48 protein-coding genes and 2 pseudogenes (2 of these 50 cut by a window edge) are annotated in these 57671 nt (G+C 37.0%); 26 read left to right on the top strand and 24 right to left on the bottom strand.

What is annotated here, in order from left to right; translation table 11 throughout:
• Together ABN212_RS08915 and ABN212_RS08910 are read left to right on the top strand one after the other, a co-directional pair.
• On the top strand, nt 1-904 hold the 3' portion of the coding sequence (locus tag ABN212_RS08915) for an alpha/beta hydrolase family protein (RefSeq protein WP_102086719.1). It extends 185 nt beyond the left edge of the window; the window shows 904 of its 1089 coding nt (coding positions 186-1089); its start codon lies beyond the left edge, outside the window; the stop codon is at nt 902-904.
• A 211-nt stretch (nt 905-1115) separates the two neighbouring features.
• A pseudogene (locus ABN212_RS08910) lies at nt 1116-1361 on the top strand (EamA family transporter); the annotation flags it as partial.
• Between the two features lie 56 nt (nt 1362-1417).
• Here ABN212_RS08910 and ABN212_RS08905 read toward each other — a convergent pair.
• Both ABN212_RS08905 and ddlA read right to left on the bottom strand, forming a co-directional pair.
• On the bottom strand, nt 1418-1804 hold the full coding sequence (locus ABN212_RS08905; protein ID WP_102086718.1) for a VOC family protein: 387 nt from the start codon (nt 1802-1804) through the stop codon (nt 1418-1420).
• 25 nt (nt 1805-1829) lie between these two features.
• Complete coding sequence (ddlA, locus tag ABN212_RS08900) at nt 1830-2930, bottom strand: D-alanine--D-alanine ligase (protein WP_198619508.1); 1101 nt, start codon at nt 2928-2930, stop codon at nt 1830-1832.
• Between the two features lie 201 nt (nt 2931-3131).
• On the opposite strand from ddlA, the gene ABN212_RS08895 reads away from it, so the two are divergent.
• The 3 genes from ABN212_RS08895 (at nt 3132) to ABN212_RS08885 (ending at nt 7010) form a co-directional block, all read left to right on the top strand.
• The gene (locus tag ABN212_RS08895; protein WP_180949070.1) at nt 3132-3563 is read left to right on the top strand and encodes a helix-turn-helix domain-containing protein; all 432 of its coding nucleotides are present in this window, start codon (nt 3132-3134) and stop codon (nt 3561-3563) included.
• A gap of 139 nt (nt 3564-3702) precedes the next feature.
• A complete protein-coding gene (locus ABN212_RS08890) occupies nt 3703-4878 on the top strand; it encodes an MFS transporter (protein ID WP_349443129.1) in 1176 nt (391 codons plus the stop codon).
• Between the two features lie 380 nt (nt 4879-5258).
• Nucleotides 5259-7010, top strand: coding sequence for an ABC-F family ATP-binding cassette domain-containing protein (locus ABN212_RS08885; protein ID WP_349443128.1), 1752 nt, complete (start codon nt 5259-5261; stop codon nt 7008-7010).
• Nucleotides 7011-7069: 59 nt separating this feature from the next.
• Here ABN212_RS08885 and yqfB read toward each other — a convergent pair whose 3' ends face one another.
• From yqfB to ABN212_RS08870, 3 genes are all read right to left on the bottom strand, one after another.
• The gene (gene yqfB / locus ABN212_RS08880; RefSeq protein WP_102086714.1) at nt 7070-7390 is read right to left on the bottom strand and encodes a N(4)-acetylcytidine aminohydrolase; all 321 of its coding nucleotides are present in this window, start codon (nt 7388-7390) and stop codon (nt 7070-7072) included.
• Between the two features lie 61 nt (nt 7391-7451).
• A complete protein-coding gene (ada, locus tag ABN212_RS08875) occupies nt 7452-8300 on the bottom strand; it encodes a bifunctional DNA-binding transcriptional regulator/O6-methylguanine-DNA methyltransferase Ada (protein WP_349443127.1) in 849 nt (282 codons plus the stop codon).
• A 77-nt stretch (nt 8301-8377) separates the two neighbouring features.
• Nucleotides 8378-8986, bottom strand: coding sequence for a DNA-3-methyladenine glycosylase family protein (locus ABN212_RS08870; protein ID WP_349443126.1), 609 nt, complete (start codon nt 8984-8986; stop codon nt 8378-8380).
• 319 nt (nt 8987-9305) lie between these two features.
• Between ABN212_RS08870 and ABN212_RS08865 the strand changes: the two genes are divergently transcribed.
• Nucleotides 9306-10328: a methyltransferase gene (locus ABN212_RS08865; protein WP_232797449.1), complete on the top strand. Its 1023-nt coding sequence runs from the start codon at nt 9306-9308 to the stop codon at nt 10326-10328.
• 73 nt (nt 10329-10401) lie between these two features.
• On the opposite strand, the gene leuE is transcribed toward ABN212_RS08865, so the two are convergent.
• Nucleotides 10402-11049 carry a leucine efflux protein LeuE gene (gene leuE / locus ABN212_RS08860; RefSeq protein WP_102086710.1) on the bottom strand — a complete coding sequence of 216 codons (648 nt, stop codon included), beginning with the start codon at nt 11047-11049 and terminating at the stop codon, nt 10402-10404.
• A 533-nt stretch (nt 11050-11582) separates the two neighbouring features.
• On the opposite strand from leuE, the gene ABN212_RS08855 reads away from it, so the two are divergent.
• Both ABN212_RS08855 and ABN212_RS08850 read left to right on the top strand, forming a co-directional pair.
• Nucleotides 11583-11936 (top strand): FAD-binding oxidoreductase, encoded by a 354-nt coding sequence (locus tag ABN212_RS08855; protein WP_102086709.1) that lies wholly within the window; start codon nt 11583-11585, stop codon nt 11934-11936.
• 9 nt (nt 11937-11945) lie between these two features.
• On the top strand, nt 11946-12713 hold the full coding sequence (locus ABN212_RS08850) for a GNAT family N-acetyltransferase (protein ID WP_349443125.1): 768 nt from the start codon (nt 11946-11948) through the stop codon (nt 12711-12713).
• A gap of 53 nt (nt 12714-12766) precedes the next feature.
• Here the strand turns inward: ABN212_RS08850 and ABN212_RS08845 are convergent, their stop codons facing one another.
• Nucleotides 12767-13366, bottom strand: a complete 600-nt coding sequence (locus tag ABN212_RS08845; RefSeq protein WP_102086707.1) for a sugar O-acetyltransferase — start codon at nt 13364-13366, stop codon at nt 12767-12769.
• Between the two features lie 124 nt (nt 13367-13490).
• Nucleotides 13491-14216, bottom strand: a complete 726-nt coding sequence (locus ABN212_RS08840; protein WP_232806242.1) for a sulfite exporter TauE/SafE family protein — start codon at nt 14214-14216, stop codon at nt 13491-13493.
• A 143-nt stretch (nt 14217-14359) separates the two neighbouring features.
• Between ABN212_RS08840 and ABN212_RS08835 the strand changes: the two genes are divergently transcribed.
• From ABN212_RS08835 to ABN212_RS08795, 9 genes and pseudogenes are all read left to right on the top strand, one after another.
• Nucleotides 14360-15241, top strand: a complete 882-nt coding sequence (locus ABN212_RS08835; protein ID WP_102086704.1) for a LysR substrate-binding domain-containing protein — start codon at nt 14360-14362, stop codon at nt 15239-15241.
• Between the two features lie 364 nt (nt 15242-15605).
• Nucleotides 15606-17789, top strand: a pseudogene (glgB, locus tag ABN212_RS08830) (1,4-alpha-glucan branching protein GlgB).
• 1 nt (nt 17790) lies between these two features.
• Nucleotides 17791-19860: a glycogen debranching protein GlgX gene (glgX, locus tag ABN212_RS08825; protein WP_349443124.1), complete on the top strand. Its 2070-nt coding sequence runs from the start codon at nt 17791-17793 to the stop codon at nt 19858-19860.
• Nucleotides 19861-19881: 21 nt separating this feature from the next.
• Nucleotides 19882-21231, top strand: a complete 1350-nt coding sequence (glgC, locus tag ABN212_RS08820) for a glucose-1-phosphate adenylyltransferase (protein WP_198625637.1) — start codon at nt 19882-19884, stop codon at nt 21229-21231.
• Nucleotides 21228-22661: a glycogen synthase GlgA gene (gene glgA / locus ABN212_RS08815; protein ID WP_349443123.1), complete on the top strand. Its 1434-nt coding sequence runs from the start codon at nt 21228-21230 to the stop codon at nt 22659-22661. Before glgC ends, glgA begins: the two co-directional genes overlap by 4 nt.
• A gap of 45 nt (nt 22662-22706) precedes the next feature.
• Nucleotides 22707-25157 (top strand): glycogen/starch/alpha-glucan family phosphorylase, encoded by a 2451-nt coding sequence (gene glgP, locus ABN212_RS08810; protein ID WP_198619500.1) that lies wholly within the window; start codon nt 22707-22709, stop codon nt 25155-25157.
• Between the two features lie 286 nt (nt 25158-25443).
• A complete protein-coding gene (locus ABN212_RS08805) occupies nt 25444-26190 on the top strand; it encodes a hypothetical protein (RefSeq protein ID WP_198619499.1) in 747 nt (248 codons plus the stop codon).
• A gap of 84 nt (nt 26191-26274) precedes the next feature.
• Nucleotides 26275-26664, top strand: coding sequence for a RidA family protein (locus tag ABN212_RS08800; protein ID WP_349443122.1), 390 nt, complete (start codon nt 26275-26277; stop codon nt 26662-26664).
• A gap of 4 nt (nt 26665-26668) precedes the next feature.
• Nucleotides 26669-27637, top strand: a complete 969-nt coding sequence (locus ABN212_RS08795) for a threo-3-hydroxy-L-aspartate ammonia-lyase (protein WP_349443121.1) — start codon at nt 26669-26671, stop codon at nt 27635-27637.
• Nucleotides 27638-27747: 110 nt separating this feature from the next.
• Here the strand turns inward: ABN212_RS08795 and ABN212_RS08790 are convergent, their stop codons facing one another.
• The 12 genes from ABN212_RS08790 to ABN212_RS08735 all read right to left on the bottom strand — a co-directional run bounded on the left by ABN212_RS08790 (nt 27748) and on the right by ABN212_RS08735 (nt 39860).
• Nucleotides 27748-28659 (bottom strand): dihydrodipicolinate synthase family protein, encoded by a 912-nt coding sequence (locus ABN212_RS08790; protein ID WP_198619496.1) that lies wholly within the window; start codon nt 28657-28659, stop codon nt 27748-27750.
• A 19-nt stretch (nt 28660-28678) separates the two neighbouring features.
• The gene (locus ABN212_RS08785; RefSeq protein ID WP_232797450.1) at nt 28679-29284 is read right to left on the bottom strand and encodes a dihydroxyacetone kinase subunit L; all 606 of its coding nucleotides are present in this window, start codon (nt 29282-29284) and stop codon (nt 28679-28681) included.
• Between the two features lie 2 nt (nt 29285-29286).
• The gene (locus ABN212_RS08780; RefSeq protein WP_349443120.1) at nt 29287-30282 is read right to left on the bottom strand and encodes a dihydroxyacetone kinase subunit DhaK; all 996 of its coding nucleotides are present in this window, start codon (nt 30280-30282) and stop codon (nt 29287-29289) included.
• A gap of 135 nt (nt 30283-30417) precedes the next feature.
• Nucleotides 30418-31908, bottom strand: a complete 1491-nt coding sequence (locus ABN212_RS08775) for a tripartite tricarboxylate transporter permease (protein WP_198632734.1) — start codon at nt 31906-31908, stop codon at nt 30418-30420.
• A 15-nt stretch (nt 31909-31923) separates the two neighbouring features.
• Nucleotides 31924-32361, bottom strand: a complete 438-nt coding sequence (locus ABN212_RS08770) for a tripartite tricarboxylate transporter TctB family protein (RefSeq protein WP_102086692.1) — start codon at nt 32359-32361, stop codon at nt 31924-31926.
• A 31-nt stretch (nt 32362-32392) separates the two neighbouring features.
• Complete coding sequence (locus ABN212_RS08765) at nt 32393-33337, bottom strand: tripartite tricarboxylate transporter substrate binding protein (protein ID WP_102086691.1); 945 nt, start codon at nt 33335-33337, stop codon at nt 32393-32395.
• The gene (locus ABN212_RS08760; protein ID WP_102086690.1) at nt 33337-34581 is read right to left on the bottom strand and encodes a PfkB family carbohydrate kinase; all 1245 of its coding nucleotides are present in this window, start codon (nt 34579-34581) and stop codon (nt 33337-33339) included. The genes ABN212_RS08765 and ABN212_RS08760 overlap by 1 nt, the downstream gene beginning before the upstream one ends.
• Before the next feature lie 313 nt (nt 34582-34894).
• Nucleotides 34895-35209: an AzlD domain-containing protein gene (locus ABN212_RS08755; protein ID WP_075673103.1), complete on the bottom strand. Its 315-nt coding sequence runs from the start codon at nt 35207-35209 to the stop codon at nt 34895-34897.
• On the bottom strand, nt 35206-35919 hold the full coding sequence (locus ABN212_RS08750; protein WP_226892290.1) for an AzlC family ABC transporter permease: 714 nt from the start codon (nt 35917-35919) through the stop codon (nt 35206-35208). Before ABN212_RS08750 ends, ABN212_RS08755 begins: the two co-directional genes overlap by 4 nt.
• Before the next feature lie 89 nt (nt 35920-36008).
• A complete protein-coding gene (locus ABN212_RS08745) occupies nt 36009-37019 on the bottom strand; it encodes a LacI family DNA-binding transcriptional regulator (protein ID WP_349443119.1) in 1011 nt (336 codons plus the stop codon).
• A 63-nt stretch (nt 37020-37082) separates the two neighbouring features.
• The gene (locus tag ABN212_RS08740) at nt 37083-38489 is read right to left on the bottom strand and encodes a sucrose-6-phosphate hydrolase (RefSeq protein WP_102086688.1); all 1407 of its coding nucleotides are present in this window, start codon (nt 38487-38489) and stop codon (nt 37083-37085) included.
• Nucleotides 38490-39860: a sucrose-specific PTS transporter subunit IIBC gene (locus tag ABN212_RS08735; protein ID WP_349443118.1), complete on the bottom strand. Its 1371-nt coding sequence runs from the start codon at nt 39858-39860 to the stop codon at nt 38490-38492.
• Nucleotides 39861-40537: 677 nt separating this feature from the next.
• On the opposite strand from ABN212_RS08735, the gene dmsA reads away from it, so the two are divergent.
• The 4 genes from dmsA to dmsD all read left to right on the top strand — a co-directional run bounded on the left by dmsA (nt 40538) and on the right by dmsD (nt 45251).
• Nucleotides 40538-42976, top strand: a complete 2439-nt coding sequence (gene dmsA / locus ABN212_RS08730) for a dimethylsulfoxide reductase subunit A (protein ID WP_102086686.1) — start codon at nt 40538-40540, stop codon at nt 42974-42976.
• An 11-nt stretch (nt 42977-42987) separates the two neighbouring features.
• On the top strand, nt 42988-43605 hold the full coding sequence (locus tag ABN212_RS08725; protein ID WP_023582154.1) for a DMSO/selenate family reductase complex B subunit: 618 nt from the start codon (nt 42988-42990) through the stop codon (nt 43603-43605).
• A gap of 1 nt (nt 43606) precedes the next feature.
• Nucleotides 43607-44464 carry a DmsC/YnfH family molybdoenzyme membrane anchor subunit gene (locus ABN212_RS08720; RefSeq protein WP_198625646.1) on the top strand — a complete coding sequence of 286 codons (858 nt, stop codon included), beginning with the start codon at nt 43607-43609 and terminating at the stop codon, nt 44462-44464.
• A gap of 175 nt (nt 44465-44639) precedes the next feature.
• A complete protein-coding gene (gene dmsD / locus ABN212_RS08715) occupies nt 44640-45251 on the top strand; it encodes a Tat proofreading chaperone DmsD (RefSeq protein WP_198619488.1) in 612 nt (203 codons plus the stop codon).
• Nucleotides 45252-45323: 72 nt separating this feature from the next.
• Here the strand turns inward: dmsD and ABN212_RS08710 are convergent, their stop codons facing one another.
• Together ABN212_RS08710 and ABN212_RS08705 are read right to left on the bottom strand one after the other, a co-directional pair.
• On the bottom strand, nt 45324-46304 hold the full coding sequence (locus ABN212_RS08710; protein ID WP_198619487.1) for a macro domain-containing protein: 981 nt from the start codon (nt 46302-46304) through the stop codon (nt 45324-45326).
• A complete protein-coding gene (locus ABN212_RS08705) occupies nt 46301-46888 on the bottom strand; it encodes a DarT ssDNA thymidine ADP-ribosyltransferase family protein (RefSeq protein WP_198632146.1) in 588 nt (195 codons plus the stop codon). Before ABN212_RS08705 ends, ABN212_RS08710 begins: the two co-directional genes overlap by 4 nt.
• Nucleotides 46889-47301: 413 nt before the next feature.
• On the opposite strand from ABN212_RS08705, the gene kdpA reads away from it, so the two are divergent.
• Genes kdpA through kdpE form a run of 5 tightly spaced genes read left to right on the top strand, consistent with a single transcriptional unit; the run spans nt 47302 to nt 55083 of the window.
• Complete coding sequence (gene kdpA, locus ABN212_RS08700; RefSeq protein WP_349443117.1) at nt 47302-49005, top strand: potassium-transporting ATPase subunit KdpA; 1704 nt, start codon at nt 47302-47304, stop codon at nt 49003-49005.
• 11 nt (nt 49006-49016) lie between these two features.
• Nucleotides 49017-51074: a potassium-transporting ATPase subunit KdpB gene (gene kdpB / locus ABN212_RS08695; RefSeq protein ID WP_349443116.1), complete on the top strand. Its 2058-nt coding sequence runs from the start codon at nt 49017-49019 to the stop codon at nt 51072-51074.
• 10 nt (nt 51075-51084) lie between these two features.
• Nucleotides 51085-51681, top strand: coding sequence for a potassium-transporting ATPase subunit KdpC (gene kdpC / locus ABN212_RS08690; RefSeq protein WP_102086679.1), 597 nt, complete (start codon nt 51085-51087; stop codon nt 51679-51681).
• Nucleotide 51682: 1 nt separating this feature from the next.
• On the top strand, nt 51683-54403 hold the full coding sequence (kdpD, locus tag ABN212_RS08685; protein ID WP_349443115.1) for a two-component system sensor histidine kinase KdpD: 2721 nt from the start codon (nt 51683-51685) through the stop codon (nt 54401-54403).
• Nucleotides 54400-55083, top strand: a complete 684-nt coding sequence (kdpE, locus tag ABN212_RS08680; protein ID WP_100158294.1) for a two-component system response regulator KdpE — start codon at nt 54400-54402, stop codon at nt 55081-55083. The genes kdpD and kdpE overlap by 4 nt, the downstream gene beginning before the upstream one ends.
• Before the next feature lie 22 nt (nt 55084-55105).
• Here the strand turns inward: kdpE and ABN212_RS08675 are convergent, their stop codons facing one another.
• Together ABN212_RS08675 and rbbA are read right to left on the bottom strand one after the other, a co-directional pair.
• Nucleotides 55106-56233: an ABC transporter permease gene (locus ABN212_RS08675; RefSeq protein WP_102086676.1), complete on the bottom strand. Its 1128-nt coding sequence runs from the start codon at nt 56231-56233 to the stop codon at nt 55106-55108.
• Nucleotides 56234-57671, bottom strand: partial view of a ribosome-associated ATPase/putative transporter RbbA gene (gene rbbA, locus ABN212_RS08670; RefSeq protein WP_180949084.1) — the 3' portion only. 1319 nt of this gene lie beyond the right edge of the window; the window shows 1438 of its 2757 coding nt (coding positions 1320-2757); the start codon falls outside the window, past its right edge — the gene reads right to left on this strand; it ends in the stop codon at nt 56234-56236.

The following is a 57671-nucleotide window of genomic DNA, read 5'->3' as shown; positions in this document are numbered from 1 at the left end:
TAATATAAAAGCAGTTGCTATTTTTGTTCATGGTGATGGTGCTCAAGATCGCTTTTCAAATAGTGGATATTTGCCATTAATTAATAGCTTGCTGGATTCTGGCATTGGTGTGTATACATGGGATAAAGCCGGTGTAGGAGAGAGCCAAGGAAATTGGTTGCTTCAATCTATGCAAGATAGAGCAGATGAAGCACAAATAGCATTAAAAATTATTCAAAAAAAATTTACTCATACAGATATTAAAGTTGGTTATTTAGGATTTTCACAGGCTGGATGGGTTATCCCTATTGCAGCGACGCAATCTAAACCTGATTTTTCCGTTATTATTGGTGGAGCTGTGAATTGGCGAGCTCAAGGCGTTTATTATCAGCAAGTACGTTTAAAAGCCGACAATATTGATGATAATGAAATTTCTCGAAGAGTCTCAGAGCAACTGCAACAAAATGATCGTGTGTTTGGTATTAATGGTAACCATGATATTTCAGCGCAAGGAGATATGTCTGACGATCGTTTCTATTTTGTTGTTCAAAACTATTTAAGTGATTCATCTCAATATTTACCGCACATGAATGGGCGGGTACTGGCTATGTTTGGTGAGTTAGATCTTAATGTCGATGCTCCAAAAAACGCATGTTTATATAGAACACTATTAGGAAATCATGTAGATAAAACAGTCACCCTATTCCCCAATGCTTCTCATGGTTTATTAAAAGCGCCTTTCTTTAATTACCAGTTAGATAATCAATGGCCTTGGTGGAAGCAGATGCTTTTCATTTATCAAGGACAAGATAGTTATTCCCCAGATGCTTTAAATTACTTAACATCGTGGATCACTGAAGAGACGACAATATCTTCTGATTACATTGATTTTAAATGTGAAAATAGGAATACAAATTTAAAATAAAATGTAAATAACGCCTAAATGAGAGTTTCTCCTTAGGCGTTAAAGTGTAAAAATATATTATAAATCAATTTGATACTCAATGATTTCTCTGATTTTTATTAATGCATCACGCAATAAATTAATATCAATTGAAGCTAGTGCAATACGAATTGCATGAGGGATATTGGTCGTTGTGGCATAAGGCTCAGCGGTTGCAACAGATATTTGTAATATTAGTGTTTCAGCATGGGTAGGCTTAGGCTATGTCTCGCTTTTTAGTATGTTGATTGGCTTTATATTTTGGTACAAAGGATTATCACAAGGTGGGATCGCGGCAGTAGGACAACTTCAATTATTACAACCATTCTTTGGCTTAGGTTTAGCCGCTGTATTACTTCATGAATCTGTCAATTTATTGATGTTGTTAGTCACCATTGGTGTTATTTTTTGTGTCGCTGGCTCAAGAAAATATGCTTAATTAAAGCTTGCTTTAAAAAACTAAAAAACACGCTAAATAGGGTTATTTCGCGTGTTTTATTCTTCAATTAAATTGGCAACTTCAAGCAAGTTATTATCAGGATCACGTAAATAAACCGACATAATAGCGCCAGTTGCACCCGTTCTAGGAACTGGCCCTTCTTCTATCTCTACACCTTGCTGATTTAAATGCTCAATAATCTCTGATAACGGTGTTTGTGTTAAAAAACACAAATCAGCCGAACCGGCGGTTGGTTTTGCTGCTTTGGGAAGAAATTCCTTTCCTAATTGATGAAGATTTATTTTTTGAGAACCAAAAGTGAGTGCTTTGCGTCCTTCTTTAAACGTAATAACGTTAAAGCCTAATACGCGGTGATAAAAATCACAGGTCATCTGAATATCAGCAACCGTTAATACCAAATGATCAAGGTGTGTAATTTTCATCAAGCTCTCACTTTTTATACATCAATTAAAGTTCACACTTCGTTTTTAAAACAGCCGTTTTTCTATGGTGATCTAGTGCTAACTCAATTAATTTAGTAATTAATGATTGATAGCCTAAACCTGCACTCTGCCATAATTTTGGATACATACTAATATTGGTAAAACCAGGTAGTGTGTTTATTTCATTGATCACAACACGATTATCTTGAGTTAAGAACACATCTACACGAGCCATACCTAAGCAATTAAGAACACGGTATGCTTTTAATGCAACTTGGCGAATATTCACACTCGTATTTTCTTCCATTACCGCAGGGACAACGACTCTAGCACCGTCTTCATCGATATATTTTGTATTATAGGCATAGAAAGCATCGTTTAATACGATTTCACCACAAGGGCTAACTTCTGGATCCTCATTACCTAAAACAGCACACTCTATTTCACGACCTACAATAGCACTTTCAACAATCACTTTAAGATCGTATTCAAAAGCCATTGCTAATGCAGCGTTGAATTCTTCTTCATTATTAACTTTGCTAATTCCTACAGAAGAACCTAGGTTTGCAGGCTTAATAAATAAAGGAAGTCCTAATTGACGAACCATTTCGTTGTAAGGAATATCATTAATTTGATGCGCCATAATAGTAATAAATGGCGCAACCGCTAATCCGGCACCATCAAGTAGGCGTTTAGTAATATCTTTGTCCATACAAGCAGCTGAACTCATGATATTTGGTCCTACATAAGGCATATCAATCATGTGTAATAAGCCTTGGAGTGTTCCATCTTCACCGTACGCACCATGGACAATTGGGAATACAACATCAATTTGAGGTAATGCCTGGCCATCTTCAAGTGAAATAAATTGGTTTTTTACACTACCAGGAATAATAGCAACCGCTCTTAAAGGTTTGCTTAATGAAATAGTTTTAGGATTATCGCTATTTAGTAAATAATCAGTTTCTGAATATTCATGCCACTGACCTTGTTCATTAATACCGATTAAGCAAAGGTCGAATTTCGTTCGATCTAATTCATTAATAATGTTTTTTGCTGACTGTAATGAAACTTGATGTTCTGTGGATTTACCACCAAAAATAATAGCGACTCTTAATTTACTCATTTTCTAACCTTTTATAGGACAGCTATAGCGAATAGGTAGCAATATATCATGATAAAAACTCCCAATGTAGGTGGATAGTTCTTATCTGCGAAAAATTACGATAAAATGATGAAATTCTATGATTTAGAGTGTTAAAACATCACTATTTCAAGTTATAGAGTTTCTCTAACGATGACCATGCTATAGAAAAAGAGTAATGCCATGACTGATATAAAACAACCGATTGAGATGGATATTACTGAAGTTGCAAAAGCAACGGGACTCGCCTCTTCCGCGATCCGTTATTATGAGAAAAAAGGGCTTATTCATTCGATAGGTCGCAAAGGACTTAAGCGCGTATATCATAGAGATGTTCTGACTCGTTTAGCGTTAATCTCTTTGGCACAACAAGCTCATTTTTCTTTAGATGAAATAGCCCAACTGAGTCTTAATCAAAAAGTACCTGAAATTGATAGAAATATGGTGCGCTCAAAAATTGAAGAAATTGATATTAAAATTAGTGAATTAATTCAGTTACGAGATGGATTAGAGCATATTTTATTTTGTCCTGAAAAGAATCACTTTCAGTGCAAGCATTTTCAAGATGATCTCGCATTAAGTTTAGAAAAGAATAAGAAACGACTGCTTGAATAATCGACACAATTTTCATTTTTAATAATAAAAACAATATATTAAAAACAATCTTGATCAAACTGCCTTTCTATTGACTTGAAGTTAACTTCAAGTTGTATGATACAAATTCTTTCTTTATTTGTATCAGTGGAGACCTTTTATGCCTAAATCAGTTTGGTGGTTGGCATTTTCTTTAGCACTTTTTATTACAGGCAATGCATTAGTCCTTTCTGTCGCCGTTGTTATTGGTGAACAACTTGCTAAAGATCCTATTTATTCAACAGTTCCATTATTAAGCCAATATATTGGTATTATTTCAGCCACCATTCCTATGGCCTACTTTATGATGAAATATTCACGTAAAGCGGGCTTTATTATTGGTAATCTTGCCGGTTTAATTGGTGCTTTATTTGCTATTGCTGGAATATATTATCAAAATTTAATTTTATTTTCGGTAGGCACATTATTTACGGGTGTTGCGATTGGTACAGCACAACAATATCGATTTGCGGCTATTGAAGAAACACCCCCTAATATGCACGCAAAAGCGATTGGATTAGTCATGAGTGGCGGTATTATTGCTGCTATTATTGGCCCTACCTTAGCGGTTGTTACTCGTCAATTCTTTGCTAATTATTCTTTTATTGGTCCTTTCCTTTCACTTACGGTAATTTATATTTTAGCGTTTATTCTGTTGTGGAAAATTCCATTAAAAAAAGTAGTTAAATTAGTAGCAACACATAAGGAAAAATCCAGAAGTTATTTGCAACTTTATCGCCAGCCACTGTTATTTCTAGTCACAATAGTAAGTGCATGTGGTTATGGTATTTTAGTTTATATGATGGCTGCGATCCCGCTATCTATGAAGCAAAATGGATTTGAATTTGCCACCATTGCTTTTGTATTTCAATGCCATATTTTGGGAATGTTTGCGCCTTCATTTATTACAGGTCAACTGATCCATCGATTTGGTGTAAAGAAATTCTTTTTCTCTGCAATTATTTTACTTATCATCGCATTAGTGATTAATTTAACGGGAATAAGTTTTTATCACTATTTTATCAGCTTTGTTCTTGTTGGAATTTCGTGGAATCTAAATTTGATTAGTTCAACACATTTATTATCCAATACTTACCTACCTCATGAGCGAGCAAAAGTACAAGGAACTAATGATTTTCTGATTTTCTTCTTTGGTGCAGTTGGAAGCATTACGGGAGGTGTCGCCTTTTATCTCATCGGTTGGCAAAATACGAATATCATCAGTATTGTCATTAGCGTCATTATTTTATTGATTGCGATAAAACTACGAAAGTACTTACCTGTTACAACACAATAGAACAACCATGTTAAAACCTGAAAATTAGAGTAGATAAAACGATCCTTTATTTATTCATAATTATCTTAAACCCGCTTAAATAGCGGGTTTTCACACAAAATGACACCTTTTATCTCTTTTATAAGATTGTATGTCGTAACTCTATCTTGATAGAATCACACTACCGATTAACTTTTAAACTTAGAGAAGGAGGCTAATTATGTTTTTGTGAGATCTTATTAAATACTCACACTTCTTTGGTAATCGCCACAGCTCAGGCTTTCACAGTAATTTACTGCGTTAACCTGCCTGAGCGACGTTAACTATTACCTCTCCTCAGCTTACAGGGTTATCGCTTGATATTGCCCAAGGCGTTTTTACGCCTAAAGAATGAGTAAGCTATGAGCACATTATTATCTACACAAAATCTGTCTTTCCATAATAATCACGGTTTATTATTAAACGATATTTCTTTAGCACTGATTAAAGGTGAGAAGATTGGTTTAATTGGTTATAACGGTTGTGGGAAAAGTACTTTATTAAAATTACTTTCACATCAATTATCACCAAGTTCGGGTGTTATTTCTATCGCTAATCAAACGGTTATGGCGTATATAGAACAACACTTACCCACTGAATTACAGTCAATGACTTTAATGGATGCTGTACTTCATAAATTACCTGAAGAATACAGATCATCTGAAGGCTGGCGAGCTGAATTATTGCTAAGTGAAATGGGATTTAAACTTCACGAAAAAGATCTCCTTGTTTCGCAATTAAGTGGTGGTCAACACACTCGTTTATTATTAGCGAGAGCGTTAATTATTGAGCCTGATTTATTATTACTTGATGAACCAAGTAACCACCTCGATTTACCCACTATTTTATGGTTGGAAACATTTTTAAAACAGTGGCGTGGTAGCTTCATTCTAGTTTCACATGATAATACGTTATTAGACAACGTAACGAATTGCACATGGATTATTCGTGATAAATCGCTATCTATATTTCGGTTACCCTGCTCTCAAGCTCGAGTTGCACAAGAAGAGCAAGATATCAGTGCACAACATCGCTATGATGCACAACAAAAAGAGATAGATAGAATAGCCCAAAGTGCGAAACAACTCGCAATATGGGGGCACGTTTATGATAACGAGAATTTATCTCGTAAAGCTAAACAGATGGAAAAGCATATTGTTCGTTTAAAAGATGAGCAAACTGAAGTGACGTCTGGAAATCAATGGGTATTACAGTTTTCTGGTACGGCATTACGTGCTGATAGGCTCTGCGAATTAAATCAACTTGCTGTTATTCCTGCTGAAAATACACCCGTTTTATATACTGTTGAAAATCAGCGTATAAAAAGTGGTGATCGAGTAGCAATAATTGGGGCTAATGGAACAGGTAAATCATCATTATTAAAAATGATTTGGTCACTTAGTTTAGTTGAGATAAATGAACAAAATGCAATAAAGCTGCATCCCCGAGTTGAATTGGGTTATTACGATCAAAAAATTGCTCAATTAGTTGATAATGATACCCTTTCTGATGCATTAAAACCTTTTGCACCATTAACGGATGAACAGAGAAAAATGGCGCTTATTAGTGCTGGCTTTGTTTATACGCGCCACGGGCAGAAAGTGAGTACATTAAGTGGTGGTGAACGAGCGCGTTTATTGTTTGTTGGCCTGAGTTTAGCAAACTATTCTTTATTAATGTTGGATGAGCCAACAAACCATATTGATATGGAAGGCAAAAAGGCATTATCTGAACAAATTAGTCAATTTCCCGGTGGTGTTTTATTAGTTAGCCATGATAGGGAATTGATTGAAAATAGCTGTAATCGTTTTTGGTATATTCATAATGGTGTTTTAACAGAACATCATGATATTGAAGCGATTTATCAGCTTATTGCTGAAGAAGAAATGCCAGAAACTCTGCTAGTGGATAAACTCAATAATTTGCAGAATATCTCATCAGTTCCATTAGTTTCACATGATGATGATGATGATGAAAAACTCTTTAAGTTAATTGAGCTAGAAGAAAAATTAGAGGCCGATTTAGCACGTAAAATTAACCATCAAAAACCTGCTTTGCAAGCACAATGGAAATTAGAGATTAACCAGCTAAAGCAAGCACTTAATTTGATTTAAGATAGATAAGATTTTGTTTAAGCAAAAAGGATCACGCTGTGATCCTTTTTTATTTATTCTTATCTTACTAATTGATATTCAATAAGATATAAAGATTTCGTTGTCGGATAAATATCTTTGATAAGCGCTTTCAACACTGGAAGTGTCATGCCTTCCTGTTGTGCGTGATACTCATTGATATCATCATAACGTAAAGGAGATACCGCTATGATTTTCAATTTTCCATAATGAGTACGATGTTCATTAGCAAATAATTCAACAATGCTTCCTGGTTTGTAATTACTTTCACTTTCATCTCTGATAGTAATCACTTTTTTTTCTTCAAGAATGGAAGGGATCAAACGTTCAAAAAAAGTAATTTCTGTTGGTATTGCTGACATAATATTGACTCATAAATTTATTGATAAATTACTGATTATCTTATCATGCAATAACTACTTTTTATTCTTTTTTACCCGCAAGGGTATTATTTAAAGCCTCCGTCTGAAGCAACTTAGCCTTACGTTCAATGCCCCAACGATAACCAGATAATTCACCATTTTGTCGAATAACACGATGACATGGAATAGCAACTGCTAGCTTATTAGCTGCACAAGCATTAGCGACAGCGCGATATGCCTTAGGTGCTCCAATTTTGTCGGCGATTTCTTGGTAAGTCATCGTGCTACCAAAAGGGATATCTAATAATGCCTGCCAAACTTTTTGCTGAAATACCGTACCTTGGATATCAAGAGGTAAAGATAAGGGTTGTTTGGGTAATTCAATAAAACCGATGACTTGTGCAATGACTTGCTCAAACTCTTCATTGGCACCAATTAATTCAGCATGAGGGAATTGTTTTTGCAAATCTTCTAATAACAGCTCTGCATCATCCCCCAACATAATGGCACAAATCCCCTTTTCACTTTGCGCCACAAGGATACTTCCCAAAGAGCACTGAGCGATAGCAAAAAAGATAGCAATATTCTTACCACCTGTACGCCAATTTGTTGGCGTCATTCCTAATATCGCTGTTGCATTTTCATAGAAACGGCTATTCGCATTGAAGCCTGATTGATAAATCGCATCTGTAATACTGCCATCTTGAACTAACGCTTTTTTTATTAATTTTTGACGATAAGCATTAGCATAATCTTTTGGTGTGATCCCCATCGTTGATTTAAATAAGCGATGGAAATGATATGGGCTTGCCATAACATGCTCTGCAATACAGGTAAGCGACACGTCACCGTTATTTTCTTCAATAAAACGGCAGGCTCGCTCAATAAGTTGATTATGTTTACTTTCCATTATGATAGTCCTTTAAATGCGGGATTATGGCTATTATTGACAAACATAATGAATAAAGAACTCCGTTTATTGCTCAATCACTCTGATTCTTTAGATAATGCCCATAGATAAAGCGATGCCGTGGAGCCATAAGGTGAATAGCGTTTTCGGTAACGTTCGAAGCGTACTTTATCTAATGTTTTATGGCGATATAGACGCATAATTCCACGTTGAATAGCCAAGTCTCCCCAACTTAAAATATCTGGCCGATTAAGCGAAGAAATTAATAGCATTTCTGCAGTCCAAACCCCTATACCTTTTAGTTGAATTAAAGTATCGATAACCTCTTTATCTGTCATCTCAGGAATTTTATTTAAATCTAATCTTTCTGAAATAACGGCGTCAGCAATACCGATAATATAACTAGCTTTGCGCATAGTCATTCCACACTGTTGTATCTCTTGTTCTGATAATTTTGCGATACGTTCTGGTGTGTAAATACCGTCACATAAATTGAGTAACCGCTGATTAACGGTTATGGTAGCAGAAACCGAAATTTGTTGTTCAATAATGTTTTTAACTAATGCTGTAAATAAATCAGGTGTTAATGGACGTTTAATTTCTCCTATTCTTTCAATGAGTTTGGCTAAGCGCTTATCACGTTTTTTTAATGTGTTTATTTCTGTTTCGCCATACTGAAAGTGCATAATTTAACTTAATTTAAATAAAATATTTATGTCAGTATAACGTGAAGATAAGTGTATTACGCACTCTATTTCTTGCTTTTTTTTGAATTGAACCTTCTACCTTTTATCGTAGACAAAGAAGATAATATTTGGCAAAAGAGTTTAATTGTTTTTTTAGAAGAAGTTAGTCAATCAAAAATATCATCACATTTAAAAACTATAGTTTCATATTAAAAGTTATAAAAAAATATAAAATTTAAATTACCGTCTATACTTTATTTGATTTTTTGAATTTTTACTTAGGTCAATTCTTAGTTATTCTGTAATTTCAGGATTTAATATGAAAAATTATGCACTCAATTTACAAAACAAAGCTGATGCGCTGGCAGTAATGAAAAAAGCAATAAGCTTTACTATTCCTGCCGCATTAAGAGTTGCTGCTAAATTAAATATCGCAGATTTATTAAAAGAAGGTTCTAAGAATATTAATGAACTTGCAGAAAAAACAAACTCTATCCCTGTTGTTTTAAATAGAATATTAAGAATGTTAGCTTCTGAAGGTATATTCTCTGAGTCAGAAGGATCTCGCTATTCTCTTGCTCCTGCGGGATACTTTTTATTAAGCGACCATGAATATAGCTTGCGTGATGCCGTATTAATGTTAACAAATGAAACGCTATGGCGCCCAGTAGGTGATGTTATTGAGTCAGTTCAGGGCAACCCCGCTTTTGAAAACTTATATGGCATGCCTTTTTATCAATATTGGCAAGATAATGTAAGAGATGATCATGATTTTCAAGCAGGTATGAACTCACTTTCAAAGATAGAAAATTATTTTATTATTAAGCATTACGAATTTCCTGAAGATATAACTATCACAGATATTGCTGGCGGATTGGGTGGGCTGTTATTAAACGTATTAAAAGAAAATCCGACTCTGAAGGGACAATTATTTGATAGGCCACATGTGTTGGAAAGAACGTTATTGACTGAATTAAATGACGATAGTCGCTGGAAATTAATATCAGGTGATTTATTTGGAGAGTATCCAGAATCTGATATTTATTTAATAAAATATATTATTCATGATTGGGATGATGAAAGCGTCATTAAATTTTTTAAAAACTTCCGTAACGCAATGAAGCCTAATTCAAAAATACTTATTATTGAACCGGTTATTTTTAAAAAGAATGTACCTGATATGGCTAAATATATGGATCTTCTATGCATGTCTGCATTTCCTGAATCAGGTGAACGTACAGAAGATGAATTTATTGCTTTACTAGATCAAGCAGATTTGAAAATCAATAAAGTGATTAAAACAGGAACATATAACTCAATACTAGAAGTTGTTATTAAATAATCTATTGAAATAGCCATTTATTTGTAGCAAAAAAAAGCCACTTTCAAAAGTGGCTTTTTAAGTTAAAAAAAGATTATGCAGTTAACGCCAGCTTGGCACCAAAAAGTAAGAACACTGCACCAATACAACTATTTGATAATGAAGCTAACCGTTTGTTATGTTTTACTTTATTAGTAATAGCAACACCGCCAAATATAAGAACTGATAAATAAAGCATACTGCATGTTTCTAAAATCGCACCTAATACAAAGAATGGAACACCCGCATTTTCATACTTAGGATCGATAAACTGAATAAAGAAAGAAACATAAAAAATGATCATTTTTGGGTTAAGCATACTCAAAAATAACGCCTTAACATAAAGACCATCTTTTGTTTTTACAGTTACTTCAGACACTTGCTCTGGCGTCTCTTTTTTCTTTTGGAACGTTGCATATAACGTTTTTAACCCTAAATAGGTTAAATAAAGTGCACCAGCATATTTAATGACAATAAAGAAGACGGGTGAAGTCTTGACTAATGAAGCAACCCCCAAAAATGCCAAAAAGATTAATAATGCATCACCCGTAAAAACACCAAGAGCGGCTTTATACCCCCCTTTTACGCCATGCTTCGCACTGGAAGTAAGGACGAAAATCGAGTTTGGACCTGGTACTAAAGTAATAAAAATAACGCCTAAAAGGTATGTCCAAATATTTGAAATACCGATACTTTCTAACATACGACGCCTTTTTTTAAAAAATAACATGCTGAATATGTGAGCTATCATATCTACAATATTTTTTTTGTAAAACAATAATCTTTATACCATCTAAAGATAAGTTAGTTACTCTGCTTTTGTATGTAAAAAGCAGTTTATAAGTCTTTTTTTACAATTAATTTTGGATTAAAAAACCAATTTAAATGTGTGTTATAGTATGATGCTGAAATTAAAATTTATACAGAATTAGTATCTAATTAAAGTCACATGTATGGAATTATAAACTGCATAGTGAATTAAATTCAGATGCAATACCCTATTGTTTGTTTTATGTTATGGTGCATTATTCTTTTTGTGATCTTAGGCGATATTTTATTTTTAACATTAAAACAGCCTTACTCATTAATTTTATGAAAAATAAGTGTTTTTATTGATATTCGGTGAGTTAATTAGCACGAAAAGCGAGGGAATAAAAAAGATTATATTTACCAAAACCATTACTCTAAGTTGTTTTTCATTTTTACCTTTATCTTGCATTTATCTTCACACCAGAGATGGAGTTACGCCATTTTGCTCAAAATGAGACTATTGCAGCTGAAGATTACATTGATAATAGTGATGTACATCACCCTGAGCGTATTGCATGCCAAGCACAAGCGACTTTTTATGATAATTTTACACAAACAGGTAAACTAACAATAAAACAGATTGCTGTCGGTGAAAGGCCTATGCCTAAAGATGAAATGCCAATTATTGGAGAAATATCTCCTTATCAGAGATTATATCTTGTTACTATGCACGCCGCCGTGACACTGTCACCTTTATTATGTGAATTAGTTGCACAAGAACTTATTTACGAAAAAGCGGAACCTCTATTAACGCCTTATCGCGTATCACGATTCAGCTAGAGAACCATTATGGATGCACAACTGTATAAAGAATTTAAAATAGTAGAAAAAACCTTTTGGTCAGAAATTTGTGAAAATAATATTCGTATTGGTGATCATACTCACTGCTTTATGACACCAATGGATGCTGCCATTTTTAACTTTATTTATTTGCGCCAAGGCGCAACAGAAAGTTCATTCCAGCAAGCCAGCACCCTTTTTACTTCGCAGAAAAAAAATCATATTTTGGTATTACCCGAGTCATTGTTGCCTGAGTTTGAAGAAATAATAAAAAATGCAGGTTATACCGGTGATGGTATGACAACCGCAATGTATTTAACATTATCGGAAGCGGTATTCCCATCTTATAGAAATAATCCTTGTGATATTATTTTAACCAATCACAACCTTGAACAGTGGGCACACCCATTAAAAACGGCGTTTCCAGTAGGAGATGATAGTGATGATACGATTGTTAATGAATATATTCGCTATCATCAGAAAGCATTAGATAATGGCGCTGCTATTTTCCATTACGCGTTATTAGTTGATGGTCAGCCAGTCTCTTCATTAACGTTAACAATACACGATAAATTAGCGCGTTTTGATGATATTGGGACAGATATTGCCTATCAAGGTAATGGTTATGCGACACATTTGATTAAGCATGTTTTAGAGTTTTGCCGTGAGCAAGGCGTTGAACGTTGCTTCTTAGATGCATCAGCAGATGGTTTAGCGCTATACCGTAAGTTTGGTTTTAAATCGCTCTTTAACTATCTTAGTTTTATTAAAGAATAAAAGTAGCTATATGAATAGGCTCAATCATGTTTGTTGAGCCTATTTTTTAAATATTAATAAAGACTAAGCTTTTTCTCAGCATCTTGTTTATCTTTATCGCTAATTTGTCTTATCACTCGACAAGGATTTCCAACAGCAACGCAATTAGCTGGAATAGATTTTGTGACTACACTGCCGGCACCTATAACGCAATTATCACCAATAGTCACACCAGGTAAGATAATACACCCTGCACCTAACCATACTGAATTACCGATAGTAATCGGTAATGCATATTCTAATTCACTGTTGCGTATTTCAGGATCAATCGGATGAGTTGCAGTTAAAATACTGACATTTGGCGCACACATCACATTGTGTCCAATTTTTACTGGAGCACAATCTAATATCGTTAGATTAAAATTAGCGTAAAATGATTCACCAATTTCAATTAACTGACCATAGTCACAATGAAATGGTGGCTCAATAGTAAAATTATTGCCCGTTTTTCCTAAAAGCTGTTTTAAATATGTCTTTCTCTTTTCAACGTCAGAAGGACGCGTCATATTAAAATCATAAATAATTTCACGCGCTTTTACTCTAAGTGGTTCTAAACTATCATCTTTACTAGCATGATAAAGATGACCTGATACCATTTTTTCGTATTCTGTCATTGTGATACTCCGAATTTGAAATAAAACAGTTTAGATAAACGTCAATATTGATTTTCTTATTCTAGCGTTAATTGACTTAAATTAGCGGTGTTTTTTAAGTCCATTAAGTGCGGCTTACATTTTATTAAGAATAAATGCCATTAAATAGCAGTGAGCCACCAGCAAAAATTAGCATGGCATCTAATAGCCATTGAAAAAGTTTTGGTGTCAGTTTTAATACCAGTTTTTTACCAAAGTAATTTCCTACGGTTAAGCCACAACCTACTAACACTCCACTAATAAAGATAAAGCTATTAACTGCACCTAGTTGGCTAAATGTCAGGGCTTTAGTGAGATAAATAACAAATGAGGCAGCTGCTTCAGTTGCAAGTAATGGCCCTAATGTCAGACCATATGCAGAGAATATTGGAATAGTTAATGGTCCTGTAGAAAACACAATCCCTGTTAAATAGCCGATAACTGCACCCGCAATAATAACTTGGTAAGTTTTCATTTTGATTTGATGTTTGCGTAATAAGTGGATCACGGGGATCATCAATATAAAAAATATTCCCATACCAATATTTAGCCATTTTTCAGACATTATCCATAATGTATTAGCACCAAGAATAACGGCTGGAATACTGGGTAATAGATAATAAAATAGTGGTTTAAAGCGAATACTGTGACGCCATAAATAAATACGTGATAAATTTCCCATCACTGACGCTAATGCCATAATCGGTACAGCTTCCTTAGCACCAAATACATAAGTCAAAGCGGGAATTAATAAAATAGAAGAGCCCGTTCCTACAACGCCACTGATTACACCAGACAATACTGCCAATAAAATAACCGCGATAAAACTCATTATCATCCTTTAAGTTCAATAAGTTAAAGACGTTGTATCATACCCGTCTTCTTTATTTTTACCTGTGATAAAATGTCACGGTATTGTGAGTTTTAATCAGAAAGCCGCTTTATTTATGATGAATAAACTATAATGAGAAAATTATGATGAGAAACCTTCCTCCATTACCTTCATTGCGTGCTTTCTTAGTCGCTTGCCATAGCCAAAGTTATACTGAAGCCGCACAGACATTATGTGTCACTCATGGTGCGATCAGTCGTCATATCCAAGTTATAGAAAAATGGTTTGGTGTCACCTTATTCAATAAACAAGGTTTACGCCGCGTACCCACTCCTTATGCATTGACGCTAGCGCAAGAATTAAGTGACGTTTTTGATAAATTAAATGATATTGGTTTTCGTTATGGTAATGGTGGAAAAAACGATATTTTAAATATCAGTGTTCCTACAACACTTTGTTTAAAATGGCTTATTCCGCGAATGGAGGATTTTTATCTTCAATATCCTAATGCAAATATCCAAGTTGCTTCTGCAAATAGCGAGCGATTTCATTTGATTAGTCATGATGATCTGATTATTCGCCCTCAACCTCAGCAACAAGAGTATTCATCCGTTGTTTTTTTAGAGGATAAACATTGTTTAATTGCTTCTGAAAAATTCTTAAAACGTTACAACGTCACTAGATTTGAAGATGTTTTTGACTGCCCCGTTATTGATACACTTACCCGCCCTGGTCATTGGCAACAATGGTTAATGGCGACTCATCTTAATACTCAGCGTTCATTCTCACGTCACTATCGCTTTGATCACTTTCATATTTCTCTTCAAGCCATTATTGAAGGATTAGGCCTCGGTATTGGCCCTGTTTCGATTTTGTCGAATGAAATAAATAGCGGTACTTTAAAAGTGTTATTTCCAAATATCCAAATTGTACCGATAAGCTACTACGCTTTAACACCATTGGGTGTACAAAAAACCAAAACACATCTTGATTTTGAACAATGGCTCACCCAACAAAAAAGTTAATTTCACTAATGGAATAAGTAATTTTTTTTCATAGAAATAGCGATTTGAATCCTATGCATTATACTTTTTACAACTAATTTACAGCCATTTTATTAAAAACATCTAATGTTTATCTTCTTTTTGTGAATAGGTAAAAACGCTAATCGTGCTGTTTTTATAATTCGCGATCTTTCTCTGTCATATTATTAAATTTATTTAAACTCAATACATTAAGCTAAAGAAATAAGTAAATTAACTTATTTAAATTATTTTGATTTTAAATAATCTGTTATAAACACTTATTGTTTAACTTAAATTAACGTTCTATGCTGATATTTATATATAAAATTTATTAATTTATTTGCTAGCAACGAAGGACGATAAGATGTCTGTAGCTGTGACAAAAAAAGCAATAGAAAAACTAATTAATGGGTATGAATCTGATCCTTTTGCACTTCTTGGTATGCATGAAACATCGGCAGGTTTAGAGGTTCGTGCTTTTTTACCAGATGCAGTTGCAGTCAGTGTCATCGATAGAAAAAATGGCCGAAAAGTAGCAACACTAGAGCGTAAACACCCTAGTGGTTTTTTCTGTGGTGCTATCCCCCGACGTAAACGCCGTTTTAGTTACTGTTTAGATGTAACGTGGGAAAATGCACAAGGTGTCGTTGATGATCCCTATCAATTTGGCATTTTATTGCAAGAAATGGATATTTGGTTTTTAGCGCAAGGCCATCACTCCCGCCCTTACCAATGTTTAGGCGCACACCCTGCAAAACTGGGTGATATCGATGGTATTACTTTTGCTGTATGGGCGCCCAACGCAAAAAGCGTAAGTGTTGTAGGCGATTTCTCATTCTGGGATGAACGTCGTTTTCCAATGCGATTACGCCGTGAAAGTGGAATATGGGAGCTCTTCCTTCCACAAGCTCATCTAGGTGATTGTTATAAATATTCTATTCTTGATGCGAATGGTGAACGTCGATTAAAAGCCGATCCTTATGCTTTTGAAACACAAATACGCCCTGAAACCGCATAAATTATCAATACATTACCACCAATCAAACCAATGCCATTATCGCGTCAGCAAGCGAATCAGCGTAATGCACCTATGTCTATTTATGAAGTTCATTTAGGTTCATGGCGTAGACATACTGACGATCAAAGCTGGTTAAGCTATCGCGAATTAGCTGAACAGTTAATTCCATATGTTAAAGAAATGGGTTTTACTCATATTGAGTTGCTCCCTATTAATGAGCATCCTTTTGATGGCTCATGGGGATATCAACCATTAGGGTTATATTCACCAACTCGTCGCTTTGGCTCCCCAATGGATTTCCGTGACTTTATTGAAGCAGCACATCAAGCAGAAATTAACGTTATTTTAGATTGGGTTCCTGGTCATTTCCCTGAAGATGATTACGGTTTACGTAATTTTGATGGCACATCACTCTATGAATATGCGGATAGACGTGAAGGCTTTCATCCCGATTGGAATACTTTAATTTATAACTATGGGCGCAATGAAGTGCTGAATTACCTTTCTGGTAATTTATTGTATTGGCATGAGCATTTTGCACTAGATGGTTTCCGTTTCGATGCTGTTGCCTCCATGCTTTATCGTGATTACAGCCGAAAAGAAGGCGAATGGATACCCAATAAACACGGTGGACGTGAGAATTTAGAAGCCATTGATTTTATTCGTCATACCAATAAATTACTGGGCACAACTTGCCCAGGTACTGTCACAATTGCAGAAGAATCTACTGATTTCCCGGGTGTTACCTTACCGCCTGATGATGGTGGCTTAGGTTTTAATTACAAATGGAATATGGGTTGGATGCATGACACGTTAGCTTATATGCAACGTGATCCTATCTACCGTAAATTTCACCACAATCAAATGACCTTTGGCATGCTCTATGCCTATAACGAAAACTTTGTTCTGCCTCTTTCTCATGATGAATTTGTGCATGGTAAAGGTTCGTTGATTGGCCGCATGGTGGGCGATGATTGGCAAAAATTTGCCAATTTACGTGCATATCTCGGTTTTATGTGGGCTTATCCCGGCAAAAAACTGCTATTTATGGGATGTGAGTTTGCACAATGGCGTGAATGGAACCACGACAGCAGCTTAGATTGGCATCTTCTCGAAGAACCAAATAGCCCACATCAAGGTGTTCAACACTTTGTACGTGATTTAAATCTTTCCTATCAAGCTAATGCTCCGCTTTATGAATGTGATTTTGAACGCGAAGGCTTTGAATGGCTTACCGTTGATGATCACGATAACTCTGTCTTTGCTTTTTGCCGTAAAGATGCGCAAGGCAATGAAATTATTATTATCAGTAATTTCACGCCTGTTGTTCATCACAATTACGTTGTCGGCGTAAATAAAGCAGGTACTTATCAGGAAATTCTTAACAGTGATTCTGAGTTTTATAACGGCAGTAATGTAGGAAATTTAGGTGAAATAGAAGCAACCGCAAGTACATTTAATGGCAAGCCTCACTCCTTGTCATTGTCACTGCCTCCGCTTGCGACGCTGTATTTAAGATTGAAGGATTAATATGTCTTTAGATTATGGTCGCCCTTTTCCTATGGGCAGTCATTATGATGGCTATGGAGTAAACTTTACACTCTTTAGTGAAAATGCCACTAAAGTCATTCTTTGCCTGTTTGATAAAGCAGGCAAAGAGATCCGCTACCCATTACCAGGTAAAACGGGCGCAATTTGGCATGGATATTTGCCTGGTGCAGGGCCAGGTTTACATTATGGTTATCGTGTAGAAGGCGAATGGAACCCAGAGCAAGGATTGTTCTATCAACCTCAGCAACTATTATTAGATCCCTATGCAAAACAGGTGACAGGTATTGTTGATAATACATTGCCTTACACCTCCCCTGTTTTTAATGCATTAGAGCATGATGATAGTGCGATTACACCTAAAGCAGTTATCACAGATGATAGTGGTTGTTTTTGCCATTCTTATAAAGAAAAAGGCACGTATCAGCGTTTAAATACGCCGTGGTCAGAAACCATTATTTACGAAGGACATGTAAAAGGGCTGACAAAGCTTCATCCTGAAATACCCGAGAAAATTGCGGGCACTTATGCAGCATTAGGGCATCCTGCCTTTATTGCGCATTTGCAAAAATTAGGTATTACAGCATTAGAACTGTTACCCGTTCAATACCATTTAACAGAGCCACATCTTCATAAAATCGGATTAAAAAATTATTGGGGTTATAACGTATTAGCGCCCTTTGCCTTATCGACACAATATTATTCCAACACAGGTCGGAATATTATGGATGAATTCCGAGAAGCAGTAAGGTGTTTACACAAAGCCAATATTGAAGTGATTTTAGATGTGGTATTCAACCACACAGCAGAATTAAGTGATCAATATGAAGGTTATATTGTTTCGCAGCGCGGTATTGATAATCAAAGCTATTATTGGCTAAACGACGAAAACAAAGCACAAAATTGGACTGGCTGTGGCAATACTCTAAATTTAAGTCGCCCTGAAACAGTGCAGTGGGTTATGGATTGCCTGCGTTATTGGGTGACAGAATTTCATATCGATGGTTTTCGTTTTGATTTAGCGACAAGTCTTGGTCGAGTTCCTTATTTTGATACTCAATCACCACTACTGACAGCGATACGACAAGATCCGCTGCTGTCACGTATCAAACTTATCGCAGAGCCTTGGGACTTAGGCTCTGATGGTTATCAAGTCGGTAATTTCCCTGTTCCATTTACAGAATGGAATGATGGCTATCGCGATGTTATTCGTCGTTTTTGGTTATGGCGTGATGTGGCTATTGCGACATTTGCAGACAATATTACGGGCTCTGCAAAGCTGTATCACAAAAATGGCAGGCCTCCCTATTCTAGCGTCAATATGATAACAAGCCACGACGGCTTTACACTACGGGATTTAGTGAGTTATCAGAATAAACATAACGAGGAGAATGGAGAATCAAACCTAGATGGACATAACACCAATTACAGTGTGAATTTTGGTGAAGAAGGTTTGATAGTCAACGAAAAAATAAGTCAACACAGATTGCTTGCAACTCGGAATATGCTTGCAACCTTACTGCTTTCTAGAGGAACACCTCATTTACTCGCCGGTGATGAAGTGGGTAATACGCAATATGGTAATAACAACGCTTATTGTCAGGATAATAAAGTCAATTGGATCAAATGGTTTCAACAACCTTATGATTTAACTGATTACATTCGCCACCTTATTGAATTACGTCACCAAATTACACCTTTAAGTTCGCTTAAGTGGTGGGAAGAAGATAGCCAAAACGTGGTTTGGTTAAATCAGAATGCTCAACCTATGAGTCATGAAGAATGGCAACAACTTCCACCCTCACCATTACAACTTCTTTTAGCGCAACAATGGATCTTAATGTTTAACCCATTAAGAAACAGCGCTGTTTTTTCTTTACCTGAAGGGTCTTGGTCTTGCTTGCTTGATACAGTTAGCTGGCCTGATTGTCACCCGACACAATCTCAGCATTGTGAAATACAACCTAACAGTATCACCCTTTGGCGAAATAGCGTTTTTTATACTCAGTCTTCTACTGAAAAATTACCCATTATTTCCTCCCAAGTTAAGTAATTTGATTGGAGTGCTATAACTATGATGACAACAGAACAAGGCCAAAAATTAATGTTGGCACAACAACTTCCTAAAGAGGCAATTGCACTCGTTTTAGCGGGAGGTCGTGGTACACGCTTAAAAGCATTGACTTCAAAACGTGCAAAACCGGCGGTTTTCTTTGGTGGGAAATTTCGAATTATTGACTTTACGCTATCAAACTGTCTTAACTCAGGAATTCGTCGTATTGGTGTAATCACCCAATATCAATCGCACTCTTTGGTTCAACATATTCAACGTGGTTGGTCATTCTTTAACGAAGATATGAATGAGTTCGTTGATTTATTACCCGCTCAGCAACGTCGTAATACCGAACATTGGTATATGGGTACAGCTGATGCTATCTATCAAAACCTCGATATTCTTCGTAGTTACAAAGCAAAATATGTCGTGATTTTAGCTGGCGACCATATTTATAAAATGAACTATGCGCGTTTATTACTTGATCACGTTGAAAACAAATCAAAATTCACCGTAGCTTGTATTCGTGTTCCTAAAGACGATGCATTCCAATTTGGTATTATGGATATCGATGAAAATCGTAGAGTGCTCAATTTCTTAGAAAAACCATCAAACCCACCTTGTATTCCTGATGATCCAGAACACTCATTAGCAAGTATGGGTATTTATGTGGTAGATAGAGATTATCTCTTTGATTTATTGGAAGAAGATAGCAGCGATCCAAATTCACATCATGACTTTGGCCAAGATATCATTCCTAAGATCACAGAACGTGGAGATGTTCTTGCCCACCCATTTGAACTCTCTTGTGTCAGCTCAGATCCTTCAGTACCACCATACTGGCGCGATGTAGGTACTATTGAAGCATATTGGGCAGCTAACCTCGACTTAGCCTCTGTAACACCAGAGCTTGATATGTATGCGAAAGATTGGCCAATCCGCACCTTTATGACACCTTTACCACCAGCCAAGTTTGTTCAAGATAATCATGGTGAACATGGACAAATGATGAACTCGCTGATTGCTGACGGCTGTATTATCAATGGTTCAACGCTCTATTCATCTATTCTATTCCCATTAGTTCGTGTTGAATCTTTCTGCCATATTGAAGATTCTGTGATTTTACCTGATGTGACGGTGAGCCATCATTGCTACTTAAAACGCTGCATTATTGAACGTAGCTGTACAATTCCAGAAGGCACAGTGATTGGGATGAATGCAGAAGAAGATGCTGCGCGTTTCCACCGCACTGAAGAAGGCATCGTGCTTGTAACAAGAGAAATGCTTGAGCAACTAGCACGTAAAGAAAAAGAAAATCCAACTGAAACAAGTGCAGAACAAAAACCTCAAAATGAGGAGGCATTTTCGTGAATGTCCTTCACTGTTGTTCTGAATTATTCCCTCTGCTAAAAACAGGGGGATTAGCTGATGTTATGGGCTCTTTGCCTTTAGCTCAGAAAAAAATAGGCTTAGATGCGCGGGTGGTTATTCCCGCGTTTCCTGCTATCAAAGATAATATTCCCGATCTCAAATTAGTGACTAATATCGATACGTTTGCAGGTAATGTTTCTCTGCTTTACGGACAATACCACGGTGTTGATATTTATCTTATTGATGCACCTCATCTTTATCAACGTACAGGTAGTCCTTATCACGATCAACATCAACATCCTTATGGTGATAATGTTTTTCGTTTTGCCCTGTTAGGTTGGGTGGCAAGTGAGCTATCAGCGGGATTAGATCCCTTATGGCGAGCGGATGTTGTTCATGCTCATGATTGGCATGCAGGACTAGCTTGTGCTTATCTCGCGGTTAAACATTACTCCGCAAAATCTGTTTTTACTGTTCATAATCTGGCTTATAAAGGCGAGTTTTCACCCTATCATCTGCATCAGCTTGAATTACCTGATTACAGTTTTTCAATTAATGGGCTGGAATATTACGGGCAAATTTCATTCCTAAAAGCAGGTCTTTTTTATGCTAACCATATTACGACAGTCAGCCCCACTTATGCCAAAGAGATAACCACTCACGAGTTTGGTTACGGTTTAGAGGGATTATTACGCCAACGCGCTTATGAACAGCGATTAAGTGGCATCTTAAATGGTATTGATGAGGCCGTTTGGGATCCTGCAACAGACGGCTTAATTACGCGTCGTTACGATGTTAAAAACCTGAATAAGCGTTTAGAAAATAAAACCGCATTACAGAAAAAATGTGGTTTACCTGTTAACAATAGCGCCCCTCTTTTTGCAGCTGTCAGTCGTTTAACTTCGCAAAAAGGGCTCGATTTAGTGATTGAAACGCTCCCTGATATCGTTGAACAAGGCGGTCAGTTTATTTTATTAGGTACTGGCGATAGTCACCTTGAAGCGGCATTTTTACATGCACAACAACAGTATCCGCAAAATGTAGCGGTACATATTGGCTATGACGAGAGTTTTTCACACCAAGTTGTCGCAGGTGCTGATGTGATTATGGTGCCTAGTCGTTTTGAACCTTGTGGGTTAACTCAGTTATATGGCTTGAAATATGGAGCCCTACCTTTAGTAAGACACACAGGTGGATTAGCCGATACGATTAATGATTGTTCATTAGAAAATTTAGCGCATCACCAAGCGACTGGTTTTGTTTTCTATGAAGCGACTCCTGACTCTCTGCGTCAAGCTATAAACCGAGCCTTTACCTTATGGGGTATGCCTAAACAGTGGCAACAAGCTCAAACTGATGGCATGAATCAAACTATTTTTAGTTGGGAAACCGCGGCAAAAACGTATGCGACACTGTATCAAAATTTATAGACATGAAGTCTATTTGAACCAGTGGATAACAAAAAGAGATTTATAATGAAAAATTTATGTGAATTTGATTATTTATCACCCGATAAGGATATTGAATCATTAAAGCGTTCCATTGTTTATAAACTTATGTTTATCGTTGGTACGTCGCCAAAATATGCAACACCAACAGATTGGTTAAATGCAACCTCTTACGCTATTAGAGACCGTTTAGTAGAGCGTTGGTTAAAATCGACCAAAGCAGAGCTTTCACCGAAAGTAAAACAAGTTTATTACATTTCGATGGAGTTTCTCATGGGGCGTTTTTTGACAAACGCCATGCTCTCTTTAGGTGTTTATCACGAAGTCAAAGAGGCATTAAAAGAGTTAGGTCTTGATCTTGAAAAACAAATCGAACTCGAGCCCGATCCAGGTTTAGGTAATGGGGGTTTAGGTCGATTGGCTGCATGCTTCCTTGATTCTTGTGCCACACTAGGTTATCCCGTTACAGGTTATGGTATTCGTTATGAATACGGAATGTTCCGCCAACAAATTAAAAATGGCGAACAACATGAAGTTGCGGATAACTGGCTTGAAAAAGGTAATCCTTGGGAATTCCCTCGTCATGATCTGCAATTTGAAGTGGATTTTGGCGGACGTTTGCAACAAGAAGGTGAGAAAAATTATTGGGTCGATACCTTTAATGTTATGGCACAACCTTATGATTCTATTGTTCCTGGTTATAACACCCAAGCGACAGATACCATTCGTTTGTGGTCAGCCAAATCAAATGTTGCGTTTAACTTAGGTAAATTTAATAAAGGTGAATATCTAGAAGCAACAGAAGCAAAAGATCGCTCTGAAAATATCTCTCGTATTCTCTATCCTGATGATTCAACAATGTCAGGTAAAATGTTGCGTTTACAGCAAGAATATTTCTTAGTGAGTGCTTCTGTTCAAGATATTTTGCAACGTCATTATCATCTGCATCAACGCTTTGATAATTTAAAAGATTTTATTGCAATTCATCTTAATGATACTCACCCTGTTCTTGCTATTCCTGAGTTAATGCGTCAGCTGATTGATAATCATGGATTTAGCTGGGATGAGGCATGGGAACAAACTATTCATATATTCTCATACACCAACCATACATTAATGGGTGAAGCATTAGAGACTTGGCCTGTTGACATGCTAGGCCGTTCGCTTCCTCGCCATTTACAAATCATTTTCCAAATCAATGATAAATTCTTGAAACAAGTCAGAGCACAATTCCCTAACGACAACGATTTATTGCGTCGTGTTTCCATTATTGATGAAGAGAATGGCCGTAATGTTCGTATGGCATGGTTAGCGGTTATTATTAGTCATCAGGTTAATGGTGTTTCTGAACTTCATAGCCAACTAATGGTGCAATCTTTATTTGCTGATTTTGCGATGATCTATCCTAAGAAATTCTGCAATATTACCAATGGGATCACACCACGTCGTTGGTTGGCATTAGCAAACCCTTCTCTCTCTAAAGTAATTGATAGCCATATTGGTACAAACTGGCGAACTAATTTAGAGCAATTGGGTGAATTAATGCCATTGGTAAAAGATAAAAATTTCTTGCACCAATTAAAAGATTCAAAACGTATCAATAAACAAAATCTTGCTCAGATCATTAAGGAAGATTTAAAGATTGATATTAATCCTGATGCACTGTTTGATGTACAAATCAAACGTATTCATGAATATAAACGTCAACTTCTGAATGTGTTAGGTATTATCACTCGTTATAATCGCATTTTAGAAAATCCAGAGAAAAACTGGGTACCTCGCGTATTTATTTTTGGCGGTAAGGCTGCTTCAGCCTATTATAATGCGAAGAAAATTATCAATCTTATCAACGATATTGCAAGTAAGATTAATAATGACGAGCGTATTAAAGATAAACTAAAAGTGATCTTTATTCCTAATTACGGCGTAAGTTTAGCGCAACATATTATCCCTGCGGCAGATTTATCTGAACAAATATCATTAGCAGGAACAGAAGCTTCTGGTACAGGAAATATGAAATTTGCCCTAAATGGTGCATTAACCATCGGTACACTTGATGGCGCGAATATTGAAATTGGCGAACATGTTGGTTTCGATAATATGTTTATCTTTGGCCACAATGCACAAGAAGTGGCGGAATTAAGACAACGTTATTCCCCTCGTCGTTATTACGATGAAGATATTGAGTTACACACTGTGCTTAATCAAATCGCTAATGGTTTCTTTAACCCAACGGATCCTGATAAGTACAAATCAATTTTCGATAGCTTAATTGAATTTGGCGATCATTATCAGGTATTAGCCGATTATCGTAGTTATGTTGATACTCAAGATAGTGTTGATGTTCTCTATCAAGATGAAGATGCTTGGTTGAGAAAATCTGCGTTAAATATCTGCCAAATGGGTTATTTTTCTGCGGATCGTGCGGTAACAGAATATATGCAACGAATTTGGAAAGCTTCTGCGATTACATTGTAAAAACTAAGCTAAACTTCTAAGGACAGAACAGTAACCGCGCTTTATTGCGCGGTTTTTGCTTTTATCGTTTAAGACAAAATTCTTTTTATTTTTAGCATTAGCACCATTAATGGCGATTTATACAGCGTGGAAAATAACACGTTGTTCTTATTAAACCTTATTCTTAATATTATAAAAAAGTAGTGATATGTTTTTACCTGTTTCTTATTAGATTTATTTGTTTTATTTATGAAAGATTTTATCATTTATTCTGTCAAAATTTCCTTTAATGACAAAAGGAGTTTTTATGAAAAATATTTCCAATAGCTTTGTAATTAAAAAGCAAAATACAGGAGCTTTTTTTAATGACTATAATTTAAAAGGTTATACGAAACTTTTTAATAATATTAAAGATATTAAAAACACCCCTTTAAAAGACATATCTTGTGGTTGTAATGGAAAAAAGGTTAGTATAAATATTGCAGAAATTAGTCGTGAATTACTATCAAAAATACTAAAACTTTATACACCCACCAAAATATCCTCTTACAAAATTAATACCGAAAACAGAGAAAAATCAATAAAATTATTAAATAAAGCTTATGGAAAAATAGATGGATATATTTCAGACTGGTGGGAAAATGAAATAAAAATTTTTCCTTCTTCAAGAATTAATCGAGAAATTGACAATCTATATCATGATGAAAAATTTATTATGAACAAAGAGACTAAAAAAATTTTATTTTTTTTAATTTCTAAAAAATTTAATCTAGATTTAGATAATAATGCGGCTCAAAGCACGATAATCCAACACTTACAAGATATCCCTGAAGTTGTAAAAGCAATAGATGAATTAGGAATTGCTAATGATTCACATTCAAAATATGAAACTTATTGTTTAATAGCTGAATATATTTACAATATTTTATCAGAAAATAAAGTTAATTTTTCTAAAATAAAAGATGCAGTGAAAGAAATCGCTCAACGAAATTTAGTTACTCCTGAAGATAAATTAGCTTCTCCTTATTCTACGCGTACTCTTATTTTTTTATAAAAAAGTAAACTATTGATCTAATGATAGACATTATGTATAACCAGATGTACATTTTATCTAACTTAAGTGAAATAGGAAAACACAATGACCTCACATCTTATCCAACAAAATATTGAAGCACTCTCTTTACCTGGTGGGCATTACTCTCATGTCGTGACTGCAAACAATATGTCGTTTATTTCAGGGTTATTACCCTTAGATAAACAAGGTAAACCTTTAGCAGACAAACCTGTTGAAGTACAAATCACACAAGTCCTTGAAAATTTACAAGCTTGCCTTATCGGAATAAATGCAAAGAAAACCGATATTGCTCAAGTTAAAGTCTATGTGACAGATATTAATGAATGGCCTATCGTTAATGAGTTATATGCAAAATGGATTGGCGAGCATAGACCAGCAAGATTAGTGGCGGGTGTAAAAGAGCTACATTTTGGGAGTAAAATTGAAATTGAAGCCGTTGTTATTAAGGAATAATCTTATGAATAAGTTACTTGCTCCCACTTATAAAGATGTTACTGAAGCTCATCAACGCATTCTGCCATATCTTAATAAAACACCGGTTTTAACCTCTCGCACTATTAATGAGCTAACAGGGGCGCAATTTTATTTTAAATGTGAAAACTTTCAGCGAATGGGTGCATTTAAATTTCGTGGTGCGATGAATGCGTTATCTCAATTTACCGCAGAACAACGTAAAAATGGTGTCGTGACTTTCTCATCAGGCAACCATGTACAAGCTATAGCTTTATCGGCAAAGCTATTAGGTATTCCTGCAACAATTATCATGCCTGAAGATGCACCAAAGGCAAAAATGGAAGCCACAAAAGGCTATCGTGGTCGCGTGATCACCTATAACCGTTATACAGAAGATCGTGAAGAAATTGGGCAACAACTGGCACAAAAGGAAGGCCTAACATTAATTCCACCTTACGATCATCCTCATATTATTGCTGGACAAGGTACTGCCGCAAAAGAGCTGTTTGATGAAGTGGGTGCATTAGATATGCTATTTGTTCCATTAGGTGGTGGTGGCTTACTTTCTGGCTCTTTATTATCAACCAAAGCTCTCTCACCAGATTGTAAAATATTTGGCGTGGAGCCTTTAGCCGGAAATGACGGACAACAATCATTACGCAAAGGCGAAATCATTCATATTGATACACCGAAAACAATTGCAGACGGTGCGCAAACTCAGCACTTAGGCAATTATACTTTTGAGATTATTCGTAACCATGTGAACGATATTTTAACGGCAACAGATGAAGAATTAATTTTGGCTATGCAGTTTTACGCTCAGCGAATGAAAATAATTGTAGAGCCAACTGGCTGTTTAAGTTTAGCGGCTGCTCGTCAATTTGGAGATAAGTTAAAAGGCAAAAAAATTGGTATTATTATCAGCGGTGGTAATGTCGATATCGCGCAATATGGTCTATTTTTAGCGCAATAAACTTGCATGTTCTAATATGAAAAAAAGCAGTATAGAAAAACCTATACTGCTTAAAAACACCAACATACAACCAATCAACTAAAATAACGGGGGCGTTTGTTTAACAAATTTTAATTAAGTGAAAAAGTGATACCTGCTTTTTTACATAATTGAGTCAGATTTTCTTTTAATTGTTGATTTTCTTCAGGCAATAAATCGAGTTGTGGCAAACGCATATGACCACCTTCTAAACCACGCATGGTTAATGCCGATTTAAATATTGCCATATTCGCGCCAGACTTAAGTGCATCACTAAATTTCACACAAAATTGTTGCCACTGTTTCGCTTCTTGGTAATTACCTGCGATATAAGCTTTATACATATTCACAAAAGGCTCAGGGAATACGCAAGCACAACCAGAAACCGTACCGTCACAGCCCGCATCTAATAAACCTAGGAATAATTTATCGTAGCCATGAAGGACGGAAAAATTATCGGCTACAGCAAGGTAGCTTAATGTTGTATTGTTATCAGCAAAACTGTATTTAATACCAATTACATTTTTACACTGTTGTTGTACTTTTGCCGCTAATTCAGGTTTTATATTATTTGCCGCACATTGCGGAATGTTATACAGATAAACAGGAAAATTATCCGGCACACTATTTGCCACTGTCACAAAATAGTTTTCTAATTCTCTGTCTGTCACACCAAAAAATTGTGGCGTCACCACACCAATACCATCGGCACCAATTTCAACTGCGTGTTTGGCTAATTCAATGGTTTCAGTTAATGTCATTGCACCAACATGAATAAAGACAGGTAAACGCTTATTCGCTGTTTCAACAACGGTTTTCGCAACATTTTTACGTTCTAATGCAGATAAACGCAACATCTCACCCGTTGTACCACAAGGATAAAGGCAATCAACGCCCTTGGTTACTAGCATTTCAGTTAATGCAGATAACGCTTTAATATCTACTTGATCGTTCGAATCAAACGGAGTAACCATTGCCACTGTAACGCCAAATAATTTTTTCATATAAAAGACCTTTATTAAATCAGATTGCTTCAACAATAACTTTAATTGCCAACATACCCGGATCATCTAAACCAATAGATTTTTCTGGGAACATACGGGCTCGACCTAATAAATTAGGTTTTTGGCGAAATTCATTAAGCGTACTATCGACGCTTTGTAATGCTGCTGCTTTTAAATTATCGATAGCTAAAGTTGGTTTTAGCGCTTCAGATAAATGGTAAAGAATATCGAGTACGGATTTTTGCCCTAACTCCCCTTTTCCCCTTGCCATCATGCTTTGGTATGCAATAGTTAATAGCGATGAAATGTCGGAGGACGATATTTCTTGAAGTTGGTTTTCTTTGCAGTATTTGGCCATTGCCATAAAAGCGGTTGCTTGCAATGTACCAAAAGAAGAAGCACAGGCTTTTTGTAATGATTTGCTGCATTGAAAAAGCGCTTTGCTTAAATCATCAGGCCAATCTTGTGAGTCATCTGCAATTTGTCGCCAGCCTTTTTGCATGGTGATCCCCAGATCTCCATCACCTAAACGACTATCCGCTTCACACAGCATTGATTGAGATTGCTCGCAAGCAATAGCGATACGGATCACCGCTTGTTTGAGCATATCAAGCGTAATATTCATCGCTATACCCTCCAGAATGCACAATGAGCCGGTGCATTCATCAAGGCTTCTAGCTCATCATCCAATTTGCATAATGTTAAACTTGCACCGGCCATTTCCATGGATGTGGCATAACGTCCGACTAACGGATGCACAATTGTTGCACCTGTTTTATCAATCAGCTGTGCAATTTTGTTGTACAGAATATAAAGCTCTTCTAATGGTGTTGCGCCTAAAGAGTTAACTAATACAGAGACTTTATCTCCTGTTTTTAATGATAATTCTGTCTGTAAGCGATCAAACATCTCTTGTGCAATATCATCTGCGTTGCGTAATTTATCACGCCAAATTCCCGGTTCACCGTGAATACCCATCCCCATTTCCATTTCATCGTCACCAATTTCAAAAGTAGGATGTCCTACTGCGGGTAAGGTGCAAGATGTCAGCGCACAACCAATGGTTCGAGTATTTTCCATGGTTTTTTGAGCAACACGCGTGACTTCATCAAGTGTTGCACCTTCTTCGGCTTTGGCGCCCGCCATTTTAAAACCATAGATCATTCCAGCAACACCACGGCGTTTGTGCGCTTCTTCTGGTTTTGCTGAAGCCACATCGTCAGTAGCTAAAACGGTTGTACAACGAATATCATCTTCAAAATCGACAGTTTCGGTCGCCATATCAAAATTCATGATATCGCCACCATAATTGCCATAAAGTAACAATACACCTAAGCCACTGTTTGCTTCACGAATGGCATCTGCCATTAAATCGGCTGAAGGTGAAGCAAAAACATCGCCTACGGCGGCTGCATCTAATAAGCCCTCACCGACATATCCTGTAAATACAGGTAAGTGACCCGACCCGCCACCCGTTACAATACCCACTTTGGGATTATTGGCTTTTTTCGAACGAGTAATCAATCTTGGCTGTGGTTGACGATAAATATCACCATGAGCAAGGCATAAGCCTGCTAATGTTTCATCGACATAATTTTCTGGCTTATTTAATATTTTTTTCATGTGATCACCCGATATTTTTATTTATCTGCTGATTTTTATCATCTTAAAAAAATCATTTCGTTTATTTAAGATGAGTTTTCCCTGATACTTAAAAAGCATCTCTATTTAAATAATTGTTTATAAATAAACGAGGCTTTATTTAGCTTTAAACGCACCTCTAATTTGCATAATAACAATGAATAAAAACACACTGGCTAATATCATCGAAATAGGTCTATTAACAAAATTAATAAAATCACCATCTGACTTCATTAATGATGAAAGTAAATTCTTTTCTAACATTGGCCCTAAAATCATGCCCAAAATAATGGGTGATATTGGGAATTTTCGTTCTTGAAGGAAATAGCCGATAACACCCATTACTAACATAACAACAATAGAAGACATCGTATTAGTAATTGCGTAAGAGCCTACGAGACTAAATAAGATAATTGCTGGATAAATAATTGCATTATCAATAGCAACAATCTTCTTCAGTAAATTGACAACAATAAAAGCAATCGGTAATAAAATTAAATTAGCAATAAAGAAAATAATAAAGACAGCATACAATTTATCAGGGTTGAATAAAAATAGTGTTGGTCCTGGTTGCATATCTTTCATATACAAGACACCGATAATAATTGCAGCAGCAGAATCGCCCGGAATTCCAAATACTAAAGATGGGATCCAACTTCCCGCTAAACTTGCATTATTACTTGCTGAAGCATCAACAATACCCTCTTCAGAACCATGACCATATTTTTCTGGGTTTTTAGAGAGTTTCTTTGAAACGGCATAAGAGATCCATGCCGCAATATCGGCACCCGCACCGGGTAAAGCACCAATTAATGTTCCTATTATTCCGCTACGGAAAATGCCGCCTTTACGCTGGCAAACAACACCACCAATTCCTTTAAAAATATTGTAAGAATTATTTTCAGCATTCACTTCACTTAGCGTGATTTGCTTTTCTTTCCAACGCTCAACGTAATATTTAATTGCACCGGAAATTGCAAATAATCCTATCATTGCTGGAATAAAACTTACACCTTGCATTAAAGAGACTTCACCAAAAGTAAAGCGTGCTTGCCCTGTAAATTCATCATAACCAATGGTGGATAATGCAATACCAAAGAACAGTGCTAATAAGCTTTTTCTAATATGTGAACCTGAAACAATAGTTGCACAGCTAAGCCCAATTAAAGACAACCACATATATTCATAAGAACTAAATTTTAAAGCAAACTCAGCTAAAACTGGCGCTGTTGACGCTAATATAATTGTACCAATAACGCCACCAATCACAGAGCTTGTTAACGACATACCTAATACACGGTTGGTGTTACCTTCTTTAACTAAGCTGTGTGCATCATTGGTATAAGCCGCTGATGCAGGTGTACCCGGAATATTTAATAAAGCACCAGGAATATCACCTGCAAATATAGAAGACGCGCCAACAGAAATCATTAAGGCTAATGCAGGAATGGGATCAAGAAAAAAAGTAAATGGCACCATTAATGCGATAGCCATTGTTGATGTTAATCCAGGAATTGCACCAACAAATAAGCCAAATAAACAAGCACCAATAACGACAAGTATTGTTGTGTAATCAATATAAGCAAGTGCGCTAATTAATATATCCATACTGTTGTTCTCTATTTATGAAAATAGCTGAGGTAGCGGTACTAACAGTACAGCGGTAAATAAGTAATACACACCTAACACCACACTGGCTGAAATAATAAAACTGTATATAGGTTTTGTTGTTGCATACTTTATCATTAACGGGGCGGTAATAATTAATCCTGTTAAAATAAAACCTAGATAATCTGATACAAAAACATAAAAAAGAATAATTCCAATAATTAATAAAACAAATTTTATTTCATGCCATGAAACTAATGGAATATCACTTTCTTGATTGCGTGAAAATATATCTATTAATGAAAATATAATCATGCCACCGCCAATAATAGAAGGCATAAATGCGGCGCCATATTCACTAAAATCACCTAATGAATACGCACTATAAACAATAAGAAATAAACCAAAGCAGCAAAATATTAGCGATAGAATATGACGATTTAGCATAGGCATAAAAACGGCTGTTGTTCAGCCGTTTCCTCAGTTATTTCTTTATAATTTCACCAAACTTTTTATCTTCATTGGCCATAAATTGAGTGGCATCATCTCCATATAGCTCGATCACTTCAAATCCTTGTTTATTTGCAAACTCGGCTAATTCACCAGATGCATACACTTTTTTCATTGCAGCCGTGAGTTTATCTTGCACTTCTTTATCTAGCCCTTTTGGCGCAACTAGCATATTCCATGCTTGCAAATCCCAGTTATAAGGTGTGGCTTCTTTAAATAATGGTACATCAGGATAAAAAGCCGATTTCTCATTTGACATAATTGCCATATGCTTCACTAATCCTGCCTTTACCATACTGTCTGCCTCACCTAATGAAGAGGTCACAATATCAACACCACCAGAAGCAAGCTCTTGTAATGCAGCACTTGCACCTTGAGATGGGATAAAGCGAATGGCGTTATCAGGCAATCCTGCGGCACGCAACATACCAATAGTATTGAGATGCCAGATTGAATTTAACCCACTGCCAGATGCTTTTAATTTACCCGGATTTGCTTTTGCGTAATCAATAATTTCCTGTGCATTTTTAAATGGTGAAGATTTCCCAACCTGTAATCCACCATAAATAACGGCAAGACGTGTAATCGGTGTGTAATCTTGATAAGTTAAATTTGTCATTCCTTGATGATGCATCATGGTAATTTCAACCGTTGCAATACCTAATGTGTAACCATCGGGTTTTGCATTTTTAATGGCATCATGACCTACAACACCACTACCTCCAGTTTTATTTACCACATTAACGGTCACGCCTAATTCTTCTTGTAGCCCTTTAGCCGCTAGGCGTGCAACAGTATCAGTATTACCTCCCGCAGCCCAAGGAACAATAATAGTAATCGGCTTTTCTGGATATTGAGCAAAAGCTGGAAGTGTAAAAATGGAACTGCATAGGGTAAATGCCAGAAGTGTTTTTTTCATTATATGCACCTTTTCTCATTGCAGATTATTTGTGGTCGAATATCTTCGAGCCTTGATTTAAGGCGAGCCTGAACCTGAGAAAGTACAGGCATTGCTGTTACGCCTTTTTGTTCTATAAATGCAGAGAGGAAAGCACTGGCAAATAATACACTCTCATGCATTGTGCCTCCTGCCGCTATTTTTGAAGCAAATGCGCCATTAAAAGCATCCGTGGCTGCCATCGTATCCACTCGTAACGATGGCATAGGAGGAATATGAAAAGTGGCGCGTCCGTCAAAATAGACCACACCAAGCTCATCCATATAGATAATGACTTTCTTATTTTCATCACCTGAAATAACGTTAATCGCTTGTGTTGCGTCTTTAATATCGTTTATTTCAATGTCAGCCCAGTGTGATGCTTGATTTGCATTTAACGTAATAAAATCAAGAGTGGAATAAAGTTGCTTTAAATCTTCGCTGTAAGGTGCAACATTAAGTACGATAATTTTATTAACAGACTTTGCAAACATCGCTGCTTTAATATTGGCTTCTATATTAATTTCACCTTGGAGCAATAACACATCTGCCTCACTTACATAAGGCAAAGAAATATCAATCTCTTGCTCAGAGAATGTATTGTTCGCACCTAAATAAGTCGCTGTAATATTGTTTTGTGTTTTATCTGCTAAATAACTAATTGAACTGCCTGTTGGCTCTATTTCTGTTTGAAAAATAGTGAAAGAATCAATTCCACTTTCTTGTAAATATTTATATGCATATTTACTAAAATGATCTTCACCAACTTTTGTTATTAAATGCACTTTCGCATCAGAAAAACTGGCAGCCATTGCCTGATTTGTTCCTTTACCACCAGGACCTATCGAATTGCTTTTAGAGTTAATTAACTCTCCGACTTTTGGAAAAGAATCGACATTGGCAATAATATCTACCACAAATGACCCAAGCACACAGACTTTACCTTCTGGCTTTCTATCTTTACGTTCTCTCACGATTAATAAATCGTGCAATAAACATGAAATATCAAAACTATCACTAAATTTACTTATTTTTTTAATTTCTTGTTTCCCTAGTATGGCGCCACCATGACAACGTTTGATCAACCCTTCTCCTTCGAGGTATTTCAAATCACTGCGAATAGTTTCCAATGTGACACTGAATTTTTCCGCAAGCTGAGCCACTTTAACTTTCTTTTGTTCTCTGATGATGGTGTAAATTTCCTGTCGCCGTTCTTCTGAAAACATATAAAGTGCCTCCGTATCATTGATAACGAGAATAAGGAGATTAGGTCAGTGATTCTGCGATGGTATTCAAAACAAAAAACCAAAAACAGAAGCAAAACCAAATCAAAGCAATTTAGATCACATTTTTTTAACACAACATCAATTGGCATACGTTAAAAATGAGAGGTGAAACGAGTCGAATAATGAATGGAGATTTAGAAAAGAGAGGTAGAATCAGCCGTTCAAGAACGGCTGATAAAATAATAACTTAGATTATTACAGATGTGATAGTTTTAAAATGTAAATACTATGTTAAATAAAATCACCTTGGTATTTAATTTAACAAAGCATTAAGCAGATAAAAGCCCACTAATGTCAGCAACACGACCACTAAGGTATTACGTATTTTAAGCGCTAATCCTACACATAATAAGGTTCCCCAAAGATAAGGATTATCTAGAATACCTTTAAATTCGCCTTTTTCTAACAGCACAATGGGTGCACAAATTGCAGTTAATAAACAAGGTGCAGAATATCCTAATGCCTGTCTGATCACAGACGGTAATTTGACGGGGATCGCCGGTTCAAGAAAGAAATAACGCAACATAAAAATGACGAGTGCCAAAATTAATAATAACGACCATGTCATTTTTGTTCTCCTCTGGCTCTAGCAACACAAACAGCAATAAACATGCCTGTTAATCCACCAATCACTACGCCACCTTCTATATTCAACCAGCTGAAAATAATAGATAGGCAAAAAGAGACAATAACGCCTACTAATGTACTAAATGTTTTTATTAACGGAATAACAATTGCCAATAACGTGGCAACAATAGAAAAATCAAGATGATAACGAGATAAATCAGAAACTTGGCTTGCCATAATAATACCAACAATACTAACGGCAACCCACGCTAAATAAAAACATAATCCCGCACCTATCATATAAGCGGGTGTGAGTTTTACTTTAGGTTGTGCTGAAACAGCAAAAAGTTCATCCGTTAATAAAAAACCTATTGTAATGCGTTGATACCATTTTAAATGGGCAACATGAGGACGTAAGGTTAGTCCGTATAAAAGATGCTGAGCTGTAATAAAAAAGACAGAAACAATAATGGTCAGCATTCCCGCACCAGAAACCACTAATCCTAATGTCACCAATTGCGCCGCCCCTGCAAATATAATTGCAGACATTCCGACACTTTGTGCAAAGGTTAATCCTGCATCAACGGCCATTGATCCCGCTAATATTCCCCAAGGAATAACCGCAAGGCATAAAGGTAAAACATGCAGAGCACCAAGGCCAAAAGCACGCATTACTTGCCTATCTTCATTATTATTTTTGATTTTTTCCATTTACCTGTCTTCACTTTTAATACATTAATTCTATAGAGAATAATTATCAGTCAGTAAAGATAAATGATATTGCATAAAATTGCTCAATCTTATTTATGTCGTTGGTGTATTTTTGCTGGAACAAAAATTTGGTGAGTTTCTAAATTTGCTTGGTTAATTAATCCCATAATGAGTCGAAAGCAGTGTGAGGCTAATTCAGGATTATTTTGTGCAATAGTATCTATTGGTATCGATAATGAATCATAAAGATAGTGATCATCAAAGCCCGTTAAATAAACATCATCTTGCATGATTTTATTTTGGCTTAAATACCGTAATACACCCTCTAGCAAACCGCAGGCTGAAGTAAAAACAAACTTGGGTGGACGACCTAAAGACGCACATAAAGAGCCGAACATTTCATAGCCTGAACTTGGATGATAGTGCCCGTGAATGATCCACTCTGTTTTCAAATTAATATTGGCTTGAGAAAGCCCTTGCGTAAAACCTAAAAGGCGATCTTTTGTGGGTGAAATCGTTGATTGTCCACCTAAAAAGTAAAATTCATCAATGCCTTTTGTTGAAGCAATCTCCGCAATAAGTTGTTGTGTCGTGGTAGTTGAATCTGTGACAACAAAAGGTAATGTTGTACCGTCAAAATAACGGTCAAATAACACAACGGGAATTTGTTTACTTAAGCGCTGATATTCAAAATCATTTTGTAAACAAGAAGCCACAATCAAACCGTCGATTTGTCGTGATAACAAATGTTCTATTGCAAGAGTCTCTTGAGCCGCATTTTCATCCGTACAGGAAATAAGTAGCTGAATACCCGCTTCTCTACATAATATTTCTAGTTCATAAGCCACTGAGGCAAATCCGTAGTTAGTAATATCAGGAATAACCAATCCCAATGCATAACTGCGATTATCACGTAAAGAGCGAGCATGAATGTTAGGTTGATACTGATATTGTTGGGCAATAGAGGTAATACGCGCAATGGTGTCATCAGCAACACGCATCTCTTTACCTCGGCCATTCAATACCAAACTAGCTGTTGTTTTTGATACACCTGCTAGTTTTGCAATATCTGTAATAGTCGTACGCTTTTGTTTTTTCACTATTATTTTACTTAAGGCTGCATTTGCTGAATTTAAATTAATTTATTGTTTATCTAATCTTATTTAACTAAACAATGCATCATTTAATTGCCAAGTTGTTAGCTTTATTGTGTTTTTACCCGAAAAATTAATGATCTGTTTTGCTGAAGGGAAAAAACGACTACTCATCACACCCAAACCATGATTAAAGAAAATCTCCACGCTCGAACTGTCACATAATATTTGAAGATGTTTTATATCACCAGACCAGAAACGTGATTGCCATTCACCATTTTTAACACTACGACGTTTTAATATTGCTTGATTATTCTCAATGGTTAATTCAAGTGAATCAGAGAATTGAATTAAGAGAGAGTCTATTAATTCCACCTCTAATTCAACACAAAACCCGTTAATTTCAGGCGCATCATCTGCAATGCCTTGCCAATATTGTACATTTTGTCTGAGTTGCTGTAATTCTTTTACGGGTTGCTGATAAAGTTGCCCTTCGCTTATTTGTAATTCACGAGGACAGGTCATTTGATGTATCCAGCCATTAGCAATGGTCGGTTGATACATTTCCTCTCCATCAGGAACCCCCATCCAACCAAATAATAAACGCCTACCATTAACTTGTGTGGTTTGCGGCGCATAAAACTCAAAACCTGCATCAAGTTCGATTAAATCACCATGTTGAAACTGCAATGTTGAATAATCAAAACTGCCCATTAAATAAGCACTAGAGTGCGAATTTAAAAATCGATATTGCTCTTTTTTTATTCCTTGAGGACAGGTTAATAAAATAAAGTGTCCACTAAGTTCAAAGAGATCTGGGCATTCCCACATATAACCCACATCATCTAATCCACCTAAATGACTTCCTGCTAACTCGCCTATTAATTGCCATTGATATAAGTGAGATGCGCGATAAAGTAAAACCTTACCCTGTTTATCTAACGTTTGCGCCCCTAACACCATGTACCATTTATCGTTGTGTTGCCAAATTTTAGGATCACGAACATGTCCGCTATAACCTTCAGGAAGCCCTAAAACAGGCCCTAACTTATCAAAACCACCCTGCTGGTTTTCAACTGCTAAACACTGCCATGCAGTACGAGAACCATCATCAAATTTTACATTTCCGGTATAACAAAGCGTTAATTGTCCTTGATTGATCACAGCACTGCCAGAATAACAGCCATCTTTGTCATAAAATTCATCAGGCAATAAAGCAATAGGTTGATGTTGCCAAGTAATAAGATCCTTTGAACGCCAATGCCCCCAACATTTATTTTTATGCTCACAAGACAGAGGCGCCCATTGATAGAAAAGATGATAATACTTACCATCAAAACAAAACCCATTGGGATCATTTAATAACCCAGTTATTGGCGCTAAATGCCAACGCGGATAGTATTTATCTTTTGCAGCTTTAGCACTATTACGCATAACCGCTTGTAAAATTGCAGATAATCCTTCGCTTTTTGTCATTTATGCAGACTCCACTTTATATTTCAGTAAAAGAGAAAGAACAAAAGCTGTTAAGAATGCGATCACTAAACCAATAACATAATTAATAATTGAACCCGTTTGTACAATCGCAATACCCGGAATAGCGGTAAGACCAACAGCGGTCATATAAACGTGAGAGCCAACAACCCAAGCGCCTCCAGCAGCACCTCCAATTAGTGCAGCAATAAAAGGTTTACCATAACGCAAATTAATCCCGAAAATTGCCGCCTCTGTAATACCTAACATCGCGGAGAAACCCGATGGGATCGTAATAGCTTTAATTTTCGCATCGTTGGTTTTAAACCAAACGGCAATACAGGCTCCTCCTTGTGCAATATTAGCCATCGCCCAAATAGGTAATAAGAAATTTACGCCAATATTCGGATTCCCTAATAATCCAGCTTCGACTGCATGGAAACTATGGTGTATTCCTGTAATAACAATAACAGAATAAAGACCACCAAAAATAAGCCCTGCAATCCAACCTGCCTGCGTAATTAACGTACTTAGTATTAATGAAATACCATCACCTAAAAGACGACCGACAGGTCCAATCACTAATAACGCAACAAAGCCTGAAATAATAACGGTTAAAAATGGCGTGATAATTAAATCAAGTGCATTAGGAACAACTTTACGTAATTGTTTTTCCAGTACACTCATAAACCAAACTGCCAGTAATACTGGGAAAACAGTTCCTTGATAGCCAATCATGGCGACTTCTAACCCAAAAAAATTCATGGTATTAAATCCAGCCGCAACCCCCCACGCGTTAGTTAAGGCTGGATGCGTTAAAATTCCGCCTAATGTCGCGCCAAGATAAGGATTTCCGCCAAATTCTTTTGCAGCAGTAAAACCAATAAGAATGGGCAAAATAATAAAAGCCGCGGAGCTACACATATCAAGCATGATATAGAGTGCATTATCGGGACTTACCCACTGGTTAGTTTTCATTAATCCCAGCAATCCCATTAATAAGCCTGACGCTACAATGGCAGGAATAATAGGGACAAAGATATTGGAAAGCAGTCTAGCTATTCGTTGAAATGGATTGAGCTTTTTAGCCGCAATATTTGCAGCCTCAGATTTACTAGATTCACTAATACCTGCGGCAGCAATAAATGCAGCATGTACTTTATTAACTAACCCTGTGCCGAAAATGACCTGAATTTGCCCAGCGTTACTAAAACACCCTTTTACACCCTCTAATTTATTTATTGCCTCTTTATCTGCTTTTGAGTCATCAACAAGAACAAGTCTTAAGCGCGTAGCGCAATGTGCTGCACTTGCGATATTTTCAGCACCACCTAATAAAGGCACAAGCTGGTGAGCAACTTTTTCAATATTCATCATAGCCTCTGTCATTCTTTTTTATTTATGTAGCGAGTATTTAGTTTAATTGAAAACTAAAACGGTTTAGCTAACAATTGGATTAAATAAAAATCAATTCAAGATAGCAATAAAAACTCAGGTAAAGGTCGTTTAATTGTGATCTTAATTACAAAAAAGCACGTTTATTAATCATGTTTTGAATCTTTTAAATAATTAAAAACAACGAAAAGCTAAACTATATTTAATTTTTGTTTAGCTAAATGGGTTAATTAGTTGTTAGATAATTATAGCCCCTAAAAATGATAGTTAAGCATGAATAAAAATGACTATTGAACCAACAAAATCATATAGATATAAACAAGTAAGCAAGCTTAATAAATGTTACTGATAACATCCAAACACTTAACTAATCGTTATATATTTATTTATATAAAGATTGTTAATCAAATGATTAAATATAACCAATACAAAAACTTAAGATAACCTTAAAAACTGGTAACGCTTGTAATAAATCACTTTTCTTTGATGTAAAGCAACTACAACTTTCAGGAAATACGTAGTATCCACATTAACAGTTGGGTTTTATTGCCTACGTTAAAGTGCTTATTTTTTAACAACAATAACAATCATTATTTCTTTATAAGCTTATTAGCGGCTGTTTTTTCTTAAAATTTTAATAATCAAGTGAGTAATGTATGAAAAACATCAAAGAGATGGCGTTACTTTCCACTCCCTTATCTCGCCGTCGTTTTGTAAAAACAGGTGCAGCGGGTGGTTTAGCGATAACCGCAGGTGGATTATCACTCCCCTTTCATCAAGCCATTGCCTCGGAAACAAAACCAACAACGAATAGCGAAAAAGTCGTGTGGAGCGCATGTACTGTAAACTGCGGTAGTCGTTGCCCATTACGTATGCATGTGATTGATGGTGAAATTAAATACGTTGAAACCGACAACACGGGCAATGATGTCTACGAAGAATTACATCAAGTGCGTGCTTGTTTACGTGGTCGTTCTATGCGTCGCCGTGTTTACAACCCAGACCGTTTACGTTATCCAATGAAACGTGTAGGTAAACGTGGTGAAGGTAAATTTGAACGTATTTCATGGGATGAAGCGTTTGATACTATTTCAGATACCATGAAACGTTTAATCAAAGATTATGGTAATGAATCTATTTATCTAAACTACGGTACAGGAACATTAGGTGGCACCATGACGAAGTCTTGGCCACCAGGTGCAACATTAATTGCACGTTTAATGAATTGTTGTGGTGGTTATCTGAATCATTATGGTGACTATAGTACGGCGCAAATCGCAGCGGGCTTAAATTATACTTATGGTGGTTGGGCAGATGGTAATAGCCCTTCAGATATTGAAAACACCAAACTTGTCGTGATGTTCGGTAATAATCCGGGTGAAACCCGTATGAGTGGTGGCGGTGTCACCTATTACGTTGAACAAGCTCGTGAAAAATCTGATGCACGAATGATTATCATCGATCCACGCTATACCGATACGGGTGCTGGTCGTGAAGATGAATGGATCCCAATTCGTCCAGGAACAGATGCTGCATTAGTTAATGCATTAGCTTATGTCATGATTAAAGAAGACTTAGTTGATAAGCCTTTCTTAGATAAATATTGTGTTGGTTACGATGAAACCACTATGCCAGAGGGTGCGCCAAAAAATGGCCACTATAAAGCCTATATTTTAGGTAATGGTGCAGATGGTCAGCCAAAAACGCCTGAGTGGGCGGCGCAGATCACTGGTATTCCTGCTTCACGCATTGTTAAATTAGCCCGTGAAATCGCAACAGCGAAACCTGCTTATATTACACAAGGCTGGGGTCCTCAACGTCGTTCTAACGGTGAGCTTGCTTCTCGTGCTATCGCAATGCTCTCTATTTTAACGGGTAATGTGGGAATTAACGGCGGTAATACTGGCGCTCGTGAAGGCTCTTACAGTATTCCTTTTGTTCGTATGCCAACCTTTACTAACCCTGTTACCACCAGCATTTCTATGTTTATGTGGACAGATGCCATTTTACGTGGTCCAGAAATGACGGCAACCCGTGACGGTGTTCGTGGTAAAGACAAACTTGATGTACCAATCAAAATGGTATGGAACTACGCGGGCAACTGCTTAGTAAACCAACATTCTGAAATCAATCGTACTCATGACATTTTGCAAGACGATAAAAAATGCGAAATGATTGTGGTGATCGATAACCATATGACAGCATCTGCTAAGTATGCCGACATTCTACTTCCTGATTGCACAGCATCAGAACAAATGGATTTCTGTATGGATGCATCAGCAGGTAATATGGCTTATGTTATTTTCGCTGATCAGGCAATCAAACCTCGCTTTGAAAGCCGTAATATCTATGAAATGACAAGCGAAATTGCAAAACGCATGGGTGTGGGTGAAAAATTCACTGAAAACCGAACACAAGAAGAGTGGCTACGTCACCTTTATGAGCAATCTCGTCAAAACTTACCTGAATTGCCGACTTTTGAAGAATTCCGTGCTCAAGGTATCTTCAAAAAACGCGATCCTGAAGGTCATCACGTTGCTTATCGTAAATTCCGTGAAGATCCTGAAAACAACCCATTAACAACGCCATCAGGTAAAATTGAGATTTATTCTTCTCAACTTGCCGACATTAAAGCGACATGGGAACTCGCGTCTGACGATGTGATTGATCCACTGCCTATCTACTCTGCTGGTTTTGAAAGCTATGGCGATCCAGCAATGGAAAAATATCCATTACAAATGACAGGATTCCACTATAAATCACGCACTCACTCAACGTATGGCAACGTTGATGTCTTAAAGGCAGCTTGCCCTCAAGAAATATGGATCAACCCTGTTGATGCTACTAAACGCGGTATCAAACACGGTGATTTAGTGCGTATTTATAACGATCGTGGTGAAGTTCGGATCAATGCGAAAGTCACACCTCGTATTTTACCGGGCGTGGTCGGCTTAAGCGAAGGTGCTTGGTATAACCCAGACAGTAATCGAATTGATCACGCAGGTAGTATTAACGTGTTAACGACACAACGCCCTTCACCTCTCGCTAAGGGTAATCCTTCTCACAGTAATCTTGTTGAAGTCGTCAAGGCGTAAGGAGTCTGGTTATGTCAACGCAATATGGTTTTTATATTGATTCAAGTCGTTGCACCGGCTGCAAAACCTGTGAACTGGCGTGCAAGGATTTTAAAAATTTATCCCCTGAAGTGAATTTCCGCCGTATTTATGAATATGCGGGTGGTGATTGGACTGAGCAAGATGGCGTTTATACACAAAACGTGTTTGCTTATTACCTATCTATTTCGTGTAACCACTGTGACGATCCAGCTTGTGCCAAAGTTTGCCCAAGTGGCGCGATGCATAAACGTGAAGACGGCTTTGTTGTTGTTAATGAAGATATTTGTATCGGTTGTCGTTATTGTCATATGGCTTGCCCTTACGGCGCACCGCAATTTGATGAAGTCAAAGGTCATATGACCAAATGTGATGGTTGCTATGAACGTGTGGCTGAAGGCAAAAAACCTATTTGTGTCGAATCTTGTCCACTGCGTGCATTAGATATGGCACCTATTGAAGAGTTACGCGCTAAATATGGTGATTTAGCTGAAATTGCACCACTTCCTTCAGCAAAATACACCAAACCAAATATTGTCCTTAAATTAAATGCCAATAGCCGTCCTGTGGGTGATACCACTGGTCATCTGGCAAACCCAGAGGAGGTGTAAGATGGTGGGATTGCATGAATGGCCACTAATGTTTTTTACTGTTATCGGCCAAAGTGTTGCGGGTGCCTTTATTATTATGGGGTGCGCTATCCTTTCGGGTAAGCTTTCCGCAGAAATGAACCGAAAAGTGCATTACAGCATGTTTGGACTCTGGGCATTAATGGGTATTGGCTTCTTATTATCCATGATGCATATGGGAACCCCATTACGCGCATTTAACTCATTACTTCGTTTGGGTCACTCATCATTAAGTAATGAAATTGCTAGCGGTTCAATTTTCTTTGCGCTGGGAGGTATTTACTGGTTACTGGCTGTACTTAATAAAATGCCTGTTGCATTAGGCAAATTATGGGTCGCACTGGTTATGGTATTAGCTGCATTATTTATTACGGCTATCTCTCGTGTATACCAAATTGATACTGTTCCGACTTGGTATAACAGCTATACCACATTTAATTTTGTGCTAACGGCCTTTATCTGTGGTCCTGTTTTAGCGGCACTCTTAATGCGTATTGCAGGTTTTAATCTAAACTGTGTCAGTGCATTGCCATTACTCAGTGTTATCGCCATTCTTGTGAGTGCTATTGTGGCAACATCACAAGGTTTTGAATTAGGTTCTATTCAAACCTCTGTGCAAAAAGCGGTGGATTTAGTCCCTAACTATGGAGCTTTGATGGGGATTAAATTAGTGGCTTTAGTCTTAGGCTTGAGTTGTTGGATTGCCCCACTGTTACGTAAAAATAACCCTTCGATTGCTTTGTTAGCATTGGGCTTTATTTTAGTGTTTGCTGGTGAGTTTATAGGACGCGGCGTGTTCTATGGTTTACATATGACTGTCGGCATGGCAGTAGTGGGTTAATTAATTTTTCACCCATCTAAACCGCTGTAATAGTTAAAAAGCACACTCTTTTTATCTGTTATGGCGGTTTTCCTTTTATATTACGGTATCGCTCTTTTTTAATCTTCGTCATTATGTTTAGATAGAAAATCGCATATAGTAAAGACAATAAATCTAAGCGGATTATAAAAATATTATGGAACAACAACTTATTACTGATATTTCTCTCACTGCCCGTATTTTAGGCGCGGCTTTTTATTATGCACCTACTGAGAAAAGTGACATTGTCGAGCTGCTGTCTAGTCAAAAGTGGGTTGAAGAATGGCCTTATGGCAGTGATGAAGAAAAGCAACGCATTGCTAACCTTCTTTCACAAACTGCATTAGCGGAAGAAACTTTAGCACAGGCATATCAACGTTTATTTGTTGGCCCTTACGCACTGCCTGCGCCACCTTGGGGCTCTGTTTACCTTGATCATGAAAATGTATTATTCGGTAATTCAACATTAGATCTACGTGAATGGATGCTAGAAAATGGCATTGATATTGCGTTAACTCAAAATGAACCTGAAGATCATTTTGGTTTAATGGTGATGATGGTGGCATGGATTGCAGAAACTCGTCCTGAAAAATTAAATGAGCTATTAGCAGAACACCTTCTGCCGTGGGGTTATCGTTATTTAGAGAAGTTATCTCTGCAAGGTGCATTCCCTTATTATGAAGGTTTAGCTATGCTGGCGACATTAACGCTAAAAAACTGGCAATCTCTGCTAAATATCACCCCTGCTGAAAAACAGTTATTTTGCTAATAACTGTTTTACTAATAACAAAATAGCGTTACTAATAGATAGACCAGCCTTAATGGCTGGTTTTTTATAATATTACTTCAAATTATAGTTAAATTCATATTGACCTAATATATTCTCTTGGATAAACCCTATATTAATCATTTTTTCGATTATCACTTTTTTGGTGTCATTATTTTCCAAAAGAATGGAAGTGAAAATATCTTTATTAGAAATAATTTCAACTATATTAATTAGTTCTGAAAATTCGTCTTTTCCATCTAACTCATTAAGTAATTCAATATAGATTTTTAGTTTTGGAACTATTTTTTTAAACTCATTTTCCATTTTTTTTGATATATGAGTATTAATATAATTATCTATAAAAGAATCAAAATTAACACTTTGTTTTTCTTTTAAATTTCTAAGATCATTCGTAATAACATCAAGATCATTTGAATAAGCTCTACCGTAAACAACACTAAAATTAAAAGAGTTATAACCCGATAGTTTCTGACATAAATAAAATAAAGTATTTAAGCTATATCTTCTTTTATCTTTAAGATGCGACATAGCATAAAGTACAATTAAATGATCTATATTTAATAGAGCTTTATCTTTAGAATCTATATTTTTTGTTATTGGTGCATATAATAAAATATCGACATTTTCTAAATCTGAAAATATATTTATAATGAGTTCTTCTACTCGGTTCCAATCCAATCCACCATTGCCACAACCTAATGGTGGTAATGCTATTGAGTTAATTTTTCTTTTTATTATTTCTTCTTTTAACGTTAATAGTCCTTTTTCGATATATTCATATTGTGATTTTTTGCGCCATGTATCTTTTGTAGGAAAATTAACAATTAATTTTCCTTTTTCGCTAGTAATAAGAATATTGCCAATCTTAAATCTATTTTCATCACAAGCGGTTTTATAATTTATAAAATTTTTCGGGAATTTTTCTTTGAATTGATAGGCAATGCCTTTACCCATCACACCTTGGCAGTTAACCGCATTAACCAATGCGGTTGTATTCGATTCAAAAATATCACCTGAAGAATATATAATCATTTTTTTACGCAGAAATGTTCCATGATATCGACATGTATATTTAACTTATTTTTTTTCAATAAGTCTCTCACAACATCTTCCATATTAGCATCTTTTACATAAATATTGAAAAAAGAACTTGCAAGAACAGTATCAGGGGAAAGACACTCCGCCATACAAACAAGTTTACACATTGTATCTTTATAATCTCTTTTATCTAATAACTCCCAGTTTATGGCTTCCATGCCTTCATCATAGCTCATTATATCCACTCCCTCTGACGCTAAAGGATGTGCCGGAATTATTTTCCAATTATTAACTTTAGCTAAATTACGGCGAACAGTTATAACGCAAAAATCAAGATCTTTATTGTCAACCAATACGCGACCATCAAATGGATTACCGGCGAAAAAGTGAAATGGTACCATTTGTTCAAGTGTTTTTGCCTCTCTTCCTTGTATTATATTTCCATCAGCTACATCAATAAAATCATCACTCAGTGAAGCTCTTGAGCGCAATCCTGTTTCTAAGATATTTGGTAAATTATCTAGACATGTCAAATGGTAAAGCAAGGCTTTGTCGCGAATAGAAGTATTTTCAGACATAGTAACTCTTTATATAATGGAATAATTAAATTAAACAATTCTTTATTTTATTTAAAATAAAGTCGAGAACAAAACAATGCATTATAAAAATAATATTGTCACATTAATTAATCTAATTACATTTATATTAATTCATATTTTTAATTATCAATGATTTTATATTAAGTGAATTATTAAAATTCATTTTTAATAATTTCATTTCGATATCATTATTATGAATAATCCCCATTTTTATACTTTTTTTACACTTCTCACCTCTCTTTTATCAACATCTTTACAGCCCATTCAGTACGCTCACTCAATCTAAATAGTAAAAGGATTGTTCTGATGCTGATATTCGGTGCTGTGACGTTAGTTGTTTTGCTCACTGCTTATCTTATCTATGTGTTATTCCACGCAGAGGCATTTTAAAAATGGCAACAACGATGTTGATCTATCTTGCTGTTTTTCTGATCACATTATTAGTGATGGGGAAAATGCTTGGACATTATTTAGCTCGCCTTATTGAAGGTGACTTACCTCATTGGGTTACTCAAACCGAACATGTTATTTGGCGTTGTTGTGGTTTTAAGCCCGCAGGAAAAGCAATCCAGCCGATGAGCTGGTATCACTATATGCTTGCCCTACTTATTTTTAACTTAATGGGCGCAATTCTATTATTTGTCATACTGCTTAACCAAGGCTATTTACCTTTAAACCCTCAATTTGCATCTAATATGAATTGGGACTTAGCGTTAAATACCACAATTAGCTTTATCACTAATACTAATTGGCAAGCTTACAGCGGTGAAACCGCAGTGAGTTATTTAAGCCAAATGACAGGGCTTGCAGTGCAAAACTTCTTATCTGCAACAACGGGTATTGCTGTCGCTTTTGTTTTAATTAGAGCGCTAACACAGTCCTCTTGTTCCTCATTAGGGAATGCATGGGTCGATATTGGGCGCATTACATTATATGTCCTACTCCCTTTATCAATTGTTTGGTCACTGTTATTTGTCAGCCAAGGGGTAATACAAAACTTTCACCCAGCGATATTAAGCCAAGGTCTTGATGGTCAACAGCAATGGTTACCTATGGGGCCAGTTGCTTCTCAAGAAGCCATTAAATTGTTAGGAACAAATGGCGGTGGCTATTTCGCGGCAAACTCTGCCCATCCTTACGAAAATCCAACATCATTAAGTAACTTCTTGCAGATACTTGCCATATTTCTTATTCCTACTGCCTTATGTTTTGCCTTTGGTCGTTTAAGTGGAGCACAGCGCCAAGGTCATACCTTACTTTGGGCTATGACGTTAATTTTTATTGTTGCTGTTATTGTGGCCACTTGGGCTGAATGGCAAGGAAATCCAGAATTTATCTTTGCTGGTACAGATAGCTCGCTGAATATGGAAGGCAAAGAAACACGCTTTGGCATAATCGGTAGTGCTATTTTTGTTGCTGTCACAACAGCGGCATCTTGTGGTGCAGTTAATGCCATGCATGACTCATTAACCGCTTTGGGTGGCATGGTGCCAATGTGGTTAATGCAAACAGGAGAAGTGGTATTTGGTGGTGTAGGATCAGGATTTTACGGCATGATCCTCTATGTATTATTAGCGGTGTTTATCGCTGGATTAATGGTTGGTCGAGCACCTGAATACCTTGGTAAAAAGATTGGTGTTGCCGAAATGAAATGGGTAGCGGTTGCTATTTTAATTTCTCCTGCCGTTGTTTTATTAGGTACAACCCTCGCCTTATTTACTGATGTTGGTCGTGAAGCCATTTTAAATCCAGGTCCTCATGGCTTTAGTGAAGTGTTATACGCTTTTACTTCTGCGGCTAATAATAACGGTAGTGCTTTTGCCGGGCTTCAAGCCAGCTCACCTTTTTACAATCTATTATTAGGGCTTTCCATGTTGATTGGTCGCTTTGGTGTCATGTTACCTGTTTTAGCTATCGCAGGTAGTTTAGCCGTGAAAAAGCGTCAGCCAGAAAGCTTAGCAACACTCTCTACCACTTCACCGCTATTTATTTTGTTATTGATCCTCACTGTATTAATGATCGGCGCTTTAACTTTTGTTCCGGCATTAGCACTTGGCCCTATTGCAGAACACCTACAGCTGTTCTGGGCTAAATAAGGAAACGTATCATGAAAAAAACTCAACTATTTGACAGAAAAACTGTGATATCGGCTTTCTTTGATGCGATAAAAAAATGTACGCCTCAAGCACAATGGCGTAACCCCGTTATGTTTATTGTTTATGTGGGTGCGCTCTTAACTACCGGAATTTGGATTGCTTCGCTGTTAGGTTATCTTCCTGATGATAATCACTTTACTTCACAAGTCATGTTTTGGTTATGGGTGACATTGCTATTTGCCAATTTCGCTGAATCATTAGCAGAAAGTCGAAGCAAAGCACAAGCTGCTAGCTTACGAGGTGCTAAACAACAATCCAAAGCGATACGTTTACATCATGCAGACATTAATGCCTCGAAAGAAACCGTTGACTCTTTCTCATTGCATAAAGGTGATATCGTTTTAGTCAACGCTGGCGAAACTATTCCTTGTGATGGTGAAGTCATTGAAGGTGGTGCTTCTGTTGATGAAAGTGCGATTACGGGTGAATCAGCACCTGTTATTCGTGAATCAGGTGGCGATTTTTCTTCTGTGACTGGTGGCACTCGAGTATTGTCAGATTGGCTGATTATTCGCTGCACTGCTGAGGCAGGTAATTCATTTCTCGACCGCATGATTGGAATGGTAGAAGGTGCAAAGCGTAGAAAGACGCCGAATGAAGTTGCTTTGACCATCTTATTAACTGCACTGACGCTGATTTTCTTATTGGCTTGTATAACACTTTATCCATTTAGTGTGTTTTCTGTCGAATTTCAAGGTCATGGTGAGGTTATTTCTGTTGTCACTTTAATTGCTTTGTTGGTGTGTCTTATTCCCACAACGATTGGCGGCTTGCTTTCATCAATTGGTGTGGCGGGAATGAGCCGCATGTTAGATGCCAATGTGATTGCAACCAGTGGGCGTGCTGTTGAAGCCGCCGGTGATGTTGATGTCTTACTTCTTGATAAAACAGGCACGATTACACTCGGTAACCGTCAAGCTTCTCGTTTTATCCCTCTTTCGGGTATTAGCGAAAAACAACTTGCTGATGCAGCACAATTAAGCTCGCTTGCAGATGAAACGCCCGAAGGCAGAAGTATTGTGATCCTCGCTAAACAGCGTTTTAATTTGCGCGAACGTGATTTAGCATCAATTGGAGCTTCTTTTATTCCCTTCTCTGCAATGACAAGAATGAGTGGTGTCAATTTAGGAGAGCGCTTGATCCGCAAAGGTTCCGTTGATGCTATTCGTCGCCATATTGAAGTCAGTCACGGCCATTTTCCTGATGAAGTCACCGCGATAGTTGAGCAAGTAGCGAGATCCGGAGGAACACCGCTGGTGGTAGTGGAAAATCAGAAAATTTTAGGTGTTGTTGAACTTAAAGATATTGTGAAAGGTGGAATTAAAGAGCGCTTTGCTCAACTTCGCCAAATGGGTATAAAAACCGTCATGATCACCGGTGATAATCATCTTACGGCGGCGGCTATCGCAGCAGAATCTGGTGTTGATGATTTTCTGGCTGAAGCAACACCTGAAGCAAAACTGGCATTAATTCGCCAATATCAATCAGAAGGTCGATTAGTCGCAATGACGGGTGACGGTACTAATGATGCTCCAGCTTTGGCGCAAGCGGATGTCGCTGTTGCCATGAATTCAGGCACTCAAGCTGCCAAAGAAGCGGGAAATATGGTCGATTTAGACTCTAATCCAACAAAATTAATCGAAGTTGTGCATATTGGTAAACAAATGCTAATGACACGGGGCGCTTTAACCACATTTAGTATTTCCAACGATATCGCCAAATACTTCGCCATTATTCCTGCGGCTTTCGCTGTCACCTACCCACAGCTCAACATGCTTAATGTCATGAACTTACATTCACCAGCATCTGCCATGCTATCTGCGGTTATTTTTAATGCCTTAATCATTGTCTTTTTGATCCCTCTTGCCCTTAAAGGTGTGCATTATCGCCCTGTTTCTGCGCATTCATTATTGCGCCGTAACCTCTCTTTATATGGGATCAGCGGATTATTAGTCCCTTTTATTGGCATTAAAATCATCGATATGATCTTAGCGTTTATTGGGTTTTAAGGAGCTCTATATGCATCTATTTCGTTCATCCTTAGTAATGTTATTATTACTCACATTAATAACCGGACTCGCCTATCCTTTGCTTGTTACAGGATTAGCCAATCTTATTTTCCCATGGCAAGCGAATGGTTCATTGGTTTATCAAGATAACAAGCTCATTGGATCTGAATTTATTGGGCAACAATTTACACGGGATGATTATTTTAAAAGTCGTCCATCAATGACGTCAGAAATGCCCTATAACAGCATGGCTTCAGGCGCTAGCCAATTAGCATCTTCAAATCCATTATTGCTTAATGAGGTCACGAAACGCGTTCAAATGTGGCAAAAAGCGGTTGATAATGATCAGGCTGTTCCTGTTGATTTAGTGACCGCATCAGGGAGTGGACTTGATCCTCATATTTCATTACAAGCGGCCTATTACCAAGTTGAAAATATTGCACACTCTCGTCAACTCACTAAAGATGAGATTAAGCAATTAATAAAAGAGAATACGACAACACCATTAATCTCATTTTTAGGTGAGCCTGTGATTAATGTCTTTAAGCTTAATCAGGCACTTGATAGATTAAGTGCAGAAAAACACAAAAGAGTGAGTGTTCAATAAAATGGAACATGACCAACAATGGCAACGTCCCTCACCCGATGATTTACTCGCTTCAACGCGAACAACAACTCGTGGACGACTAAAAATATTTTTTGGGGCTTGTGCAGGTGTAGGGAAAACTTACACCATGTTGCAAGAAGCTCAACGCCTCCACCAGCAAGGTATTGATGTGCTTGCTGGTATTGTCGAAACGCACCAAAGACAAGAAACGGCGGCATTACTTCACGGATTACCTTTATTGCCGCCACAACGTATTCATCATCATGGTAGAAAGCTTGTCGCATTTGATTTAGATGCCGCATTAGCCAGACACCCAGCGGTGATCTTAATGGATGAGCTGGCATTTAGTAACCCTCATAAATGCCGGCATCCTAAGCGTTGGCAAGATGTGGAAGAGCTGTTGGATGCAGGTATTGATGTACTTGCCACAATAAATGTGCAACACATTGAAAGTCTTAATGATATCGTGGGAAGTATTACAGGAATTCGTGTCCAAGAGACGATCCCTGACTATATTTTTGATAGTGCTGATGAAGTGGTTATGGTGGATTTACCGCCTGATGATCTACAACAACGGTTGCATGAAGGCAAAGTATATCTAGCTGGACAAGCAGAACGGGCCATCGAACACTTTTTTCGTAAAGGTAATTTAATCGCACTACGAGAATTAGCTTTACGCCGTATGGCAGATAGAGTTGATACACAAGTTAAAGAGTTTCGAGATAGCCAAGGAACGGCTCCTGTTTGGCACACCACAGATAGTCTGATGGTATGCCTTGGTGCTCATGGCGGTAACGACAAATTAGTTCGCACGGCAGCGCGTTATGCTGCCGCTTTTGGTTGCCAATGGCATGCTATTTATGTTGAAACTCCTAAGCTTCATCAAATTGGAGAGCATAAACGCCGAGCTATTTTACACTCGCTAAAACTGGCACAACATCTAGGTGCAAGAACCGCGATCCTTTCTGATAATCAAGCTGAAAAAGCGGTGATCCGCTACGCCAGAGAGCATAATCTTGGAAAAGTGATTATTGGTCAACGTGCTTACCAAAAATGGCAATGGTTAAAACGTTGGATACGGATGCGTTTTGCAGAAAAATTAGCACGTTATGCACCCGACCTCCATGTTATTAGTGTTGCTCTCAATGATGAGGACATTCGTTATAAAACCAAAACAGCACCACTGCAAAATGATAAATGGCGACAAGAGATAAAAGGCTATTTAACAGCGATTGGATTATGTTTAGCGATAACCTTATTCTCTCGCACATTTCTATTAGCCCTTGATAAAGCCAACTTAGTGACACTCTATTTATTGGGTGTTGTATTAATTGCACTCTTTTTTGGTCGTCGTCCTTCTATTTTTGCAGCATTAATCAACGTTATTAGTTTTGACTTGTTTTTTGTACAGCCCCACTTTTCACTCGCTGTACTCGACATGCAATATTTGATCACTTTCACCGTCATGCTTATTGTAGGATTAGTGGTCGGTAATTTAACTGCGGGTATGCGTTATCAAACTCGTGTCGCCCGTTATCGAGAACAACGCACTCGCCACTTATTTGAAATGACAAGAGAACTGGGTCGAGCGGTAACGTTACAAGACGTTGTTCGTACCAGTTACCATTTTTTATCAAGTGCGTTTGATGCCAAAGTTTGCTTATTGCTTCCCAACAAACAAGGTGAATTAACACCTTTTTATGCGCAAGGTATGGGGCATTTACCTATTGATAATGCAATTGCACGTTGGTGTTGTGATAAAGACCAAATTGCTGGTGCAGGCACAGATACTCTGCCAAGTGTGCCTTATCAATTGCATCCGATTACTGCCTCTCAACAAGTTTTAGCTATTTTAGCGATTGAACCGAATAATCTTCGCCAACTGCTTATCCCTGAACAACAGCAGCTATTGCAAACTTTTAATGGTCTGATTGCTAATGCACTCGAGCGATTACAACAGGCTGAAATTGCAGAACAATCTCGAATTAACATCGAACGAGAACAATTAAGAAATGCATTATTGGCTGCACTTTCTCATGATTTAAAAACACCGCTTACTGTTCTTTTTGGACAATCAGAGATTTTACTTCTCGATTTAAGCGCTGAAGGTTCATCTCATACAGAACAAGTTAGCCAAATTCGACAACAGATCCTTACCACCTCACGCTTGGTCAATAATTTACTTGATATGGCACGTATTCAATCTGGCGGCATTCAAGTGAATTTACAATGGAATTCGTTGCAAGAAATTACAGGAAGTGCCATTCGTTCTCTCTCTTATTTACTTGATAAACATCCATTAGAAATTGATATTTCCGCTGATTTATTGCTCTATTGCGATGGTAATTTAATTGAACGAGTTATCACGAACTTACTTGAAAATGCAGTGAAATATACGACATCAAGCACAAAGATTGGAGTAAGAGCCTATATTGAAGCTTCTAAAATTCATGTTGAAGTGTGGGATGAAGGCGATGGTATTCCAACTGACCAACTACAACTTATTTTTAATAAATTTTCACGCGCAGTAAAAGAATCCGCAATTCCTGGTGTTGGATTAGGTCTAGCAATATGTAGCGCGATTATTCGCTTACATGAAGGTGAAATCTGGGCTGAAAACCTTAATTTGTCTGAAAACCATAAAAAAGGTGGAGCAAGTTTCCACTTTGTTTTACCTTTAAAATCACTCCCTGATATTGATGTGATTGAAATAAAACAGTGACTCCATATAACATTTTAATTATTGAAGATGAAAAAGAGATCTTACGCTTTGTTCGGCTTGCTTTAGAGAACGAAGGATTTCGTGTTTATGAAGCCAATGAATGTCAACGTGGGTTAATTGAAGCCGCATCAAGAAAACCTGATTTAGTCATTCTTGATCTGGGTTTACCTGATAAAGATGGGCTGTGTTTTATTCAAGACTTTCGCCAATGGAGTAGTACACCCGTTATCGTACTTTCAGCGCGAGATTCGGAACAAGATAAAGTGAAAGCGCTTGATGCAGGAGCGGACGACTATCTGACTAAACCCTTTGGCATCAGTGAACTACTCGCCAGAGTCAGAGCATCACTACGCCGTTTTGTTAAACAAGAAACACAGAGCACACAATTTACGTTTGGCGATATTACAATTGATTGGGTTAATCGTATTGTTACTCGTCAAAATGAACCCGTTCATTTAACACCAACAGAATTTCGTTTGCTAAGCGAATTGGTTAATAACAGCGGTAAAGTGCTTACTCAACGGCATTTAATGCAACATGTTTGGGGACCTAATTTCGTTGAACACAGTCACTATTTGCGCATTTATATGGGACATTTACGCCAAAAACTAGAAACCGATCCCGCATGTCCAGTGCATTTAATGACAGAAACGGGGATCGGCTATCGATTTATGCCTTAATATTTTCTATAACATAATGACATTAAGCCATTGCCGAAATGGTTTTTCTAAAACGTAATAATGCTAATGAAAAAAACACAGAGCCAATAACAATTAAGATAATGAATTGTGGCCACACAATCGAGAAGTCAGCACCACGATATAAAATAGCCTGAGCTAAGCTAACAAAGTGTGTAGTTGGCATTGTTTGCATTACATCCTGTACAAACTGGGGCATACTTTCTCGTGATGTCATCCCTCCTGATAGCATATTTAATGGCAACAATACCATAATCATCAATAAACCAAATTGAGGCATTGAGCGAGCCATTGTTCCTAAAAAAATGCCTATTGAGGTTGTCGCAAATAAGCTTAAAGCAACACCACACATAAACAGTAGAACAGAACCTTCGATAGGAACATGAAGTAAAGATTTCACGACTAAGACCAGCGACATAGCTGATGCCAATAATACAACCAATCCCATTGACCATATCTTAGAAAGCATGATTTCAAAGGGAGTTACAGGCATAACCAGTAAGTGCTCAATGGTGCCATGCTCTCGCTCTCTTATTAATGCTGCTCCTGTTAATACTATCGATAACATAGTGATATTATTGATAATTGCCATAACAGAACCAAACCAAGATTGTGTCAGATTCGGGTTGAAACTCATTCTAACTTCCAAATCAACAGGCAGTGGATCGTTGGTTCTATTTTTCGCTAAAAAGGTTTTTGCTTCACCCATTACAATATTTTGAATATAGCTATTACCTAAAAAAGCTTGGCTCATTCTCGTTGCATCAATATTAACTTGTATTTCAGGTTTTCGACCTGCTAAGAGATCACGCTGAAAATTAGGCGGAATATCGAGTGCAAAGGTATAAGCTCCTCTATCTAATAAACCATCAATTTGCTCAGGAGTAATCTCAGCTGGAGGTAAGAAATAAGGCATATAAAAACTATTTACAATACGTGCAGATAGCTGAGATTTATCTTGATCAGCAACAGCAATCGGCGCGTGATGCAACGAACCGGGTGTAACAGTTGCTGATGAATAAATAGACACAGTAAAAGCAAACACAATTAACGCCAACATCGCTTTATCACGAGAGAGACTACGTAGCTCTTTTACGCCTAAATTAAACACATTTTGAATTGTGCGCCACATTTAAGCCTCCTGCTTTTTCAAGAAAAAGATACTCAACCCAATAACAATTGGGATAGTGATAAGCAAAGGAATAAAAGACCAAGGTAAATCAAAAAGGTTTAATCCCTTAGAGAATGTTCCTCTTGAGATAGTTAAAAAGTGAGATGTAGGATAAATATGCCCTATCCATTTACCTATACCTTCCAGTGACGAAACAGGATCAATCATTCCTGAAAATTGTGTTGCTGGAATTAAGGTAATAATTGAAGTACCAAAAATGGCTGCAATCTGACTTTTCATAAAGCAAGAAATGAGTAATCCCATTCCAGTAGCAATGGTGATATAGAGTAATGCACCTAAAGAAAGCGTTAACATACTCCCTTTAAAACTTACCCCAAACACAAAGACAGAAAGCGCACAGAGCATAAAAAAGTTAAACATACCCAACAAGATGTAAGGAAATTGCTTGCCTAGCAAAAATTCTGCTTTGGTGATAGGTGTAACATAAAGATTAATAATAGAACCCAGCTCTTTTTCACGAACGACACTCAATGCACTTAACATTGCAGGGATCATCATCAATAACAGTGGAATAACTGCTGGTACAATGGCGGGTAAACTTTTTACATCAGGATTATAGCGATAACGGGTTTCTATATTAATAGGTGATAATTTATCAACCACATTAGTTGGTTGACGCATAGCCATATCAAGCATCCATGTTGTATGCATTGCCTGAATATAACCGCGAACAGTTTCAGCCCGATTAGGCATTGCGCCATCAATCCAGACACCTATTTTTACAGTATGGCCTTTGGCAACATCTCGCGCAAAGTTAGGAGGAATTTCAATCGCAACCGTAATATCACCACTACGCAACCGCTTTTCCAGTTGGTCATAATCGGTGATAGGTGCCTTTTCAATAAAATAACGAGAGCCTGAAAGGTTTTGGCTATATGCCTGACTTAACCCTGTTTTATCTCTATCCATAATACCGAAGCGTAGATTTTCTACATCTAGACTAATACCGTAACCCATAATAAACATCAAGATCACCGTACCTAATAGCGCTAAAGTAAGGCGTACCGGATCTCGGCGTAATTCCATACCTTCACGAATACTATAGCTAAATAAACGCCGTAAACTAAATCGTTGCTTTAACGCTTTTTCTGCACTTTCATGACTAGATGCTGGAAGTTGTAGGCTTTTTTCATCAAGTTCAGGTGCCTCTTGTTCACCTGATGCCTTTTTAAGGTAATCAATAAAGACTTCTTCAAGCGTATCAAATTGGCTATTTTTAACTAAATTTTCAGGTGTATCTGTGACTAATACTTTACCAGCATGCATCAGCGACATTCGGTCACAACGTGCCGCTTCATTCATAAAGTGAGTTGAGATAAAAATAGTGACACCGTCACGTCTTGATAGGTCAACCATCAAATTCCAGAACATATCTCGC

Origin of the sequence: Proteus genomosp. 6, assembly GCF_040139785.1 — a bacterium.
In the GTDB taxonomy this organism is placed as follows: Bacteria; Pseudomonadota; Gammaproteobacteria; order Enterobacterales; family Enterobacteriaceae; genus Proteus.
Note: the sequence above shows the minus strand (reverse complement) of the source record. Positions and strands in the feature narration are given on the sequence as shown.

What these genes read in the sequence shown, in the direction of transcription:
- ABN212_RS08905 (WP_102086718.1), bottom strand. Translation starts at nt 1,804, where the DNA reads ATGAAAATTACACACCTTGATCATTTGGTATTAACGGTTGCTGATATT.
- ddlA (WP_198619508.1), bottom strand. Translation starts at nt 2,930, where the DNA reads ATGAGTAAATTAAGAGTCGCTATTATTTTTGGTGGTAAATCCACAGAA.
- ABN212_RS08895 (WP_180949070.1), top strand. Translation starts at nt 3,132, where the DNA reads ATGACTGATATAAAACAACCGATTGAGATGGATATTACTGAAGTTGCA.
- ABN212_RS08890 (WP_349443129.1), top strand. Translation starts at nt 3,703, where the DNA reads ATGCCTAAATCAGTTTGGTGGTTGGCATTTTCTTTAGCACTTTTTATT.
- ABN212_RS08885 (WP_349443128.1), top strand. Translation starts at nt 5,259, where the DNA reads ATGAGCACATTATTATCTACACAAAATCTGTCTTTCCATAATAATCAC.
- yqfB (WP_102086714.1), bottom strand. Translation starts at nt 7,390, where the DNA reads ATGTCAGCAATACCAACAGAAATTACTTTTTTTGAACGTTTGATCCCT.
- ada (WP_349443127.1), bottom strand. Translation starts at nt 8,300, where the DNA reads ATGGAAAGTAAACATAATCAACTTATTGAGCGAGCCTGCCGTTTTATT.
- ABN212_RS08870 (WP_349443126.1), bottom strand. Translation starts at nt 8,986, where the DNA reads ATGCACTTTCAGTATGGCGAAACAGAAATAAACACATTAAAAAAACGT.
- ABN212_RS08865 (WP_232797449.1), top strand. Translation starts at nt 9,306, where the DNA reads ATGAAAAATTATGCACTCAATTTACAAAACAAAGCTGATGCGCTGGCA.
- leuE (WP_102086710.1), bottom strand. Translation starts at nt 11,049, where the DNA reads ATGTTAGAAAGTATCGGTATTTCAAATATTTGGACATACCTTTTAGGC.
- ABN212_RS08855 (WP_102086709.1), top strand. Translation starts at nt 11,583, where the DNA reads ATGGAGTTACGCCATTTTGCTCAAAATGAGACTATTGCAGCTGAAGAT.
- ABN212_RS08850 (WP_349443125.1), top strand. Translation starts at nt 11,946, where the DNA reads ATGGATGCACAACTGTATAAAGAATTTAAAATAGTAGAAAAAACCTTT.
- ABN212_RS08845 (WP_102086707.1), bottom strand. Translation starts at nt 13,366, where the DNA reads ATGACAGAATACGAAAAAATGGTATCAGGTCATCTTTATCATGCTAGT.
- ABN212_RS08840 (WP_232806242.1), bottom strand. Translation starts at nt 14,216, where the DNA reads ATGAGTTTTATCGCGGTTATTTTATTGGCAGTATTGTCTGGTGTAATC.
- ABN212_RS08835 (WP_102086704.1), top strand. Translation starts at nt 14,360, where the DNA reads ATGATGAGAAACCTTCCTCCATTACCTTCATTGCGTGCTTTCTTAGTC.
- glgX (WP_349443124.1), top strand. Translation starts at nt 17,791, where the DNA reads ATGTCTTTAGATTATGGTCGCCCTTTTCCTATGGGCAGTCATTATGAT.
- glgC (WP_198625637.1), top strand. Translation starts at nt 19,882, where the DNA reads ATGATGACAACAGAACAAGGCCAAAAATTAATGTTGGCACAACAACTT.
- glgP (WP_198619500.1), top strand. Translation starts at nt 22,707, where the DNA reads ATGAAAAATTTATGTGAATTTGATTATTTATCACCCGATAAGGATATT.
- ABN212_RS08805 (WP_198619499.1), top strand. Translation starts at nt 25,444, where the DNA reads ATGAAAAATATTTCCAATAGCTTTGTAATTAAAAAGCAAAATACAGGA.
- ABN212_RS08800 (WP_349443122.1), top strand. Translation starts at nt 26,275, where the DNA reads ATGACCTCACATCTTATCCAACAAAATATTGAAGCACTCTCTTTACCT.
- ABN212_RS08795 (WP_349443121.1), top strand. Translation starts at nt 26,669, where the DNA reads ATGAATAAGTTACTTGCTCCCACTTATAAAGATGTTACTGAAGCTCAT.
- ABN212_RS08790 (WP_198619496.1), bottom strand. Translation starts at nt 28,659, where the DNA reads ATGAAAAAATTATTTGGCGTTACAGTGGCAATGGTTACTCCGTTTGAT.
- ABN212_RS08785 (WP_232797450.1), bottom strand. Translation starts at nt 29,284, where the DNA reads ATGAATATTACGCTTGATATGCTCAAACAAGCGGTGATCCGTATCGCT.
- ABN212_RS08780 (WP_349443120.1), bottom strand. Translation starts at nt 30,282, where the DNA reads ATGAAAAAAATATTAAATAAGCCAGAAAATTATGTCGATGAAACATTA.
- ABN212_RS08775 (WP_198632734.1), bottom strand. Translation starts at nt 31,908, where the DNA reads ATGGATATATTAATTAGCGCACTTGCTTATATTGATTACACAACAATA.
- ABN212_RS08770 (WP_102086692.1), bottom strand. Translation starts at nt 32,361, where the DNA reads ATGCCTATGCTAAATCGTCATATTCTATCGCTAATATTTTGCTGCTTT.
- ABN212_RS08765 (WP_102086691.1), bottom strand. Translation starts at nt 33,337, where the DNA reads ATGAAAAAAACACTTCTGGCATTTACCCTATGCAGTTCCATTTTTACA.
- ABN212_RS08760 (WP_102086690.1), bottom strand. Translation starts at nt 34,581, where the DNA reads ATGTTTTCAGAAGAACGGCGACAGGAAATTTACACCATCATCAGAGAA.
- ABN212_RS08755 (WP_075673103.1), bottom strand. Translation starts at nt 35,209, where the DNA reads ATGACATGGTCGTTATTATTAATTTTGGCACTCGTCATTTTTATGTTG.
- ABN212_RS08750 (WP_226892290.1), bottom strand. Translation starts at nt 35,919, where the DNA reads ATGGAAAAAATCAAAAATAATAATGAAGATAGGCAAGTAATGCGTGCT.
- ABN212_RS08740 (WP_102086688.1), bottom strand. Translation starts at nt 38,489, where the DNA reads ATGACAAAAAGCGAAGGATTATCTGCAATTTTACAAGCGGTTATGCGT.
- ABN212_RS08735 (WP_349443118.1), bottom strand. Translation starts at nt 39,860, where the DNA reads ATGAATATTGAAAAAGTTGCTCACCAGCTTGTGCCTTTATTAGGTGGT.
- dmsA (WP_102086686.1), top strand. Translation starts at nt 40,538, where the DNA reads ATGAAAAACATCAAAGAGATGGCGTTACTTTCCACTCCCTTATCTCGC.
- ABN212_RS08725 (WP_023582154.1), top strand. Translation starts at nt 42,988, where the DNA reads ATGTCAACGCAATATGGTTTTTATATTGATTCAAGTCGTTGCACCGGC.
- ABN212_RS08720 (WP_198625646.1), top strand. Translation starts at nt 43,607, where the DNA reads ATGGTGGGATTGCATGAATGGCCACTAATGTTTTTTACTGTTATCGGC.
- dmsD (WP_198619488.1), top strand. Translation starts at nt 44,640, where the DNA reads ATGGAACAACAACTTATTACTGATATTTCTCTCACTGCCCGTATTTTA.
- ABN212_RS08710 (WP_198619487.1), bottom strand. Translation starts at nt 46,304, where the DNA reads ATGATTATATATTCTTCAGGTGATATTTTTGAATCGAATACAACCGCA.
- ABN212_RS08705 (WP_198632146.1), bottom strand. Translation starts at nt 46,888, where the DNA reads ATGTCTGAAAATACTTCTATTCGCGACAAAGCCTTGCTTTACCATTTG.
- kdpA (WP_349443117.1), top strand. Translation starts at nt 47,302, where the DNA reads ATGGCAACAACGATGTTGATCTATCTTGCTGTTTTTCTGATCACATTA.
- kdpB (WP_349443116.1), top strand. Translation starts at nt 49,017, where the DNA reads ATGAAAAAAACTCAACTATTTGACAGAAAAACTGTGATATCGGCTTTC.
- kdpC (WP_102086679.1), top strand. Translation starts at nt 51,085, where the DNA reads ATGCATCTATTTCGTTCATCCTTAGTAATGTTATTATTACTCACATTA.
- kdpD (WP_349443115.1), top strand. Translation starts at nt 51,683, where the DNA reads ATGGAACATGACCAACAATGGCAACGTCCCTCACCCGATGATTTACTC.
- ABN212_RS08675 (WP_102086676.1), bottom strand. Translation starts at nt 56,233, where the DNA reads ATGTGGCGCACAATTCAAAATGTGTTTAATTTAGGCGTAAAAGAGCTA.